This window comes from Duganella levis, assembly GCF_009857605.1.
In the GTDB taxonomy this organism is placed as follows: domain Bacteria; phylum Pseudomonadota; class Gammaproteobacteria; order Burkholderiales; family Burkholderiaceae_D; genus Rugamonas; species Rugamonas levis.
Map to the genome: position 1 here is coordinate 1 of NZ_WWCT01000026.1, position 56,582 is coordinate 56,582.

Annotated in this window: 53 protein-coding genes and 1 pseudogene (1 of these 54 running past the window's edge); 26 read left to right on the forward strand and 28 right to left on the reverse strand. The window is 62.6% G+C overall.

Annotated elements, in window-relative coordinates; genetic code table 11:
• From GTP69_RS25260 to tsaB, 3 genes and pseudogenes are all read right to left on the reverse strand, one after another.
• A pseudogene (locus GTP69_RS25260) lies at positions 1-239 on the reverse strand (hypothetical protein); the annotation flags it as partial.
• Positions 240-289: 50 nt separating this feature from the next.
• Positions 290-763 carry a ribosomal protein S18-alanine N-acetyltransferase gene (rimI, locus tag GTP69_RS25265; protein ID WP_161057471.1) on the reverse strand — a complete coding sequence of 158 codons (474 nt, stop codon included), beginning with the start codon at positions 761-763 and terminating at the stop codon, positions 290-292.
• On the reverse strand, positions 760-1,452 hold the full coding sequence (tsaB, locus tag GTP69_RS25270; protein ID WP_161057472.1) for a tRNA (adenosine(37)-N6)-threonylcarbamoyltransferase complex dimerization subunit type 1 TsaB: 693 nt from the start codon (positions 1,450-1,452) through the stop codon (positions 760-762). The genes rimI and tsaB overlap by 4 nt, the downstream gene beginning before the upstream one ends.
• A gap of 95 nt (positions 1,453-1,547) precedes the next feature.
• Between tsaB and GTP69_RS25275 the strand changes: the two genes are divergently transcribed.
• The gene (locus tag GTP69_RS25275; protein ID WP_161057473.1) at positions 1,548-1,973 is read left to right on the forward strand and encodes a thioredoxin family protein; all 426 of its coding nucleotides are present in this window, start codon (positions 1,548-1,550) and stop codon (positions 1,971-1,973) included.
• Positions 1,974-1,975: 2 nt separating this feature from the next.
• Here the strand turns inward: GTP69_RS25275 and GTP69_RS25280 are convergent, their stop codons facing one another.
• From GTP69_RS25280 to GTP69_RS25290, 3 genes are all read right to left on the reverse strand, one after another.
• Positions 1,976-2,752: a hypothetical protein gene (locus GTP69_RS25280; RefSeq protein WP_161057474.1), complete on the reverse strand. Its 777-nt coding sequence runs from the start codon at positions 2,750-2,752 to the stop codon at positions 1,976-1,978.
• Between the two features lie 86 nt (positions 2,753-2,838).
• A complete protein-coding gene (locus GTP69_RS25285; RefSeq protein WP_161057475.1) occupies positions 2,839-5,112 on the reverse strand; it encodes a xanthine dehydrogenase family protein molybdopterin-binding subunit in 2,274 nt (757 codons plus the stop codon).
• Between the two features lie 20 nt (positions 5,113-5,132).
• Positions 5,133-8,252, reverse strand: a complete 3,120-nt coding sequence (locus GTP69_RS25290; protein WP_161057476.1) for a bifunctional diguanylate cyclase/phosphodiesterase — start codon at positions 8,250-8,252, stop codon at positions 5,133-5,135.
• Positions 8,253-8,420: 168 nt separating this feature from the next.
• Between GTP69_RS25290 and GTP69_RS25295 the strand changes: the two genes are divergently transcribed.
• Positions 8,421-8,930 (forward strand): DUF1993 domain-containing protein, encoded by a 510-nt coding sequence (locus tag GTP69_RS25295; protein WP_161057477.1) that lies wholly within the window; start codon positions 8,421-8,423, stop codon positions 8,928-8,930.
• 9 nt (positions 8,931-8,939) lie between these two features.
• Here GTP69_RS25295 and GTP69_RS25300 read toward each other — a convergent pair whose 3' ends face one another.
• On the reverse strand, positions 8,940-9,128 hold the full coding sequence (locus GTP69_RS25300; RefSeq protein ID WP_110848442.1) for a DUF1289 domain-containing protein: 189 nt from the start codon (positions 9,126-9,128) through the stop codon (positions 8,940-8,942).
• Positions 9,125-9,682 carry a DUF1415 domain-containing protein gene (locus GTP69_RS25305; protein WP_161057478.1) on the reverse strand — a complete coding sequence of 186 codons (558 nt, stop codon included), beginning with the start codon at positions 9,680-9,682 and terminating at the stop codon, positions 9,125-9,127. Before GTP69_RS25305 ends, GTP69_RS25300 begins: the two co-directional genes overlap by 4 nt.
• Positions 9,683-9,923: 241 nt before the next feature.
• Here GTP69_RS25305 and GTP69_RS25310 point away from each other — a divergent pair, with 241 nt between their 5' ends.
• From GTP69_RS25310 to GTP69_RS25330, 5 genes are all read left to right on the forward strand, one after another.
• Complete coding sequence (locus GTP69_RS25310; protein ID WP_161057479.1) at positions 9,924-11,297, forward strand: transglycosylase SLT domain-containing protein; 1,374 nt, start codon at positions 9,924-9,926, stop codon at positions 11,295-11,297.
• Positions 11,298-11,496: 199 nt separating this feature from the next.
• Complete coding sequence (gene fabI, locus GTP69_RS25315; protein ID WP_110848445.1) at positions 11,497-12,288, forward strand: enoyl-ACP reductase FabI; 792 nt, start codon at positions 11,497-11,499, stop codon at positions 12,286-12,288.
• Between the two features lie 7 nt (positions 12,289-12,295).
• A complete protein-coding gene (locus tag GTP69_RS25320; protein WP_161057480.1) occupies positions 12,296-13,369 on the forward strand; it encodes a polysaccharide deacetylase family protein in 1,074 nt (357 codons plus the stop codon).
• A gap of 55 nt (positions 13,370-13,424) precedes the next feature.
• On the forward strand, positions 13,425-13,949 hold the full coding sequence (locus tag GTP69_RS25325) for a sigma-70 family RNA polymerase sigma factor (RefSeq protein WP_229261150.1): 525 nt from the start codon (positions 13,425-13,427) through the stop codon (positions 13,947-13,949).
• A complete protein-coding gene (locus GTP69_RS25330) occupies positions 13,946-15,124 on the forward strand; it encodes a hypothetical protein (RefSeq protein WP_161057482.1) in 1,179 nt (392 codons plus the stop codon). Before GTP69_RS25325 ends, GTP69_RS25330 begins: the two co-directional genes overlap by 4 nt.
• On the opposite strand, the gene GTP69_RS25335 is transcribed toward GTP69_RS25330, so the two are convergent.
• Together GTP69_RS25335 and GTP69_RS25340 are read right to left on the reverse strand one after the other, a co-directional pair.
• Positions 15,125-18,088, reverse strand: a complete 2,964-nt coding sequence (locus GTP69_RS25335; RefSeq protein WP_229261151.1) for a DUF2135 domain-containing protein — start codon at positions 18,086-18,088, stop codon at positions 15,125-15,127.
• 98 nt (positions 18,089-18,186) lie between these two features.
• Positions 18,187-18,957, reverse strand: coding sequence for a hypothetical protein (locus tag GTP69_RS25340; RefSeq protein ID WP_161057483.1), 771 nt, complete (start codon positions 18,955-18,957; stop codon positions 18,187-18,189).
• Between the two features lie 412 nt (positions 18,958-19,369).
• On the opposite strand from GTP69_RS25340, the gene GTP69_RS25345 reads away from it, so the two are divergent.
• From GTP69_RS25345 to GTP69_RS25365, 5 genes are all read left to right on the forward strand, one after another.
• Complete coding sequence (locus tag GTP69_RS25345) at positions 19,370-20,806, forward strand: DEAD/DEAH box helicase (RefSeq protein ID WP_161057484.1); 1,437 nt, start codon at positions 19,370-19,372, stop codon at positions 20,804-20,806.
• An 85-nt stretch (positions 20,807-20,891) separates the two neighbouring features.
• Complete coding sequence (locus GTP69_RS25350) at positions 20,892-21,590, forward strand: tetratricopeptide repeat protein (RefSeq protein WP_161057485.1); 699 nt, start codon at positions 20,892-20,894, stop codon at positions 21,588-21,590.
• Between the two features lie 71 nt (positions 21,591-21,661).
• A complete protein-coding gene (locus GTP69_RS25355) occupies positions 21,662-22,501 on the forward strand; it encodes a GIN domain-containing protein (protein ID WP_161057486.1) in 840 nt (279 codons plus the stop codon).
• Positions 22,502-22,563: 62 nt separating this feature from the next.
• Complete coding sequence (locus GTP69_RS25360) at positions 22,564-23,013, forward strand: hypothetical protein (RefSeq protein WP_161057487.1); 450 nt, start codon at positions 22,564-22,566, stop codon at positions 23,011-23,013.
• 66 nt (positions 23,014-23,079) lie between these two features.
• On the forward strand, positions 23,080-25,197 hold the full coding sequence (locus GTP69_RS25365; RefSeq protein WP_161057488.1) for a phosphocholine-specific phospholipase C: 2,118 nt from the start codon (positions 23,080-23,082) through the stop codon (positions 25,195-25,197).
• Here GTP69_RS25365 and GTP69_RS25370 read toward each other — a convergent pair.
• Entirely contained in the window at positions 25,172-26,218 is a 1,047-nt protein-coding gene (locus GTP69_RS25370; RefSeq protein WP_371868118.1) for a DUF5694 domain-containing protein, read from the reverse strand. The genes GTP69_RS25365 and GTP69_RS25370 overlap by 26 nt on opposite strands.
• Positions 26,219-26,388: 170 nt before the next feature.
• Here GTP69_RS25370 and GTP69_RS25375 point away from each other — a divergent pair, with 170 nt between their 5' ends.
• The 3 genes from GTP69_RS25375 to GTP69_RS25385 are packed head-to-tail and all read left to right on the forward strand — an operon-like array spanning position 26,389 to position 28,566.
• Entirely contained in the window at positions 26,389-26,946 is a 558-nt protein-coding gene (locus GTP69_RS25375; protein WP_161057489.1) for an RNA polymerase sigma factor, read from the forward strand.
• A 16-nt stretch (positions 26,947-26,962) separates the two neighbouring features.
• Complete coding sequence (locus tag GTP69_RS25380; RefSeq protein ID WP_371868119.1) at positions 26,963-27,322, forward strand: hypothetical protein; 360 nt, start codon at positions 26,963-26,965, stop codon at positions 27,320-27,322.
• Positions 27,319-28,566, forward strand: coding sequence for an MFS transporter (locus GTP69_RS25385; RefSeq protein WP_161057490.1), 1,248 nt, complete (start codon positions 27,319-27,321; stop codon positions 28,564-28,566). The genes GTP69_RS25380 and GTP69_RS25385 overlap by 4 nt, the downstream gene beginning before the upstream one ends.
• On the opposite strand, the gene GTP69_RS25390 is transcribed toward GTP69_RS25385, so the two are convergent.
• Positions 28,559-29,323, reverse strand: coding sequence for a substrate-binding periplasmic protein (locus tag GTP69_RS25390; protein ID WP_161057491.1), 765 nt, complete (start codon positions 29,321-29,323; stop codon positions 28,559-28,561). The genes GTP69_RS25385 and GTP69_RS25390 overlap by 8 nt on opposite strands.
• Before the next feature lie 98 nt (positions 29,324-29,421).
• Here GTP69_RS25390 and GTP69_RS31145 point away from each other — a divergent pair, with 98 nt between their 5' ends.
• From GTP69_RS31145 to GTP69_RS25400, 3 genes are all read left to right on the forward strand, one after another.
• Positions 29,422-29,613 (forward strand): hypothetical protein, encoded by a 192-nt coding sequence (locus GTP69_RS31145; protein WP_146235958.1) that lies wholly within the window; start codon positions 29,422-29,424, stop codon positions 29,611-29,613.
• Positions 29,614-29,790: 177 nt separating this feature from the next.
• On the forward strand, positions 29,791-30,513 hold the full coding sequence (locus GTP69_RS25395; protein ID WP_161057492.1) for a sensor histidine kinase: 723 nt from the start codon (positions 29,791-29,793) through the stop codon (positions 30,511-30,513).
• A 17-nt stretch (positions 30,514-30,530) separates the two neighbouring features.
• Positions 30,531-31,445, forward strand: a complete 915-nt coding sequence (locus GTP69_RS25400; RefSeq protein WP_161057493.1) for a LysR family transcriptional regulator — start codon at positions 30,531-30,533, stop codon at positions 31,443-31,445.
• 47 nt (positions 31,446-31,492) lie between these two features.
• Here GTP69_RS25400 and GTP69_RS25405 read toward each other — a convergent pair whose 3' ends face one another.
• Together GTP69_RS25405 and GTP69_RS25410 are read right to left on the reverse strand one after the other, a co-directional pair.
• Positions 31,493-31,741 (reverse strand): DUF3297 family protein, encoded by a 249-nt coding sequence (locus tag GTP69_RS25405; RefSeq protein ID WP_110848463.1) that lies wholly within the window; start codon positions 31,739-31,741, stop codon positions 31,493-31,495.
• Between the two features lie 12 nt (positions 31,742-31,753).
• Positions 31,754-32,959: a cation:proton antiporter gene (locus GTP69_RS25410; RefSeq protein WP_161057494.1), complete on the reverse strand. Its 1,206-nt coding sequence runs from the start codon at positions 32,957-32,959 to the stop codon at positions 31,754-31,756.
• Between the two features lie 111 nt (positions 32,960-33,070).
• Between GTP69_RS25410 and GTP69_RS25415 the strand changes: the two genes are divergently transcribed.
• The 5 genes from GTP69_RS25415 (at position 33,071) to GTP69_RS25435 (ending at position 38,563) form a co-directional block, all read left to right on the forward strand.
• On the forward strand, positions 33,071-33,520 hold the full coding sequence (locus tag GTP69_RS25415) for a MarR family winged helix-turn-helix transcriptional regulator (RefSeq protein ID WP_174864423.1): 450 nt from the start codon (positions 33,071-33,073) through the stop codon (positions 33,518-33,520).
• Positions 33,517-34,836 (forward strand): MFS transporter, encoded by a 1,320-nt coding sequence (locus GTP69_RS25420; RefSeq protein WP_161057495.1) that lies wholly within the window; start codon positions 33,517-33,519, stop codon positions 34,834-34,836. Before GTP69_RS25415 ends, GTP69_RS25420 begins: the two co-directional genes overlap by 4 nt.
• Positions 34,837-34,846: 10 nt before the next feature.
• The gene (locus GTP69_RS25425; protein WP_161057496.1) at positions 34,847-35,809 is read left to right on the forward strand and encodes a LysR family transcriptional regulator; all 963 of its coding nucleotides are present in this window, start codon (positions 34,847-34,849) and stop codon (positions 35,807-35,809) included.
• A gap of 141 nt (positions 35,810-35,950) precedes the next feature.
• On the forward strand, positions 35,951-37,246 hold the full coding sequence (locus tag GTP69_RS25430) for a Glu/Leu/Phe/Val family dehydrogenase (RefSeq protein ID WP_161045858.1): 1,296 nt from the start codon (positions 35,951-35,953) through the stop codon (positions 37,244-37,246).
• A gap of 84 nt (positions 37,247-37,330) precedes the next feature.
• Positions 37,331-38,563 carry a malic enzyme-like NAD(P)-binding protein gene (locus GTP69_RS25435; RefSeq protein WP_161057497.1) on the forward strand — a complete coding sequence of 411 codons (1,233 nt, stop codon included), beginning with the start codon at positions 37,331-37,333 and terminating at the stop codon, positions 38,561-38,563.
• On the opposite strand, the gene GTP69_RS25440 is transcribed toward GTP69_RS25435, so the two are convergent.
• From GTP69_RS25440 to senA, 7 genes are all read right to left on the reverse strand, one after another.
• Entirely contained in the window at positions 38,564-38,971 is a 408-nt protein-coding gene (locus GTP69_RS25440; RefSeq protein WP_161057498.1) for a nuclear transport factor 2 family protein, read from the reverse strand.
• 66 nt (positions 38,972-39,037) lie between these two features.
• The gene (locus tag GTP69_RS25445) at positions 39,038-39,367 is read right to left on the reverse strand and encodes a YnfA family protein (RefSeq protein WP_161057499.1); all 330 of its coding nucleotides are present in this window, start codon (positions 39,365-39,367) and stop codon (positions 39,038-39,040) included.
• Entirely contained in the window at positions 39,368-40,627 is a 1,260-nt protein-coding gene (locus tag GTP69_RS25450) for a glycosyltransferase (protein ID WP_161057500.1), read from the reverse strand.
• A 60-nt stretch (positions 40,628-40,687) separates the two neighbouring features.
• A complete protein-coding gene (locus GTP69_RS25455; protein ID WP_161057501.1) occupies positions 40,688-42,334 on the reverse strand; it encodes a methyl-accepting chemotaxis protein in 1,647 nt (548 codons plus the stop codon).
• Between the two features lie 137 nt (positions 42,335-42,471).
• Positions 42,472-43,713, reverse strand: a complete 1,242-nt coding sequence (locus GTP69_RS25460) for a hypothetical protein (RefSeq protein ID WP_161057502.1) — start codon at positions 43,711-43,713, stop codon at positions 42,472-42,474.
• Between the two features lie 94 nt (positions 43,714-43,807).
• Entirely contained in the window at positions 43,808-45,085 is a 1,278-nt protein-coding gene (locus GTP69_RS25465; RefSeq protein ID WP_161057503.1) for a Xaa-Pro dipeptidase, read from the reverse strand.
• A 60-nt stretch (positions 45,086-45,145) separates the two neighbouring features.
• Positions 45,146-46,339 (reverse strand): selenoneine synthase SenA, encoded by a 1,194-nt coding sequence (gene senA, locus GTP69_RS25470; protein ID WP_202424569.1) that lies wholly within the window; start codon positions 46,337-46,339, stop codon positions 45,146-45,148.
• A gap of 89 nt (positions 46,340-46,428) precedes the next feature.
• Between senA and selD the strand changes: the two genes are divergently transcribed.
• Positions 46,429-47,475: a selenide, water dikinase SelD gene (gene selD / locus GTP69_RS25475; protein ID WP_161057504.1), complete on the forward strand. Its 1,047-nt coding sequence runs from the start codon at positions 46,429-46,431 to the stop codon at positions 47,473-47,475.
• A gap of 1 nt (position 47,476) precedes the next feature.
• On the opposite strand, the gene GTP69_RS25480 is transcribed toward selD, so the two are convergent.
• Positions 47,477-47,851: a DoxX family protein gene (locus GTP69_RS25480; RefSeq protein WP_161057505.1), complete on the reverse strand. Its 375-nt coding sequence runs from the start codon at positions 47,849-47,851 to the stop codon at positions 47,477-47,479.
• 1 nt (position 47,852) lies between these two features.
• Entirely contained in the window at positions 47,853-48,353 is a 501-nt protein-coding gene (locus tag GTP69_RS25485; RefSeq protein ID WP_161057506.1) for a nuclear transport factor 2 family protein, read from the reverse strand.
• Between the two features lie 404 nt (positions 48,354-48,757).
• On the opposite strand from GTP69_RS25485, the gene leuA reads away from it, so the two are divergent.
• Complete coding sequence (gene leuA, locus GTP69_RS25490) at positions 48,758-50,452, forward strand: 2-isopropylmalate synthase (protein ID WP_161057507.1); 1,695 nt, start codon at positions 48,758-48,760, stop codon at positions 50,450-50,452.
• 100 nt (positions 50,453-50,552) lie between these two features.
• Positions 50,553-52,103, forward strand: coding sequence for a methyl-accepting chemotaxis protein (locus GTP69_RS25495; protein ID WP_161057508.1), 1,551 nt, complete (start codon positions 50,553-50,555; stop codon positions 52,101-52,103).
• A 4-nt stretch (positions 52,104-52,107) separates the two neighbouring features.
• Here GTP69_RS25495 and GTP69_RS25500 read toward each other — a convergent pair whose 3' ends face one another.
• The 5 genes in view from GTP69_RS25500 to GTP69_RS25520 are tightly spaced (at most 9 nt apart) and all read right to left on the reverse strand, a layout consistent with a single transcriptional unit that may run on beyond the window.
• On the reverse strand, positions 52,108-53,331 hold the full coding sequence (locus GTP69_RS25500) for an acyl-CoA reductase (protein ID WP_161057509.1): 1,224 nt from the start codon (positions 53,329-53,331) through the stop codon (positions 52,108-52,110).
• Positions 53,331-54,416 (reverse strand): LuxE/PaaK family acyltransferase, encoded by a 1,086-nt coding sequence (locus GTP69_RS25505; protein WP_161057510.1) that lies wholly within the window; start codon positions 54,414-54,416, stop codon positions 53,331-53,333. The genes GTP69_RS25500 and GTP69_RS25505 overlap by 1 nt, the downstream gene beginning before the upstream one ends.
• Complete coding sequence (locus GTP69_RS25510) at positions 54,413-55,012, reverse strand: alpha/beta fold hydrolase (RefSeq protein ID WP_161057511.1); 600 nt, start codon at positions 55,010-55,012, stop codon at positions 54,413-54,415. The genes GTP69_RS25505 and GTP69_RS25510 overlap by 4 nt, the downstream gene beginning before the upstream one ends.
• Positions 55,012-56,034: an N-acetylneuraminate synthase family protein gene (locus GTP69_RS25515; RefSeq protein ID WP_161057512.1), complete on the reverse strand. Its 1,023-nt coding sequence runs from the start codon at positions 56,032-56,034 to the stop codon at positions 55,012-55,014. Before GTP69_RS25515 ends, GTP69_RS25510 begins: the two co-directional genes overlap by 1 nt.
• 9 nt (positions 56,035-56,043) lie before the next feature.
• On the reverse strand, positions 56,044-56,582 hold the 3' end of the coding sequence (locus GTP69_RS25520; RefSeq protein WP_161057513.1) for a thiamine pyrophosphate-binding protein. It continues 1,234 nt past the right edge of the window; only the last 539 of its 1,773 coding nucleotides appear in the window; the start codon falls outside the window, past its right edge; its stop codon occupies positions 56,044-56,046.

Below are 56,582 nucleotides of genomic sequence, written 5' to 3' on the forward strand. Positions count from 1 at the left end.
GGCGCGCCAACCGGGGGCGCTGGCGGCATCGCAGCCGGTGCGGCGATGTACGGCGCGGGCACGGCGGCGGCCTGTGCGACAAACTGCGGCGCGGGCGAGGCAACTGCCGGCATTCCAACAGCCGATGCGACGGCCGATGGCGCATCTTCCTCTGGCCAGCCATCCGCCAACGCCTGCACTGCCGAGACGAACGCATCCCCCTCAGCCTCCGCCGCCCCATTGCGCAATTTCCATTGCACGCCAACTCCCATCTCCTGCAGGAAGGCCGTGCTACGTGCCGACGACTGACTCATACCTGAAACCGCATCACAATCGCGTCCTCGCGTTGCTGGCTGGCCGCCGGGTAATATCCCTTGCGGCGGCCGATCTGTTTAAATCCATAGCGCTCATAAATCTGCAAGGCCCGCGTGTTCGATGGCCGCACCTCCAGCAACACCGACTCCATGCCCAGCCCGCGCGAACAAGCCACCGCCTGGTTCAGCAAAAACCGTCCCAAGCCCTGCCCCTGCTTCTCGGCCGACACGGCCACATTCAGCAAATGAGACTCATCCACCACGGCCATCAACAGGAAATAGCCGAGCAGATGACCATCGCGCTCGCGCAGCACCCACGCCTCGTAATTGCTGTTGAGCGAGTCGACAAAATTGGCCATGGTCCACGGATACGGATACACGCTCTGTTCCAGCGCGAACACCTCGTCGAGGTCGGACGCCTGCATCGGCTCGTAATCGAGCCGCGCCAGATCCCAGACCGGCGCCGTCATGCGCCGCCTTCCTTCGCGGCAGCCATATCGCGGCGCTCGGCCTGCGTGTAGGCGACCTTGTTCCGCAGATACAGCGGTTGCGCCTCGGCCGCCGTGACCGTGTGACCGGCCGCAAAGGCAATCGCCGCCAGCTGCGCGATCTGCGCCGCATGCGGCATCACCTCGGCAAAGCCGCCGGCCGGGAACGCCTCGGCGTACGCCGACAAGCCATTGCCGCACATAATAGGCGAGCCTTGCGGCTGGACGTCGGCCGGCGCCGACAACACCGGCGGCAACACCACCACCAGCGCGCCATTATCAAAGCGATACTGCGCCCAATAGACTTCGCCCATGCGCGCATCCAGCACCGCCAGCACTTCGGCGGCGCCATGCTGCTGATGACAGGCCAATGCCATCGCATCCAGCGTCACCACCGGCACGGCCGGCAGCTTGCCGCCGAACGCCAACCCCTGCGCCACGCCGCACGCGGTGCGCACGCCGGTGAACGAGCCGGGGCCGGAACCGAAGGCGACGGCGTCGCACTGCGGCAAGCTGATGCCGGCTTCGGCCAGCAACTCCTGAATCATCGGCAACACGGCCTGGGAATGGGTACGCACGCCGCTGGAGACGCGGCTCAGGACGTCATCGCCCCGCAGCAGTGCGACGGAAGCGGTTTCGGACGAGGTTTCAATGGCAAGAATAATAGGCATCCCGTATTTTAACCCGCCGCGCTGGCAGGCGCGACCCCGCGCGGGCATGTAGAATACCGTTTTTGGGCCGAGCACGCCCTGATCCGACCACGCCAATGCCTAGCCTGACCCTGAATTCCGATAACCGCGAAGAAATAGCCGCAGCCCTGGCCGGCGACCGCTGGATCGTCGCCTGCCTGTGCGCCGCCTGGTGCGGAACCTGCGAATCCTACCGCGCCACGTTCGACGAACTGGCGGCGCGCCATCCGGACAAACTGCTCATCTGGATCGACATCGAAGACCAAGCCGACGTGGTCGGCGATCTAGACGTGGAAAACTTCCCTACCCTGCTGATCCAGCATCACGAAATGGTGGCCTTCTTCGGCACCATGCTGCCGGACGTCGGCGTCGCCCACCGCCTGGTGCAATCGACCGCCGCCCAGAGCGACGAGGAATTGCAGGAATTGATCATCAACAACAGCGAGCGCGCCGACTGGCAGCGCAACTGCAACCTGCGCGCACTGCTGCGCAACGCGCTGTAAGTTTATTTTTCAGGCGGAATGCCGCCCAGCGCACTGGTCGTCAAATCAAGCTGATTGCCCGCCTGCTGAGAAACAGCGGTATCGCCAATGTGCATCGTGACGCTGCTGGCCTCGCCTTTGGCGAAATGCATCGGGCCACTGGTCGGACCTTCCTGCTGCATGACCGGCGTGGCGGTATAGGTGTCGCCATCGCCGCTGTGGTTGGACACATGCACCACGCGCATTTTCAATGCCGCGATTTGCTGCCCATCCTGACCAGCGATCATGCCCTTGTATTCCACGCCGATCAGGCGTAGCAGATCGACCAGGGAACTTGGGAAGCCGAAGTCCGGCAGTTGATACGCCGTGCGCTCTGCCCTGTCTGCACTGCCATCATCCGCAGTTTGCAGGTCCAGTTCGTTCTGCACATCGATATCGAAATCGACCTTGCGGCCGTCGGCCGTGGTAATAGTGCCCTTGGCCGAAAAATGCTGCTTCTCCTGCACGTAGCTGGAATACGTCCGCACACCATCAGTACCGAGTTGCTCGACGCCGGCGCGATTGGATTCTCCTGTGGTACTGGAAACGTCGAAGCTGAAGACCGCGCCTTCGGCATCAGCCCCCAGCACCTTGTCGGCGAAGGATTTCAGCAGATAGTTACCAAAACTCTCCATCGCCTTCTGGAACGTCGCCGAAGATTCCTGCGCAGCGGCCACGCTGATGTGGCTGTCCCGCATATCAGGCTGCGCTACCGTACCGAAAAACGGCGCTTCCGCAGTAGTACGGCGTGCATTCTGCAAGTTGGTCGCGCTGGTAACCGCGTTGTTAATCGATATCATGATGCTCACCACTGGTTAGCAAGGGAATGAGACTCATGGTACCTCTTTTACAAGCTCAGCGGCAAACTCCTCAAGCGCTTGCCGGTCAGTTTGAAGACGGCGTTGGCGACAGCAGGGGCGATCGGCGGCGTGGCCGGTTCGCCCATGCCTTCGGGATGCGCGGTGCTTGGCAGGATGATGGTCTCCACTTCCGGCGCCTGGTTCAGGCGCACCACCGGATAGTCGTGGAAGTTGCTCTGCTCGACCTTGCCGTCCTTGATGGTGGCGGCACCAAACAGCGCCGCCGACAAGCCAAAGATCACTCCCGATTCGGCCTGCTGGCCAATGATGTTGGGATTGACCGCCAGCCCGCAATCGATCGCGCACACCACGCGGTGCACGCGGATCTCCGTGCCTTCCACCGACACTTCCGCGACCTGCGCGACGATCGTGCCGAACGACTGATGCAGCGCCACGCCATGCGCGCGGCCTTGCGGCGCCGTGCCGGCCTTGGCCACCGCCGCATTCAGCACCGCCAGATGACGCGGATGCTGCGCCAGCAGGTCGCGCCGGAACGTCACACTATCCTTGCCCGCCGCATGCGCCAGCTCGTCGATAAAGCTCTCTTTGAAGAAGGCGTTATGCGAATGGCCCACCGAACGCCAATACCCCAGCGGCACCGCGCTGTCCACGATCACATGGCGAATGCGCTGGTTGGCGAAGTGGTACTGCATATCGAATTCGCCTTCGGCCGTGGTTTTGTCCGGCCCACCGACCGGCAGGCCCAGATTGCGCTTGAAGAACTGATGTCCGATCGAGCCGCTGGCCGATTTATTATCGTAGCCCAGCACATTGCCCGCCGCATCCAGCGTGGCGCTGAAGCGCGCCAGCGCCGCCGGGCGATACACGTCGTGCGTGGTGTCGTCCTCGCGCGACCAGATCATCTGCACCGGGTAACCGTCCGCCTGCTTGGCAATGGCGACCGCCTGCGCCACCATGTCCACATCCAGCCGCCGGCCAAAGCCGCCACCCAGCAAAGTCACTTCCAGCACTACGTTATCGGCCGAGACGCCGCCCACCTTGGCCGCCACCTCCACCGCAAAACCCGGCGACTGCGTCGGCGCCCACACGTGCACTTTGCCGTCCTTGACCTGCGCGGTGCAGTTGACCGGCTCCATGGCGGCATGCGCCAGATACGGCGCGCGGTATTCGGCCTTCAGCGTCTTGGCGACGCCGGCGGCCTTGCCTTCCACCGCATCCATATCGCCCGCCTGGTAGTAGGCGTGGCCGTCCTCTTTATCCAGGCGCATGGCAAAGTCGGCATAGATAGCGTCGCTGGACAGCTTGGCCAGCGGACCGTCGTTCCATTGGATCTCCAGCGCCAGCGCGGCCTGCTTGGCTAGCCAATAGGTTTTGGCGATGACCGCGACGCCGGCACCGGCGCCAGTCTTCTCCGTCAGCGCGGCGGAATAGTCGACTACTTTGATCACGCCCGGCATCTTCAACGCCGCCGCGCTGTTCACACTGGCGACCGTGCCGCCGATCACCGGCGACATGCGCACCGCCGCATACAGCATGCCAGCCGGCCGCGCATCGATGCCGAAGATGGCCGTGCCATTTACCTTGGACGGCGTGTCGTGGCGCGGCTGCGGCTTGCCGATCAATTTGAATTCCTGCGGCGCCTTGAGGCGCACCTCGCCCGGTTTGGTGTTGACGGCTTTCGCGGCCAGCGCGCCATACGCCAGCTTGCGGCCATCCGCATGCAACACGTGGCCGTCCTCGGTGCGGCAGTCCGCCGCGCTGACCGACCATTCGGCGGCGGCGGCAGCGACCAGCATGGCGCGCGCGGTGGCGCCGGCTTCACGCATCGGCTCCCACGCGTCCTTGACGCTGGACGAGCCGCCGGTAATGATCAATCCCAGTTCGCGCGCGACCTTGCCGACCACCCAGCTGACGGTGGACTTCAGGCGTCCCGTATCATCCGGATGGAACGGCAGTCCGTCCTTGAGCATGGCGATATTGCCGAAGATTTTATCGATGGGAGCCTGCACCAGGCGCACTGCGGACAGCGGCACATCCAGTTCCTCGGCCACCAGCATCGGCAGCGCGGTGTACACGCCCTGCCCCATTTCGCTGCGCGGCATGGCGACGGTCACGGTGCCGTCCTTGCCGATGCCCACCCAGCCGTTCAAGGCCACGCTGTCGGCATCCAGCGGCAGTGGATGACTGCCGTTCAGGCGCTGGCGCGGCGGCATCACGCCCCAGCCGACCACTAATGCGCCACCCACCGCCAGACCGCCCAGGATAAAGCGGCGGCGCGATGGTTTTTTCGCTCCCTGCATAAACGTCTCCTGCTTGGTTTTTATTTTTTCCAGCGTACCAGCATATCATCCGCCGCTACTGGACGGCTGTAGAAGTAGCCCTGCGCCAGATTGCAGCCATGGCGCAGCAGGAAGGCCGCCTGTTCTTCGGTCTCCACGCCTTCGGCGATCACCGACAGGTTCATGCTCTTGCCCAGCTGGATAATCGCAATGGCAATCGCTTCGTCATTCACGTCGGTCGAGATGTCCTTGATGAAGGAGCGGTCGATCTTCAGCGTCTGCACCGGCAACTGCTTCAGGTAGGCCAGCGACGAATAGCCGGTGCCGAAATCGTCAATCGCCAGCGCCACGCCGATCGAGTGCAGGTCGTTGATGAAGACCATGGCGTCGCCGGTGTTCATGATCACCGACTCGGTCACTTCCAGTTGCAGGCGTTGCGGCTCAAGGCCGGTGTCGCGCAGGATGTCGGCCACCATGTTGACGATGGAGCCGCGCTCGAACTGCTTGGCCGACAGGTTGACCGCGATCTTCGGCACATGCAGGCCGGCGTCCTGCCAGCGCACCATCTGGCGACAGGCTTCGTGCAGCACCCACTTGCCCAGCTGGTTGATGAAGCCCGTATCCTCTGCCAGCGGAATGAAGCGGATCGGCGGAATCAGGCCCAGTTCCGGATGATTCCAGCGCACCAGCGCCTCCACGCCCACCAGGCGGCCGGTGTCGATTTCCACCTGCGGCTGATAGTTGAGGAAGATTTCGTCCTTCTCAATCGAGCGGCGCAGGAAGGTCTCCAGGCGCAGGCGCTCGACGCCCTCGCCGGTCATCGACGGCGCATAGAAGCTGAAGCCATTGCGGCCGCGCGCCTTGGCCTGGTACATGGCCACGTCGGCGTTACGGATCAACATATTCAGGTCGGCCGCATCGTCCGGGAACAGCGAGATGCCCACGCTGCAGGTGACGAACAACTCGTGCCCGGCCACCATGAACGGCTCCTCGAACATCTGCACCAGCTTCTCGGCGACCTGGCTGGCGCCGTACTGGTTCTCGATATTCTCCAGCAGCACAATGAATTCGTCGCCGCCCAAACGTGCCAGCGTGTCGCCTTCGCGCAGTCGGTCTTGCAGTGCCTTGGCCACTTGCTTCAGCAGCTCGTCGCCAATGTGGTGGCCCAGCGTGTCGTTGACGTTCTTGAAGCGATCCAGGTCGATGAACAGCAGCGCCAGTTGTTCGCCATCGCGCGCGGCGCGCAGCAAGGCGTGCTGCAAACGATCATGGAACAGCAGGCGGTTCGGCAACGCCGTCAGCGGATCGTGGTGCGCCAGGTGGTCCAGCTTTTCCTGCGACTCCTTGGCCTTGGTGATATCGCTGAACACGCCGACGTAATGGGTGGCGCGACCGCGCGTGTCACGCACCGCGCTCACGGTCAGGAATTCCAGATACAGCTCGCCGTTCTTGCGCACGCTCCAAAGCTCGCCGCGCCAGAAGCCCTTGTCCAGCTGTTCCTGCCACATCTCTTCGTAGAACGACTGTTCGTGACGGCCGGAGCGCGTCAGCGTGCGGTCCTTGCCCATCGCTTCGGCCTCGGTGTAGCCGGTGATCTGTGTGAACGCCGGATTGACGGCGACGATGGTGCCTTCCGCATCCAGCACCACCACGCCATCGGCAATGTGCTCGATGACGGTGGCCGACAGGCGCAGTTTTTCTTCCGCTTCCTTGCGCGCGGTGATGTCGGCGTAGACCCAGATGCTGCCCTCATTGGCGCGGTTCTGGTCCAGCGCACAGCCGCTGACCATGCACCAGAAGGTGCTGCCGTCCTTGCGGCGGTACTGGCGCTCTTCGCTGAAGTAGTCGCCCTGCGCCAGCGATGGATACTGGCGCGCGCCGGCCGCTTCAAAGTCGAATGCGGTCATGAAGACGATCGAGGTCGAGGCGCCGGTCATGGCGCCCGGCTCGTAGCCGAACAATTCTTCGCAGCGGCGATTGACCGAGACAATGGTCCGGTGGCGCACGAACATCACGCCGAACATCACGTTGTCCAGAATCGCGCTCTGCTCGGCCAGCAGCGCTTCGATGCGCATTTCATTGTGCTTGCGCTGGCTGATGTCGGAGATGATGCCGTCCACCCATGGCGCATCGCGGTCGGCCTCGGAGGGCTGCGGCTGGCCGTTTTCCTGCACCCAGCGCACGGCGCCGGCGGCGTCTTGAATACGGTATTCGATTTCGTATGGCTGGCCGTCGCGCAGCGCCTGGGCGATGACGCGGCGCTGCTTCTTGCGGTCTTCCGGCGCAATCAGATTGGTCCAGGAATGCGTGGTGCTGCGCATGAATTGCGCCGCCGTGTAGCCGGAGATGTCGGCGATGGCGTCCGAAACGAAATCAATCGGGCCGTCCGGACGGAAGCGGAACACCGCGCCCGGCACCTGGGTGACGATGGTACGGAAGCGCTCTTCGCGCTGGCCGATATCCTCGAACAGGCGCTTGATCGCCACCCGCATCTGCTCCAGCTGCTGCGCCAGGCGGCCCAGTTCATCGCTGCCGGTGACGTCCAGCCGGGTTTCAAAGTCGCCGTGCGACAGGCGGTCGGAGAAGCGCATCAGCTTGCGCAGCGGTTTGATCAGGCGCGCATTCAGGAACAGCACGATCAGCAGCAACGACACGGTCAGCTGCGCCGCCAGCACGAACACATAGGACAGCTGCTTCTCGCGCAACTCTTGCTGGCTGCGGGCATCGTCCATTTCCACCATGATGCGGCCGATGCGCTCGCCGCGCACCAGGATTTCGCGGTCGGCACGATAAACGTTACCACTGGCCACGCGCGGCGAGCGCACGTGCATGAATTGGGTATCGGCCTGGCCGACCACCTGCACTTGCAGCACCGAGCGGTCGCGCATTACCGATTCGACCAGCGAGTGGGCCGATTCGGCATTCATATTCCACAGGGATTCCTGCATGCCCAGCGCCAGGATGTCGGCGTTGCGCTGCAACGATTCATTTAGCGCCACGCGCGCCGACTGCTGCTCGTGCACGCCGATCAGCAGGTAGCTGCCGATAATCGCAGGGATGACCAGGCCGCCAAATACCACCAGCAGCAATGCGCCATAGATGGACAGGCCGTACAGCGCACTGAGGCGGGCGCGGAATTTCTGGTAAATCGTGCTAGTCATGCACCGGCACTGCGTATTGATTAATTTGCATCGTCAGTCTGAGGTTGTTACTTAGTAGGAATTATGCACGGAATATCTTCGCAAATATGCAAAAAAAGTGCCAGAACCGGCAAAAATCCCACAGGCGCGCTATGATCGCGGCTCTTTTCCCACACATAGGAATTCACCATGACCACGTTCTCGATGTACACCGCTTCCATTCCTGTGTTTAAACAGATTCTGAACAGCCTGAGCGCCATCCTCGACAAGGCTGAAGCGCACGCCGCCGACAAGAAAATTGATCCGAACGCGCTGCTGCAATACCGTCTGTTCCCAGACATGCTGCCGTTCACCCGTCAGATCCAGATCGCTTGCGATTTCGCCAAGGGTGCAGCCGCCCGCCTGGGTGGCCAGGAAGTGCCGTCGTATGAAGACAAGGAAGTAACGTTTGCCGACCTGAAAGCGCGCATCGCCAAAACGCTGGCGTATATCGACAGCGTGCCGCAGGCGCAGATCGAAGGCAGCGAAGACCGCGCCATCACCACCGGCAGCGGCGAGAAGACCAAGCATTTCGTGGGCCAGACCTATCTGTTCCACTACGCGCTGCCGCACTTCTACTTCCACGCCACCACCGCGTATGACATCCTGCGTCATAACGGCCTGGAAGTTGGCAAAAAGGACTTTATCGGTTCGTATTAATCGACAGGCTCAGGTATTCCGGCGCGGGTAGCCCTGCGCCAGGATGCGCTGCCAGACGATTTCTTTGGCCTCGGGTGTCATCGACACCCAGTGCGCCACCTCGACCACCGAACGGCCGCAGCCGCGGCAGATTTCGTCAAAGGTGGTCGAGCAGACTGCCACGCACGGCGTGTCCGGGCGGACCGGCAGGTCGCTCATGGCTTTTCCATCAACTTGTCCCAGCCATCGTGACCGAGTTTTTCCAGCGTCTCGATATTCTTATCGAAAATATCAGATGCTTCCGGGAAGGCCTCGACCGCGCGGTCGATGCTGTCTTCGCGCAGCAGGTGCAGGGTCGGATACGGCGAGCGGTTGGTGTAGTTGCTGATGTCGTTGACGTCGGTGCCGTCGAACTGATACTGCGGGTGGAAACTGGCCACTTGCAGGAAACCGTCCAGCCCCAGGTCTTCCAGCGCGGCGTCGGCCACGTCCAGGAATTCGTTGTAGTCGAAGAAATCGGTCAGCACGTTCGGGTGGATCAGCAGCGTGGTGTCGATCTTTTCCGCATCGGTGTCGGCCAGATGCTGTAGCTCTTCCATCAACTTTTCCAGCAGCTCTTCCGGCGTTTCCGCCTCGGTGACGACGTAACGCACTTGTTTTTTGACGTGCACGCTCTTGGCGAACGGGCACAGGTTCAGGCCGATGACGGCCTTTTCCAGCCAATGGACGGTATCGGCGATGACCACATCGCGGTCGATGGCGGGGCTACTCATATTGCTATTCCTCAATCACTACGCAAAAACAGGATTGTACGCACTCTTCCCCGCCGCGCCTATGTTCCTCATTTACTTCCGTCAATTTGCCGGCATCTCGCGCTTATTTAACGGGAATTGTTGCATATAAGAATTTGTCATAAGGGTGACATATTCCTTGACTGATGGGAGGGACCTTCGTACACTCCACGTTTAATTCATAGTCCACGCGAAGTTTCTTCTCGCTAACTCACGGAAAACTATGCAAGCACGCATTCCCAAATCCGCAGTCCTGGCCACGCTGGTAGTGCTACTCGCGCCCGCGCTATCCCAGGCCTACGAACACGCAACAGATCTGCCGACGGTCACTACCGCGCTGTCTCCCCTGCCGAAATTCCCCATTCCCGATGTCGCTTCCCTGAAAACCAAATCCGTCAAACTGGTGGATGAGGATGCTTTCCGCGAAAAAGATGTCTGGGGCCGCATCCGCAGCGGTTACGCGATTCCCGACGTCAGCAATGACCTGGTGGCCAAGCATGTTAACTGGTACGCCACCCGTCCCGACTACATCGCCCGCACCACTGCGCGCGCTTCGCTGTACCTGTTCCACGTCGTCTCCGAGCTGGAAAAGCGCGGCATGCCGACCGAACTGGCGCTGCTGCCATTTATTGAGTCCGCCTTCAACCCGAACGCCCTGTCGAGCGCCAACGCGGCCGGCATGTGGCAGTTTGTGCCGGGCACCGGCCGCGACTTCAACCTCAAGCAGGACGCTTTCAAGGACGAACGCCGCGGCATCCTGGCCTCGACCGACGCCGCCCTGACCTATTTGCAGCGCCTGTACGATATGTTCGGCGACTGGCAACTTGCCCTGGCCGCCTACAACTGGGGCGAAGGCTCGGTGCAGAAAGCCATCAAGCGCAATCAAGCCGCCGGCAAGCCGACCGACTTTGAAAGCCTGGCCGACCTGATGCCGGCCGAGACCCGCAATTACGTGCCAAAATTGCAAGCGGTGAAGAACATCGTCGCCAACCCGCAGCAGTATGGCCTGAACCTGCCGGTGATCGACAATTCGCCGTACTTCACGGCGGTCGACAAGACCAGCGATATCGACCTGACTGTGGCGGCCCACCTGGCCGAACTGTCGGTGGACGAGTTCAAGGCACTGAATCCGCAGTTCAAGCGCCCGGTCATCACCGGCGACGACCAGACCAAGATTCTGTTGCCGAAGGAAAACGCCGAGAAGTTCCATATCAACCTGGCCCAATGGACCAAGGAACTGTCGACCTGGTCGACCCACAAGATCACCAGCGCGCGCGAATCGATCCGTACTCTGGCGTCGCGCTTCCACACGTCGCCGGAAGTCATTCGCCAGGCCAACAATATTCCGCAGAACTCGGTGCTGAAAGCCGGCTCCACCATTCTGGTGCCGAAGATTTCGGCGTCGGTGGGCGACATCGCCCCGGACGTGGCCGAAAGCGCCACCGTCTCGTATGAAGCGGAACGCGCCAGCGGCAAGACGGCCAAGGGCTACAAACTGCCGAAGGCCAGCAAGTCCGACAAGTCGAGCCCTGTTTCGCTGGTGAAAGCCCGCGTCGCGCGCGATAGCGGCAGCAAAAAACACCGCAAAGCCAACTGATGGCCGCCGCCGGACCCCGCATAGGCGGGGCCGGCGGCCGCGATTCAGAGGTTGCAGTCAAGGCTGACACGTCCTACAATCTTGCTCTTGCGTGTCGGGCAATACTTGCACACCTCGCACACTAAAAAAACACAACCCCACTGACGTCGCCAGCCAGCTCTGAGAGCGAGCCCGGCACGCAGTCGCAATCGGAGTCCCTATGGCGTTCTTGCAAGGCAAAAAAATCCTCATCACTGGTTTGCTGTCGAACCGTTCCATCGCTTACGGTATCGCCAAGGCTTGCCATCGCGAAGGCGCCGAACTGGCGTTCACCTACGTCGGCGAACGTTTTAAAGACCGCATCACCGAATTCGCCGCCGAATTCGACAGCAAGCTGGTATTCGACTGCGACGTCGGCAGCGACGAGCAAATCGACGCGCTGTTCGCCGACCTGGGCAAGAGCTGGTCGCAGCTGGACGGCCTGGTGCACGCGATCGGCTTTGCGCCGCGCGAAGCCATCGCCGGCGAATTCCTGGACGGCCTGAGCCGCGAGAACTTCCGCATCGCCCACGACATCTCGGCCTACAGCTTCCCGGCCATGGCCAAGGCTGCGCTGCCGCTGCTGAAAAACGGTTCGTCGGTGCTGACCCTGTCGTACCTGGGTGCAGTCCGCGCCATTCCTTACTACAACACCATGGGCTTGGCCAAAGCCTCGCTGGAAGCGTCGGTACGCTACCTGGCGGAAAACCTGGGCAAGCTGGGCATCCGTTCGAACGGCATCTCGGCCGGTCCGATCAAGACCCTGGCTGCGTCCGGCATCAAGGACTTCGGCAAGCTGCTGGGCTTTGCCTCGTCGCACGCGCCGCTGCGCCGCAACGTCACCATCGAAGAAGTCGGCAACACCGCCGCCTTCCTGCTGTCGGACCTGGCGTCCGGCATCACCGGTGAAATCACCTACGTCGACGGCGGCTTCTCGCACGTCATGGGCCTGAACGCAGAAGACTACCAATAAGCCTTCCATGCTGCACACCCTTAAAAACGCCTCGCTCACCGGGGCGTTTTTTTTGCTCCTCGTTCTGTTCGTCCCTGCCGCGCGCGCCGACGAGTGTCTGGACCGCACCTGGGCGGGCACAATCGGCGACATCCCCGTCACGCTGGAATTCTCCGTTGAGGACCAGGCGCATTACCAAGGCCGCTACCACTATCGCGACAATCTCGCGGACCTGTACCTGGAGCAAGACAAAGAGTCAGGACTCTGGCGCGAATATGATGCCAAGGGCACGCAAACCGGCCAACTGGCACTGACCTGCGAGGACGGCAACAAACTCAGCGGTGTGTGGCGCACTGCGGCCGGCGACAAGCCGCAGCCGCTGGTCGCCGTGCCCGGCAGCAGCGATTCCGAGCAGCGCATCCGCAATCTGAAGCTGCAATTCAGCGCACCGGTGGCGATTGGCGCAAACACCTATCGCAAAGTGACAGCGCCGGGCATCAAGGATTTTTATAGTGTTACGCTGCAAGGCGACAGTGCCGGCATCCAGGCCTTGAACAAGAAACTGCGCGAGTATGCCGTCAGCAATCTGAGCGAGATCGTCGAGTGCGCCGCTTACGGCATCATGCGCAACGGCCCTGGGAATGCGTGGGAAAACACCATTACCACCAGCGTCAGCGTTTGGAACGCCGACCTGGTCGTCCTCAACCGCAGCTTCGACGGGGAGTGCGGCGGCGCCCACGGCAATAGCTGGTTTGGCGAGGAGGCCTATTCCACCCAGACCGGTGGACTGGAGGATATGCGCGGCTGGTTCAAGGACAAGAGCGACTGGCCCATTGGCCGCTACTACGATGAGGGTCCACAGGCGCGCAGCTTGCCCGCACTGGTCTGGCGGGCATATGGACGGATGTCCGACGATTGCAACGAACTCGTCTCCATCGATGAGGTATGGCCGACGGCGCAAGGCCTGGTATTCCGCGTTAGCGCCAACGCCTACGCCAACCGCAATTGCGAAGACCAAGTCCCGATGGCATGGAAAGCACTGACGCCGTTCCTGTCCAGGCTCGGCATACAAAGGATGAAGGGTCTACAGGGCCACAAGTAGCAACTGCAGTGCTACACTTGTTCGTATGTCAACCGAGCCTTCCGATGAATCCCTGATGCTGCGCTACGCCGATGGCGACCTGGCCGCTTTTCGCGAGCTGTACCAGCGCCATCAGCGTGGGCTGTACCGCTTTGTCGCGTGGCGCTCGCCGCGCCGGGATTGGGTGGATGAGGTGGCGCAGGAGGCGTGGATCGGTTTGCATCAGGCGCGTGGGCGATATGTGCCGAGCGCCAGTTTTCGCACTTTCCTGTATCAGATCGCGCGCAACCGGCTGGTAGATTTGCAGCGCCAGTCGCCGCTGCTGTCGGTCGATGATGCGCCGGAACCGCAAAGCCCGGCGGCTGATGCGGAGCTGGAGTCGCAGCAGATGAATTCGGCGTTGCACCAGGCGATTCGCGCGCTGCCGGGCGAGCAGAAGGAGGCGCTGGTGTTGCAGCAGTTCAGTGGCTTGTCGCTGGAGGAGATTGCGACGCTGACCGACGCGCCGATTGAAACCGTCAAGAGCAGGCTGCGCTACGCCATGCGAAAATTACGCGAACAGCTGTCGGCCGGCGTGGCCGCGCAGGAGGAGCAGGCATGAGCAACGGCGATCACAATCTGCAGGATGATGCTGAGCTGGACGATTTCCTCGCCGGCCGCGATGCATTGTCGCGTCAGTTGGCGGCGTTGGCGCAGCCGGAAGCCCCCAAGCAGGTGAATGACGCGATCATGGCATCGATTGAAGCGCAGCTGGCGCAGGAGCGCGCGGCGCAGACGGTGCAACAGGTGCAAGCCGTGGAGGCTGCACCAGCCGCGCATGCAGCTCAAGCAGGCGGGGTCACGCAGGTCGCGACGCGGCGGCCGGCGGCCAATATGGCGCGCTGGCGTGCGCCCGCAGCGCTGGCCGCCAGCCTGGTCGGCGTCTTGCTGCTGACGCTGGAATGGCAGCGTGGCGACTATGCCCAGCAAGCGCAAATGACAGCGGCGGCGCCAGAGCAAAAACCCGTCGCCAGCACACCGCAAGCGGCAGAGCAGCCTGCACCGCAACCGGCGCCGCCAGCCTTGCCAACTGTGGTGGCTGGGCGCGGCGCCACTGGCGGGCGCGATCGAGAGACCACCTCCGTGACGGCGGCCGTATCCGCCGCTGCAGCCCCATCGCCGAGCGGCCACATTGCGCCGTCACCGAGCCCTGCGCGACCGGCACCGGCGCAGCCCGCACCGCACGCTGAGCCGGCCGCCAAGTTGGCGCCGTCATTGCTGGCGGATGCCGACAAAGCGCCGGAGCCGATCATCATCACGCCGCCTGCAGAACAATTCCTGCGCGCCCGCTCCGCCCCGACCGCCAATCTGGCGGCGGCCGTTCCGCCGTCTGTGACGAGTGGGCCGCTTGCCGCGCCGATTTCGCCATCGCCCGCGACAACGCTTTCATATTCATCGCGGTCGGCGCCGTCGATGCCGCCGGCCGCTCCCATCGCCTTGCCGGCGGCACCACCTGCGCCGCCTGCGCCACCGCCAGCACCTGCGCTTGCGACCTCGGCTACGCCCGTCGTTGCGGCTGCGACTGCGCCGACCTTGGTCACCGTCACCGGCTCCGCGCGCAAGGCCATGTCGCCTGCCGATACCGCCCGCGCCGCCGAATGGCTGCACGTCATCGACGAAATGCTGAAAGCCGACCTGCGTCAGGACGCGCGCGAAGAATGGCGCAAATTCAACCTGGCCTATCCCGACTATCCAGTGCCGGAACAACTGGCCAAGCGAATCGACGCCATCAACTGATTACTTCACCTCAAACTCGCCCACCAGCACCGTCTCCCCGCGTCCGCTCAACCGCACCGTCACCATCTGATCACGCGCGCCGGCGCGGCCGAAGCCGCTGGTCAATTTCAGCTGCAAAGTCGTGGCCCCAGCCACCACTTGCTGGCGACTGCCGAAGAAGTTGGCCTCGACCTTGTACTTGCCCGGCATCGCATGCCGCAGCGAAAACTCCTCCGGCCCATAACCGCCAGTGAAGTCCACCGACAAGCGCCCGCCCTGCTCCGTAAAACGATGGCCGTAGTAACAGCGCTCGCCAGTCGGATCGGTCACCCACAAATCCATATCGGAATTATCGGCATCCCAGCTCAGTACCACGCGCATATCGAGCGGCATGTTTTTCAGCAGACGTGGATCGATGCGGCTGGTGTCCAGCTTCACCTTGCCTGGCGACGCGATGATCGAATTCATATCCGCCAGCGCAATCAGCTCGATTTCGGCAAAGCGTCCATCCCATGGACGAATCGCCACCTCGTACAACTGGTCAATCGCCTGCTGCGGACGGCCGGCGGCAGCGTAAGCCAGGCCCAGATCGCGGAACGATTGCGGCTCTTCCTCGGCCAGCTCACGCACTTTTTCGAACACCGGAATCGCCAGCTCAGGCTGCCCAGCCTGCAACAAGCGATAGCCAAGAATGCGCAGCACCTGGCGGTTTTCCAGATCCATCTCCGCCAGGTTGGACAGCACGCGCAAGGCCAGATCGCGCTGGCCGCGCGCAAACAGCTGGTCGGCAACATCGACGTAGAACGCGCTGCTGTTCAGGTACGATGGCCGCTCGTCCAGATAAATCGCATACAGCTGGTCCGGCCGCGCCGCCTTCATCCGAGCGATGTAGCTGGCGTTCGCATCCCAGCGCTTGAGGCTGACCGTGATCTCGCCGGATGACTGCGCTGGTTCCGCAGCCGGCCGCATGTGCCGGTCAGCCGCACTGGCAATCACCACCGGACTCGGCGCGCGCTGAAAGACGCCGGATGCATACGACAGCGGCTCCTGTGCCGGCGCAGGAGGTGCTGGCGGCGCTGGTGGCGGCGAGCGCATCGCCAGCTCATTGGTAACCGCTTTGTCCGCACCGTTCGACCGCCCTGTCACCTCAACCCGTGTCAACTTGTTCTCACGGTACGCCGGGTATGGCGTCGGCTTCGGATGATTGCCCTCCCACCACGCCAGCTTGCGCTGGAACTGCTGCACCACCTGTTCCAGCTGATTAGTCCGACGCAGCGTCAACTCACCGCCGCGCATCCGCTTCAGCGCATCGAAGGCAGCCTGCAACTCGGCTGGCGGCTGCACGTCGTAACGCACATAATCCTCCAGCCGTTCCAGCACCAGCAACGAGGTCTCGCGCGTCGGCATGCTGAACTGCGTGCCCAGCCGGCGAATCGCGGCGCGATGCAATTCATAATCCGCTTCCAATTGATGCAACTTGTAGCCGGCCCAGGTGCGCGCCGCGAGCGGATGCGACGGCCCGTTGGCCGACACCTCGATCAGCAATGGCGTTGCCCTGTCCTGCTTCAGCAACTCCAGCTTCAGCTCCGCCACCGGTGCAATCAGCTTGCCAGACACGCGCAACATGCCCAGCGGCGCATCGTCGTCGTGAATCAACACATCGGTCGCGCCGCGTGCGCTCACCAGCCGCACTTGCAAGCCGTCGGTCAACAACATCTCAGCGGCCGCGCCCGGACGATCGGCCTGTACCGTCACCAGCTTGCCGCCGTTGCGCTCGGCCAGCGCCGACAAGCGCGCGGTATCAGCCGACACCGCCGAGTTCAGCACATACAAGCGCTGTCGCGACGACAACTGCGGGAATTGTTTGCCGCCATAATTCATCAAGCCGTCGCTGACCAGCAGGTATTCGTTGACCTCCGCCTGCGGCTGCCAATCGGCCAGTGCGCTGGCGCCGTCATACACCGTGTCTTGCAGCGACTTGCGCAAGGTCTGCCAGTCGCCATTGACGATGCGGAAACGCTGCACCGCTTCTGCCCGGTCACGCAGCCGGATCAGACGCACCTCGCCATTGCCCAGCGCCTTGAAGTAACGATCCAGCTCGCTTAGTTCGGCATCATGCTGACGCTGCGCGCCGGAGCCGGAACTGTCCCACAGCAAACCCACCACCTTAGGCAGCGGGCGCGGCGTGCGCTGCGTGCTGGCCGGCATCTCGGCCAGGAAATACGTCTCGCCGCCAAACTGCTGCACATAGGTTTGCGGCGCTACCAACGTCGGCACCAGCAACTTAAGCACGCCGCTGGCCGAATACGTCGCGCGCGTCAGCTGGGCCTGATAGCCGTCACCATTGCGCTCGAAGACGATGTCGCCGATGTTGCCGCTGGCTTGCGGCGGCGCCTCGCCGGCTACGGACACGTGCAACGCCACGCCCTGCTCCAGTTCGCCATACGCCAATGGCAGCCGATAGGCCCAGTTCGCGCCTTCGCGGTCCAGCGTCTCGGTGTACGTCAGCTCCACCGTGCGCGTGCCCTGCGCCGGAATCGGAAACACCCGCAACTGGAAATTGTTGCCCTGGGTTTGCTCCAGCAAAGCCGGGTCGATGCGGGTACGTTCGACCGCCTCCAGGATTTGCCGGCCACGTGCCTTCTCGACCGGCACCGCCGCCCGCATCTTGCCCTCCAGATCCAGCGCGAAGGCGCTGATCTGCTGTCCCGGCAACAGCGGGAACTGCAACTTGCCTTCCAGCGGCCGCCGGTTCGGGTTAAAGAACACCATGCGCAGCGTGGTCTGCGCCATGCTGCCGCTGAGCGCGGCGTCCACCTTCAGGCTTTGCAGCCGCACCGGCTGCTCGGCGCCCTGCACCACCATCAGCGGCGGCGCCATCGGCGGGCGCGGCAGCAAAGGCCTGGAGGCCCGCTGCTCCGGTATCTGCGCCTGCGCCATCCCCGCCATCACCAGCAAGCTGGCCACGATTATTCTGTTCCACATAACGATCCCCTTTGCGCCAGCTGATGCCGGCATTGCAGGGTGTATCGTGACGGCAGCTAAAACGGGGTTACGGGATTACAAATAGATACAAATGCGCATCATGGCAAGCCGGCCAGGCTGCTGTAGAACTTGTCGCAATCAGCCATCGTCGGCGCGCTCTGCTGCGAAATGCCCAGCTTGCCGGTCTGCCACGCCTGCAAGCTGCGCTTCTCTTCCTCGGCCAGAGGGCGCATGGCCAGCGCGTCGGCGCGGCTGGTGCGGGTGACCATCAGCACATCCGCCTGCTTCAGCCCGGCCTCGTTGGCGGTGCGCCAGCTTTGCACGGCGCCATCGTAGTTGGCTTTGTGCGCCGGGAACATGCGGCCGCAAGCGCTGCTGACGGCGGTGAGGAAATCGCGCCGGATGCCCAGCTTGACGCTGGCACGTTCAGCATCACTGAGCGGCTGGGCCGGCTTCTCGGCGACCGGCTCCTGCTTCGGCCGCAGCAATGGCGGATCGGCGATCACCTGATCGACTTGCGTCAACAACCCGGCGGCGCTGGCCGGACGCCCGCCTGTACCGCCCAGCGCTTTGCCGTTGCGGAACACATACTGCTCCGGCACCCCGTACACCCGGACCAGCGGGCCGAAATCGGGTATCTCGCGCCATGGCTTCCACTGAACCCGTGCATAGACTAGCTTGGGCTCATGGGGCAAGGCCGCCGCCCGGTCGAAGGTGTCGTCGGCGCCCTTGCAATAACCGCAGTTCAGATCGGGCGAGGTCATCTGCACCACCACATAGTCATGTTTGGCCACGAAGGCGGCGAGCTCCTGCGGTTTCAACTCCGTCACCGGCGCCGCCACGCAGGCCTGCGCCAGCAGACCAGCCATGCCTCCAACAATGCTCCGCCGCATACGTCCTCCCGTCGCTGATAAAAACAGTAAATTATCTTAAAGACAACCAACCGCGCGCACGATAGAACCGCCTCCTCTACACCGCCCTGTACAAACAAGGCAAAACAGGGCATAATAGCTGCCTAGCCTGCAATGCGCGTGTCGATAACAAAGCGACACCGATTGTTCAGCCAGTAGTAAGTTAAGCAGCATCGCAGCCTCAGCGCATCATTCCTGGTGCCCTTATAAAGCCCTCCCGCCTCTGGTGTCGTTACATGACACCGTCCCGGCGCAAAGCTTTTGTGCCGAAATTTCTTTCGATTCTGATTGAGTCATTTCGTTTTGGTAGGCGTTGCTATTTCGCGTTCCGCTATGACAGCGGGGACGCTGGTTTTTACGAAAGAACAGCATGACATTTGAAGCACTTGGTCTCAACACGTCCATCATTAAAGCCCTGACCGACGCCGGCTACACCGCGCCGACTCCAGTTCAGCAGCAGGCTGTACCTGCCGCGATCGCAGGCAAGGACTTGTTAGTTTCCTCGCAAACTGGTTCCGGCAAGACTGCAGCCTTTATGCTGCCGTCGCTGCACCGTTTGTCCGAGATCGATCCGGCCACCGCCGGCAAGACTCCTAATCAAGAAATGCAAGCCGCCCGTGCCCGTGGCGAGCGTCCACGTTTCAAAGCTGCACAGCCAAAAATGCTGGTGTTGACCCCGACCCGCGAACTGGCTCTGCAAGTCACCACCAATACCGACAAATACAGCGTCAACCTGCGCCGCATCAAGGCCGTGTCGATCCTGGGCGGTATGCCTTACCCTAAGCAGATGCAACTGCTGGCCAAGAATCCTGAAATCCTGGTGGCCACCCCAGGCCGTCTGATCGACCACATGGAATCGGGCAAGATCGACTTCTCGCAACTGGAAATCCTGGTGCTGGACGAAGCCGACCGCATGCTGGACATGGGTTTCATCGACGACATCGAGAAAATCGTTGCCGCCACCCCGGCCAACCGTCAAACCATGCTGTTCTCGGCCACGCTGGACGGCGTCGTCGGCAACATGGCGCGCCGCATCACCAAAGATCCGCAAGTGATCCAGATCCTGAGCGCCGCCAACAAGCACGAAAACATCACCCAGCGCGTGCACTTCGTCGACGACCTGTCGCACAAGAATCGCCTGCTGGACCACCTGCTGCGCGACGAAACCCTGGACCAGGCTGTTGTGTTCACCGCCACCAAGCGTGACGCCGACACCATCGCCGACCGTCTGAACATCGCCGGTTTCTCGGCTGCCGCCCTGCACGGCGACATGCATCAGGGCGCGCGTAACCGCACCCTGGACAGCCTGCGTCGCGGTTCGGTCAAGATCCTGATCGCTACCGACGTCGCGGCGCGCGGTATCGACGTCCCATCGATCACCCACGTGTTCAACTACGATCTGCCGAAGTTCCCGGAAGATTACGTCCACCGCATCGGTCGTACCGGCCGCGCTGGCCGTAACGGTCACGCCATCTCGCTGGTCAACCACGCAGAAGGCATGAACGTCAAACGCATCGAACGCTTCACCAAGCAACTGATTCCGGTGAATGTGGTCGAAGGCTACGAGCCGAAGAAAACCGCTTCGGCGCCACGCTCGTCGGCACGTCCAGGCGGCTGGAAACCAGGCGACAACCGTGGCGGCGCCAAGCCAGGCCAGCGTTCGTTCAGCAAGCCAGGCAGCAGCAGCGCCGGCGCACCACGCCGTGAAGGCAGCGGCGCTTCGGGCGAAGGCTACAAAGGCGGCGGCTACAAAGGCAGCAACCCACGCAGCAACGACGGCCAGCGCCGCACCTACGGCGACCGTTAATCGTTCGTCAGCGCTAGCGTCTGAATGAAAAAGGCCACCAGAGCAATCTGGTGGCCTTTTTTGCATTAAATGCTATGCTGTCGAAATGAAAACACCATTCACTTCCCTCCTGCTCGCGCTGGCCCTCGGCGCCGGCCTGCATCAGACTGGCGCCGCCCAGAATATCAATCTGGAGCCCAAGTATGGCCTGGTGGCCAAGACCGAGCAGCAGCAAGCTGCCGATCAGCATTTTCTCGATGAGGTCGACCGGCAGACCGGCGGCGACCGCGCCAAGGCGGCGGAGCAGATCGCGCTGCTGGGCTGGAGCTTTGTGCGCAAAAATGCGCCGCAAGACGCCATGCGGCGCTTCAACCAGGCGTGGCTGCTGGATCACTCAAACGGGCTGGCCTTGTGGGGCATGGCGGTGATGGAAAGCGCCAAGGGCAAGCGCCCCGAGGCGCTCAAGCTGATGACCGAAGCCGAGCCTAAATTGCGGGGCAATGTGGATTTCGAGGTGGACTATGCCAAAGCCGTATCGGTAGTCGGCCTGCAAACCAAGGACAAAGCGCTGCTGGCAGACGCGGCCAAACGCTTCGACGCCATCTACCAGCAGCACCCGGATCACGCCGCCAATCTGCAAAACTGGGCCATTCTGCTGTACTACGCGGGCGACTATGCCGGCGCCTGGAGCAAGATCCAGTTGGCTGAGAAAGCACCCGGCACCATGCCGATGGACGCGAAGTTCATCGCGGCGCTGGAAGCCAAAATGGCCCGGCCGGGCGCGGACTCAATCAGCGGGAAGTGACTTCGCAGCCGCCGATAAACGACGCGGCAAACTGCGGTTTAACACTCAATATATCGAAATAAGGATCGTCGATGCGCCCAACCTTGCTATTTTTCCTGATGCTGCTGAGTGCCGGCTGTGCGACAGTAGCGTGGTCTCCACACGGCGATTTGACTAACGGTAGCGGCAATGTGACACAGTCACGGATAGCCGTCTCAGGTGCAAGCGAGCTGGAGCTGGAAAACATCATGCATCTGAATGTGCTGCTTGACGTAACGGTTGGCAGTACGCCGCAGCTGGTCATCGAGGCAGACGACAATCTGCTGCCATTTATCCACCATGTGGAAAGCGGCGGCCAGATAAAAATTTGGACTACGGGCAATCTGGTCAGCGCACACGCGGTGCGCATCCGGTACGCGACGCCGCAGCTGGCTCGGCTCAAGGTCAAGGGTTCAGTACAGGTAGCAGTCAGCGGCTTGCGCGGCACAGCGCTGGCGCTGGACAATCAAGGTGCATCAAAAATTGTGCTGGACGGCGTGGTGCATACCTTGGCGCTGACCAGCAGCGGTGCGGGCGATGTGCACGCTGAAAAGCTGATATGCAACTCGGCGGACATCAAGCTGTATGGCTCCGGCGATCTTTTTCTAGGAACGGTCCAGGGCGAGCAGGTCAAGATTGATACCAGCGGCTCGTCCGATATCACCATCGGCGGCACGGTGAACAGTTTGCTGGCAGACAGCGCAGGCTCAGGTCAGCTGTTGCTGGCAAAGCTGGCGACGCGTGACGCGCGTGTAGCGGTAAATGGCTCGGCCAGGGCCGAGATCAACGTCAGCGGCAATGTGGAGGTCAGCAGCGGCGGCGCATCCAAGGTCATTGTTCATGGACAGCCTCAGCACCGTAGTCTTAAAGGCCCGGCCATCGAGATACTGTAAAACCAATGAAAAAAATAGCCCAGCTGCCGCAACATAAAATAATCCCGCTGCTACTGTTTCTATTGCTCCCCATCAGAGCCAGCGCCGCCGACCTTATCCCCGCCCATCTGACCGGCGCATGGGGCACAGGCGCCTCGCTCTACGACGGCAAGCAGGAGCAAGCCGATGTGTATTTGCTGCCGGACGGGTTGGGCATGATGGCCGGTTCGAGCGCGCCAGCGCACCGCGCCGATGGTGTCGATGACGGCAAGCCGGGGCCACGCGCCATCGTCGGCTACCCGGTGCACGCCAAAATGGACAGCGACACACTGGTGCTGCATCCCTTCCTTCCGGCAGGCGTGCCGGGCATGAAAGCAGAATTCGACATCAACTGCCGTTACGCGCAGGCGGACAAGACGCTGACCTGCACCTGGCCAGACAACAAATCCATTCTGCTGAAGCGACGCGGCGACACCGTGCCGGCGGAGGTCATGCGCATGACCGACCAGGTCGAGCCTAAAAACAAGCGATAAGCGCGCCATAGGCCTGTCACATTCGCCCGCTATGATCGACGCTTCAGCTATTTCTCCTCTGCCAGCATGTCGATCAACCGCCGTCAATTTCTCCGCTACGCCGCTGGTGCGGGCGGCGCCGCCACCCTGTTTCCCGACCTGATCCGCGACGCGCTGGCGGTGCCCGCCAACAATGTCACCGGCACGCTGGCCGACATTGAACACGTGGTGATCTTCATGCAGGAAAATCGCTCCTTCGACCATTACTTCGGCACGCTGTCGGGCGTGCGCGGCTTTGACGATCCGCGCGCCATCAAGCTGCCGGATGGTCGCCCGGTCTGGTATCAGCCGGATGCTGCCGGCGGCCATGTACTGCCGTTCCACTTCGACGCCAAAAACACCAGCGCGCTGTCGCTCGGCACCGACCACACGTGGAAAGGCGCGCAAGCCATCTGGCAAGGCTGGGATGCGTGGGTCAAACGCAAAACGCCGCAATCGATGGGCTATTTCGACCGTGGCGACCTGCCCTTCTACTACGCACTGGCCGACGCCTTCACCATCTGTGACGCCTACCATTGCTCGATCTTCGGCGCCACCGATCCGAACCGCATGGTCGCGCTAACCGGCACCAGCCAGGGCTGGATCGGCACCATGGGCAAGCTGTACAACGTCAACGCGGCCGGCTACTTCAACGGCGATCCGGCGCTGGACAACATCACGCCCGAGGTCATCAGCGGCGCACCCAACTGGCGCACCTACGCCGAGGTGCTGGAAGCCAGTCAGGTCAGCTGGAAGGTCTACCAGGAATGGGATAACTACGGCGACAACTACCTGGCCTATTTCCGCAATTTCCGCGTCAACGCCGACGGCAGCCGTCTCGCCGAGGACGCGCCGCTGTACCAGAAAGGCCGCATGCTGGCGCCCGGCTCCACGGCCGCCAACGCCACCGGCACCACGGCCGACTGGCTGGTGAACAGCTTCGCCGACGACGTCCGCCACAACCGCCTGCCGCAGGTGTCGTGGATCTGCTCGCCCAACGATTACACCGAGCACTCGCCCAACTCGCCCAACGCCGGCGAACAGATCACCGCCCGCCTGCTGGCGGCGCTGGTGGCCAATCCGGAGGTCTGGTCCAAGACCGTGTTCCTGCTGATGTACGACGAGAACGACGGCTTCTTTGACCACGTACCGTCCGACCTGGCGCCGCTGAATCCATCCATGGGCAAGACCACGCTGGCCGAGATCGGCGTCCATGAAACCTATCAGGGCGAGCCAGTCGGCCTCGGGCCGCGCGTGCCGATGCTGGTGATTTCGCCGTGGAGCCGGGGCGGCCGCGTGTGCTCGCAGCTGTTCGATCACACCTCGCAGTTGCGCTTCCTCGAAGAGTGGCTGGTGAGCAAAGGCAAGCAGCGCGCCGCCGTGCAGTGCGACCAGATCTCGCCATGGCGCCGCGCCGTGTGCGGCAACCTGACTTCGGCCTTCGATTTCAGTACGCCCAACCGCGAATGGCCAGCCAGCGTGCCGCCGACCGCGGCCTATGCGCGCGTCTCCGGCAAGCCTTACCCGCAACCGCCCGTCAACCAGACGTTGCCGAAGCAGGAGCCGCAGCCGGCGAGCGGTCCGCGTCCCGCCTGTGCGCTGCCGTATGACCTGGCGGTGCATGGCCAGTCGACCGGTCCGCAGCAGTTTGCACTGAGTTTCGCCAACGACGGCACAGCCGGCGCCGCCTTCATCGTCTACTCCAGCCTGCGCGCGGGCGGTCCGTGGTACTACACGGTAGAAGCAGGCAAAAAGATCGATAGCGAACCTTGGCATTTCGACGACGCTTACGAGCTTAGTGTGCACGGCGCCAACGGCTTCCTGCGCCAATTCAGCGGACAGCTTGCCGCGACTGGTGCACGGCCGCAGCTTGAGACGCACTATGAGCGGGGCAACATCACCCTGCTACTCTCCAACCGCGAAGGCAGCGAAGCATGCAGCTTCACCGTCTCCGATAACGCCTACGGCGCGGTGGCTGCCACTTACACGGTGGCGGCCGGTGCTGCCACGACAGTGGCCTGCGATCTGTCAGCCAGCTTTGGCTGGTACGACCTTAGCGTCGTCACCAGCACCGATCCGCATTGGCTACGCCGTGCAGCCGGTCACGTCGAAACCGGACGCGCTAGCCGAACCGATCCGCTCATCGGAGCACATCAGCCACGTTGACGATGTCCACACCTTGCAGTTGCCCCAGCCAGGCATCGAACCACGACTTGTGGGCCGAGCCGACGATGGTCAGCACCCGGGCGCCGGGCTGTTCGCGGAACGTCTCGCGGATATTGGCCACCATGCGCAGATTGCGGACTTCCCAGCCGGCCACCCATATTTGCGGATAATGTTCCGGCGACTTGCCGCGCATCGCGGCAAGTACATTGGCGTCAGCCTCGACGGCCAGCGCGGCCGGATCGTTGATCAGCCGGTACAGCGGCAGCAAGTCATCGGCCAGCTTCAGCCCATCTTCCTGTTTTTGCTGCACCTTCGAGGCCGCGCTGCCCGCTGCCCAGGCCCCCTCGATCGAATGGACCAGCGCTTTGATATCCGGTACGTCCAGGCGGTCGCCGGTATGGTTATCGACCGCGTGCACCCGCGCAAGGCCCAGCCTCGCTGCCAGCACGGCGGCTAGCTGGTAGCTCTCGTTGTTGGTGGAGGCCAAGCGTTGCAGCTGTGCGACCAGCGCGTCGTCCAACAGGTCGCCGGCGCGGCGCTCTGGCGCTGGCAATTGCAACCACTGGACGTAAGCGGAGGCCGGCTCGTTCGCCGCCAGGAATACTGCCGCCAGGCGGCGCCGTTGCGCCGGCGTCGGCTGCGCGGGCCAGGTCTTGAGCGTCTGGTAAGCTTCGGCAATGGCCGCCGTCAGGTCAAGGCCGGTGGCGGCCTGGGCCGCTTCGTTGGTTGGGCAGTAGTCCTTGCCGTACTTCGCCGGTTGGCGCGCAGCAAGGTCGCAGTCTTCGCCCGGCTCGTTCTCCACGGTGATGATGGACGGCTTGAACACCGCGAGCTTGTCCAGCATGCCGTTCAGTGCGGCGGGGTTATAACTCTTCGGCATATAGCGCAAATGCACCGTGCCCAGCACCAGAACCTGGGAACGCGGCCCCACCATATCGCGATCCAGCGTCGCAAGATGCCCCTGCGCCTGCGCCGCGACCGGCAATGCGGCGATCACCGCCAACCAATGAAGTCCTCTCACACTGCCCCCCGGATAGATGATGAATGAGATAACAGTGTAAAAAAGAAATCGAACGCGCACGCGTCCGTTTAGACAGAATGCCAATTAAGCGGTACAGGATGCATAATTGCCCCGCCAAAAGTAATTTCAGAGCATTACAATATTCGGAGCTCTGGAACGCCTTCCAGTCTATGACCGCACCACCAACAATAACTGAGCAAGATCAAGCCATCACCGCGACCGTGTTGCGCGAGCGTTCGCGCTTGTGGCATTTCATCCGCCGCCGCGTGGCGGACCAGACGGATGCCGACGATATCCTGCAAGATGTGTTCTACGAGTTCACCCAGGCTTACCACCTGCCGGAGCCGATCGAACAGGTCAGCGCCTGGCTGTTCCGGGTGGCGCGCAACCGTATCATCGACCGCTTCCGCAAGAAGAAGGAAGTCGCCCTTGAGGACCTGGGCAGTGGCGACGAGGACGAGGATTGCCGCCTCGACCTGATGCTGCCTTCCCCCGACGGCGGCCCGGAAGCGGCCTACACCCGCGCCATGCTGCTGGAAGAACTGCAGCGTGCGCTGGAAGCATTGCCCGCCAACCAGCGCGAAGTGTTCATCGCCCACGAGCTGGACGGCATCAGTTTCAAGGAGATGGCGGCAGAGACCGGCGTCTCGATCAACACTTTATTGGCCCGCAAGCGCTACGCCGTGCTGTATCTGCGCCAGCGCCTGCAAGCCCTGTACGACGAATGAAAGGAGTACCAACAAAATGCGTCACGAAAATATGAGCTACAAGAAATTTAAACTGATCAAATGCCTGTGGATACTGGCCGGCGCCGCCGCGTTGGGCGCCATCGTCATGTGGCTATGGAATTGCCTGATCCCGACCATCTTCCCCGGCGCCAATGCCGTGAACTATTGGCAGGCTTTGGGATTGCTGCTACTCTGCCGCATCCTGTTTGGCGGCTTCCGCGGCCATCATCGCGACTGGCACGAAAAGCGCGAGCACTGGCAGCGCTGGCAAGCCATGACGCCGGAAGAGCGCGGTCAGTTCTTCAAGCAGCGCGAACAGTTCTTCAAGCACCGCGCGCCGTTCTGCCGCCCATCCGAAAAGAAAGATAACGAATGAAGAAAACGCCTGCGCCGCCGTTCAGCGGCTACCAGAAAATCGTCGTGGCCATGCTGGCCTTCCTCCAGTTCGCGGTGATCCTCGACTTCATGATCATGTCGCCGCTGGGTGCGCTGATCATGCCGGACCTGCACATCGGGCCGGCGCAATTCGGTCTGGTGGTATCGGCCTACGCCTTCAGCGCCGGCCTCTCCGGCCTGCTGACGGCCGGTTTCGCCGACCGCTACGACCGCAAGAAGCTGCTGCTGTTCTTCTACACCGGCTTTATTATCGGCACCGTCTGGTGCGGCCTGGCGCCGACCTTTGAAAGCCTGCTGGCGGCGCGCATCTTCACCGGCCTGTTCGGCGGCGTGATCGGCTCCATCGTACTGGCCATTTCGACCGACCTGTTCCCGCCGCAAATGCGCGGCCGCGTCATGGGCCTGATCCAGACCGCGTTTGCCGCCAGCCAGGTGCTGGGCATCCCGGTCGGCATCTACCTGTCCAACCAGTGGAACTGGCATGTGCCGTTCATCGCCATGGCCGCGTTTGGCCTGGCCGGCGGTTTGGTGGTGGCGTGGAAAATGCAGCCGGTCAATGCCCACCTCGGCAAGCCGCAGGAACACAGCGCCTTCATGCACCTGTACCACACGCTGACCGAGCAGCGCTACCTGCTGGCGTTTGCCATTACCGCCCTGCTGACCACCGGCGGCTTCATGCTGATGCCGTTCAGCAGCGCCTACATCGTCAACAACATGGGGATCGACCTGCACCACCTGCCGACCGTGTACCTGATCACCGGCGTGTGCACCATCTTCATCGGCCCGATGATCGGCCGCGCTGCCGACGCCTTCGGCAAGTTCCGCGTGTTCCTGTTCGGCACCGCGCTGTCGATCGCCATGGTGCTGATCTACACCCATCTGGGCCGGGTGCCGCTGTGGATGCTGGTGGTGGTCAACACGATGATGTTCGTCGGTATCTTCTCGCGCATGATTCCATTCCAGGCGCTGTCGTCGACAGTGCCGGTGCAGACCCAGCGCGGTTCGTACAACGCCATCAGCGCGTCGATCCAGCAACTGGCCGGCGGCCTGGCGTCGGTGGTCTCCGGCCACATCGTCACCCAGGCGGCGGATGGCCGCTTGCAGCACTTCGACACGGTAGGCTACGTGGTAGTGGGCACTTCGCTGGTCGCTGGCGCACTGCTGTGGCGGCTGAACCGCAACCTGGCGGCGCCGGCAGCGCCAGTGGCCCCCGCCACTATTTGAGGGGCTGAATGCCGTACTTGTCGGCGATGTGCCGCATGGCATCGCTGTTGTGCAACTGGGTAAACGCTTGCCGCAAGCGCTGCACCGTGGCGGCTGGCGTTCCCAGGCTGGCCGCCACGTAGTAGCCGCTGATCTCGGGCATCTGCATGCCGCGTTCCAGCAGCGCGCACGACACATTGGCGCGCAGGCACAGGTTATTGATCGACAACTCCGTGGCCACCATCAAGTCGACCCGTCCGGCCACCAGCTTTTGCAGGCTGAAGACATCCTTGGCCGACAGGTCCGCCGTCAGCCCCAGCTGGTGCAACTGCTCCTCGACCACATCACCGCGATTGGCGGCAATCCGGTACGGCTTCAGGTCGGCCAGCGTGTGCGTCTGAATATCCTGCCGGGCCGCCAGCTTGTACAGGTAGACATTGCGCGGTGCGATGGTGGCGATCCAGTGGAACTGGTTTTCCCGTTGCGGTGTACGGACGATGCTGTAAATCAGCACATTGGGCCGCGCCGTAGCCATCTGCAGCGCGCGCGCCCACGGATAAATCTGAATCTCGTAGTCGATGCCCGCCCGCCCCAGCGCGGCGCGCACCACCTCGGTTGAATAACCGCTGACCTCGCCCCGCTCAACATAGCTGTAAGGCGCAAACTCTTCCGTTACCACCGTCAGCGGCGCGGCCGCCAGGGCGCACGACACCGTGCCGCAGGCGATCACCGCCGCCAGCCAAGGTAGCCACTTATCCAAAATGTTAATAAAAACCATTTTTATTTCCACATGGAATCATTTTCTATTATAATATTTTCGGTAGGAAATTATCGAACCACCCACCAACCTTATCAGATTCAAAAGGGAGAAAGTGCATGAATTCCAGAAATATGGATGCCGCCTGTCTGCGTGCCCTGCGCCGCCGCGGTCACTCCGACGCCAGTATCGCCGCGATGACGCCGGAGGAAGCGTTTTGTGAATACTGTGCATACCACGGGATCATGAACCTTGTGCCAGCCACGCTGCAAATGCTGGACAAGCTGCGCGGCGATCCGGCCACGCATTAAGCCGCCATCCTGCGGTACCAGCTTCAAGGGCTGAGTCCTGTCTTGCACAGGCCTCAGCCCTTTGTTTTTATGCGACGCCCGCGATAAGCGAGTCTTATCGAGCAGATAATTATTTCTAATTGGAACGTGCGATCTATTCTGCGTAGAATCCGCGCGATTCAACTGAATAAGAGTCGCATGCGCAATCGCAAAGTCTTCATGACGCCGGATGAGCTCTCGGAGCTACTGTTCCGCGAGCGGCAAAGCGAACGCAATCGCATTGCCCGCATCTTGCATGACGACTTCCTCCAGCAGTGCCACATGATCGTGCTGGCCTTGCAAAACCCTGCCGCCGACCTGCAGGCGATCGCGGAAAAAACCGGCGAAGCCATGAGCCTCGGCAGGGATTTGATTTATGAACTGCGCCAGCCCAATGCCTCCGCGTCGTTGAGCCAGCGTATCGATGGCTTGGCGCTTGCGGTCTGCGAACCGGCCGGCATCCGGTTTCAGTCGCGCTTGTCGGCAGCGCTGTCTACCCAGACCAACAGCTTTGCCGACGAACTCTTCATGTGCCTCGCCGAAGCGATCCGCAACGCCGTGCGGCATGCCGGCGCCAGCCGGATTTCCATTACCGAAGAATGGCGGGCGGCGCAGGCAATCATTCGCGTCACCGACGATGGCTGCGGCATTCCGGACGACGTGCTGCGCCAGCCGCAGTCCGGCGCGCACTTCGGCCTGCACGGCATGCGCGAACGCGCCACCAGTCTCGGCGCGCGCTTCAGCATCCGCAGCAACAGCGGTTCCGGCACCACCGTGGCGTTTCGCTTCAGCGCCCCATCGTGGCGATCACAAGAGGGCCTCGCGCCGGATTCATCGCGTAGAATGAGCAGCCACACTCAGCCCAAAGGTTTAAACCAATGAAGACCTCAGAACTGAGAATGTATCAAAACTTTTTAATCCTGACCCAGGAGCTGCACTTCGGCCGGGCAGCGGAACTGGCGTCGATTACGCAGCCGGCGCTGAGCCAGCAAATTGCGCGGCTGGAGGAAAACCTCGGCGCCAAACTGTTCATCCGCGACCAGCGCCAGCTGGCGCTGACGCCGGCGGGCATCGTCTTCCGCGACGGCATCGCCAAAATCATCAGCAATCTCGACCAGCTGGCGCAGCGCACCGCCGCTGCCGGCGGCGAGGAGAACATGGCGATTGCCATCGGCATCACCGAATACGCCAGCCTGCCGGTGCTGGCGGGGGCGATGAGCCAGCTTCAGCATGCCTATCCCAGCGCGCGGCTGCAGCGTCAGGAGATTCTCAACCAGCAGCAAAGCACCGCCCTGATGCGCGCGCAGATCGATGTCGGGGTCGGCGTGGTGCTACGCGGCGCGGACACCGGTCTGCCCCACTGCGCCGAGGTCAGCAGCCGCCTGGTGGCGGCATCGCCATGGGCCTTGCTGCTGCCCGAAACGCACCGCTGGGCCGGCATGCAGCAGCTCCCGCTCAGCAGCCTGGCGGAAGAAAACATTATCGTGTTCGCGCGCGAAGTCAATCCGCCCGTATACGACGGCCTGGTCGAGGCATGCCGGGTGGCCGGCGTGACGCCGAATTTCGTGTTCGCGGCCACGCAGTCGCTGTTCGGCATCCAGCTGGCCAAAGATGGCATGGGCCTGATGCTGGGCACTTCGTTTGTGCTGGGCGCGCCACCGGCCGGCATGCGCGCGGTCCGGCTGGAGGGGCTGCCGCCGCTGGCCATGATGCTGAACTGGCGCAGCGACGAATGCCGGCCAGTCGTCAAAGTCTTCCTGGAACTGCTGCTGGCGTCGGCCAGCCGCTACGACGATCCGCAAGCCACAATGTAAAAAGCCGCCGTGGCGAACCAGGCGGCTTTTCTGACGGAGGCCGGTGCTTAGCGGTAGAACGCTTCGACCGTGCCTTTCAGCTTGATTAGCATCGGATTGCCGAAACGGTCCAGCGACTTACCGGCTGGAACCTTGATCCAGCCTTCGCTGATGCAGTATTCATCGACATCCATGCGTTCTTTGCCGTTGAACTTGATGCCAACATCGTGTTCAAACACGGCGGCGACGTGGAATTTGCTGCGAGGATCAATCGACAGACGATCCGGCAGTGGAGGGAGTTGAGTAGTATCGTTCATCCCCATATTATATCAGCTGGTTTTGAAGATCAGCTGCGCCACGCGCTGCAATTTTGGATAGACCATCGGCACCGTCAGCATGGTGCTGCCGATCGCCATCAACAGCAGCGCGGTGAAGGTCTCGCTGGTGATGATCTGTTTATCCAGCAGAATATTGACGAAAATGATCATGATCAGCGCCTTGGTTTGCAGCAGCCAGCCGATGATCGACGCCTCGCCCGGCGCCCACTTGAGGATCTTGCCGGCCAGATGGATGCCGGCCAGCTTGCCCGACACCGACGCCACCAGCAGCACCAGCGCCACCAGGAACACCGCCGAACCGCCCACTGCCCAGTTGGTGCGCAGGCCGGTACTCAGGAAGAACACCGGCATCACCGCCATCAGCACATTGGCGCGCATGAAGTCCATCTTTTCCTGATTAAACCAGTCGGCATCCATCACCGCGCCGGCCAGGAAGGCGCCGACCATATAGTGCAAGCCGGCCCAGTCCGCTGCCAGCGCACACACCGCCAGCCAGATGAAGGAAATGTACCAGCGGTCGCGCTCCGGAATACGCACCATCAGCATGCGGAACAGTTTAGTCGCCAGCGCGAACAGCAGCAGGAAGCCGGCCTGGCGGCCGACCCGGTCCCAGTCCAGCATGATCACCGCCAGCACGCCCCAGATGGCGATGTCGTCCAGGCTGGCGTAGCGCAGAATCCGCTGGCCGATCGGCTGGCGCAGGATGTCCAGTTTTTCCATCAGCAGGATCAGGATCGGCAGCGCGGTCACCGCGCAGGCCATGCCGACGCCCAGCACGAACTGCCAGTCATGCGCCTTCGGTCCAATCCAGCCAGCGTAGCCAACCATTCCCAGCGCGGCGACACAGCCGAACAGCAGCGGCGTGCCCAGCGCCAGGCCGGCGGTGATGGTGCTCTCGCGGCGGTGCTCCCAGGCTTTTTTCAAATCCAGCTCAATGCCGGCGATCATCACGAAAATCATCACCGCCCACCAGGCGATGCCGTTCAGCGACTGCACCACTTGCGGATTGAACACGAAAGAATAGTACTCGGGAAAAGCGCGCCCCATTACGCCCGGCCCCAGCAGGATGCCGGCAATAATCTGCACTACCACGAGTGGCGCATAGTAGTCCGTACCGCCCAGGCGCCAGATCAGGTAAGGCACGCTGAAAATAATTGTCATCGCGATCAGGAAGATCTCGGTGGTCCCCATATGCATTGCTATCCCCATTTATGTAGTTTTCTTTCAGTTTAGCGAATCCTGAATAAAAACTATACAATGATTGCTTACTCAAGTATTATTCAAGCATAACTCAACAAGGGAGCAACTATGGATACGCCGATCAGCCCCAGTCTGGAATTCACTTTGCGCCTGGCCCGCGCCCAAGCCACCCTCGTGCGCCGCCTCGACCAGGTGTTGGGCGGCTACCACGGCATCAGCTTCAGCGACTTCATGCTGCTGCATTATCTGAGCCGCGCACCCGGTGGCCGTCTGCGCCGCGTCGACTTGGCCGAGCGCCAGGGGCTGACCGCGTCCGGAGTCACCCGCACCTTGCTGCCGCTGGAGAAAATCGGCCTGGTCGAACGCCAGCAAGACCCGCGCGATGCCCGCGTGGCCTACGCCGCCATCACCGACACCGGCCGCGAACTGCTGAACAACGCCGTCACCGTGGTGGACCAGATCAGCAAAGACCTGCTGCGCAGTTGCCCGCCGTCGCAGTTCGGTGACTTGAGCAACGCGCTGGCGCTGATCGCCGGCATGAACGCCTCCAACTCATGAACGCGCTCAAGCAAAACACCAACTTCAAGTGGCTGATGCGCGGCGGCGTGATCTCCGCGCTGGGCGACCAGCTGACCATGATCGCCCTGCCCTGGCTGGTGCTCAAGCTGACCGGCGACACGCTGGCGCTGGGACTGGTGATCGCGCTGATGAGCATCCCGCGCGCGGTCTTCATCCTGGTCGGCGGCGCGCTGGTGGACCGCTACTCGCCCAAGCGCGTGCTGATGCTGACCAAGTACGTCAACGCCGTGCTGCTTGCGCTGCTGACGCTACTGGTGATGAACATCGCCTCGGCGCCGACCGTGGCGCTCAGTTCATCGCTGTCGCTGACGGTCGCCATCTCGCCGCATCTGGCGCTGCAGCTGATTTACGTGCTGGCTTTGGGACTGGGTCTGGCGCAGGCGTTCGCCATGCCGTCCGGGATGTCGATCCTGCCGCTGGCCATCCCCGCCGACAATCTGCAAGCCGCCAACGGCATGATGATGGGCATCCGCCAGGTCACCATGCTGATCGGCCCCTTGCTGGCGGCCGGCCTGCTGGCGTTTGCCGGCGATGGCAACGGCGGCGTAAGCAACGCGCATGGACTTGCGCTGGCCTTCGGCTTCGATTGCCTGAGCTATCTGGTCTCCGCATGGACGCTGGCCAAGGTCACGCTGCTGTCCGCCGCCGCACCGTCAACCACCGACGCCAAATCGCAGTCGGTACTGCGCTCGGTCGGCGCCGGCCTGCGCATGGTGTGGGACGATGTGCCGATGCGCCTGTGCTTCATCTACTGGGGCACGGTGTCGCTGTTCATCGGCGGCGCGATGCAGGTGGCGCTGCCGGTGCTGGCCAGCCAGCTGCACGGCGCCTCCACCCTCGGCCTGATCATGGGCGCACACGGCGCCGGCACGCTGCTGGGCATGGGCGCCTCGGCCAAACTCGGAACGCGGCTGCGCTTCGCCAGCTTCGGCGCGATGATACTGACGGCGGACGCCATCGCCGGCATTTTGCTGGCGCCACTCGGCATGGTGCAGGCGGTGTGGCAGGCGGCCTTGCTGATGCTGACCCTCGGCCTGCTGACCGGCTATATGCAGATCAAGGTCTTCACCTGGATCCAGCAACGCGTACCGCCGCAGATGATGGGCCGCGCCATGAGCATCTTCATGTTCATCTTTATGGGACTGGCGCCGTTGTCGGCCGCCGCCACCGGATGGATATTGACGCTGGTCTCGCTGTCGCAATTGTTCCTCGGCGGTGGCATCATACTGGTGACGTTTGCGGCCGGCGCGTATTTGTTCACGCCGATCCGCAGCATCGCATCGACGACACCGTAAAGGACTTTGCATGGAAACCAAATGGCTGGAAGACTTCATCTCGCTGGTCGAGACCAATAACTTCAGCCGCTCGGCGGCGCTGCGCCACGTGACGCAGCCCGCCTTCTCCCGCCGCATCCAGTCGCTGGAAAACTGGCTGGGCACAGACCTGATCGACCGCACTTCGTATCCGACCCGCTTGACGCCGGCCGGCGTGGTGTTCTACGAACAGGCGCTGGAGATGCTATCGAAGATCAACGGCGCGCGCGAGCTGCTGCGCTCCAAGCGCGCCGCGGCCCAGACCAGCATCGACCTGGCGGTGCCACACACGCTGTCGCTGACCTTCGTGCCGAAATGGCTGACCGGATTGGAGCAGGACTTCGCGCCGATCCGCAGCCGCCTGATGGCGCTCAACGTCCACGACGCCGTGCTGCAACTGGTGGAAGGCGGCTGCGACCTGCTGCTGTGCTATCACCATCCGCGCCAGCCGGTGCAGCTGGACCCGGGCCGCTACGACATGCTGGTGATGGGCCGCGAATCGCTGCGCGCCTACGCCCGCTGCGATAAAAACAAGGTGCCGGAATTTACGCTGCCCGGCACCAAGCGCGCGCCGCTGCCCTTCCTTTCGTACACCAATAACGCCTACCTGGGCCGCATGGTGGAGCTGATCCTCAACGACGCCAAGACGCCGCTGCACCTGGAGCCGCATTATGAAACCGACATGGCCGAAGGCCTGAAGATGATGGCGCTGGAAGGCCGCGGCGTCGCCTTCCTGCCGGAATCCGCCGTCACGCGCGAGCTCAAACAAAAGCAGCTGGCGCGCGCCGATGGCGACACTTCGGACTGGGAGATCGAGATGGAAATCCGCCTGTATCGCGAACGCGCATCCGCCCACCGGCGCGGCAAACCGATCGTCGACCGGCTGTGGGAATTCCTCGAAATGCAGCAGAACGGCGGCCGTAAAAAGCGCAGCCTGCCGTCGTCCGAACGATGAAATTCCTATAACTATGCATCATTTGCATAGCTAAATGCGCATACAGCATTGGCCGCCTCAAAAGCCCAGGCGTAGGATTCGTGCCACTTGAGCACCGCCACAAGCGGCGCTCAGCAAACGAATTCATTGGGAGCCTTGAGCATGACCTCTGTACCAGCACAACACGCACTGCCTTCGTACCTCAACGCCGAAGATCTCGGTCCATGGGGTGTCTATCTGCAGCAAATCGACCGCGTTACCCCGCACCTCGGTAGCCTGTCGCGTTGGGTCGAAACCCTCAAGCGCCCCAAGCGCATCCTGACTGTCGACGTGCCGATCGAGCGCGATGACGGCAGCATTGCGCACTACGAAGGCTATCGCGTGCAGCACAATATGTCGCGTGGTCCAGGCAAGGGCGGCGTGCGCTTCCACCAGGACGTGACCCTGTCCGAAGTGATGGCCCTGTCGGCGTGGATGACCGTGAAAAACGCGGCCGTCAACGTGCCATACGGCGGCGCCAAAGGCGGCATCCGTGTCGATCCTAAAACCCTGTCGCGTGGTGAACTGCAGCGCCTGACCCGCCGCTACACCAGCGAAATCAGCCTGATTATCGGCCCTAACAAAGACATCCCGGCACCGGACGTCAACACCAACGAACAAGTGATGGCGTGGATGATGGACTCCTACGCCATGATCGAAGGTAACCTGTCGACCGGCGTCGTGACCGGCAAGCCAATCTCGCTGGGCGGCTCACTGGGTCGCCGCGAAGCGACCGGCCGCGGCGTGTTCGTGGTGGGCCGTGAAGCCGCAGTCAAACGTGGCGTGGCGATTGCCGGCGCCCGTGTCGCCGTGCAGGGCTTCGGCAATGTCGGCGGCGTGGCAGCGACCATGTTCGCGGAAGCCGGCTCCAAAGTCATCGCCGTGCAGGATCACACCGCGACCGTGGTGCATCAAGGCGGCCTGGATATCGCCCGTCTGCACCACCACGTGGCGGAAACCGGCGGCGTCGCCGGCTTCCCTGGCGCCGAAGCGCAGCTGACGCGTGACGCTTTCTGGGACGTGGAGTCGGACATCCTGATTCCAGCCGCCCTGGAACAGCAGATTACTGCCGCTAACGCGCCGCGTATTCGCACCAAAATCATTCTGGAAGGCGCCAATGGCCCGACCACGCCGGAAGCGGACGACATCCTGACCGACAAGGATGTGCTGATCGTTCCAGACGTGCTGGCCAACGCGGGCGGCGTAACCGTGTCATACTTCGAATGGGTGCAGGATTTCTCCAGCTTCTTCTGGAGCGAAGATGAAATTAATGCACGCCTTACCCGCATCATGCAGGATGCATTCAATGCTGTATGGGCCGTTGCGCAGGACAAGAAAGTCACGCTGCGAACCGCCACCTTCATCCTCGCTTGCACCCGAGTGCTGCAAGCCCGTGAAGTTCGTGGCCTCTACCCATAAACACTGAATCCCCAGCAGTTTGCGCCTGTACCTGCCCTTAGGCTCGTACGGGCGTTTTTCGCTTTACAAGGACTACAAAACAATATGACCACGATAGAACAAAAGGCACTCGCCTATCACCGTGCCGGCAGCGCTGGCAAAATCGCCATCGAAATCACCAAAAGTGTCAGCACCCAGGAAGACCTGGCGCTGGCTTACTCACCCGGCGTGGCCGCGCCATGCGTCGAGATCAAGCGCGATCCGGCCAAGGCTTACGAATACACCGCCAAGGGCAACCTGGTCGGCGTCATCACCAACGGCAGCGCGGTGCTCGGCCTGGGTAACATCGGCGCACTGGCCGGCAAGCCGGTGATGGAAGGTAAAGTTGTGCTGTTCAAGAAGTTCGCCGGCATCGACGCCTTCGACATCGAAATCGACGAAAGCGATCCGGATAAGCTGGTGGACATCATCGCCGCCCTGCATCCGACCTTCGGCGGCATCAACCTGGAAGACATCAAGGCGCCTGAGTGCTTCTACATTGAGCGCAAGCTGCGCGAGCGCCTGTCGATTCCAGTCTTCCACGACGACCAGCATGGCACCGCCATCGTGGTCGGCGCCGGCATGCTGAACGCGATCGAAATGACCGGCCGCGATATCGCTACCGTGAAAATCGTCTGCTCCGGCGCTGGCGCCGCAGCCGTGGCCTGCCTGGACCTGCTGGTGGACCTGGGCGCGCAACGCAAGAACATCTTCGTCTGCGACAGCAAAGGCGTGCTGACCACCGCGCGCAACCTGGACGGCGAAAAAGCCGCCTGGGCGCAGGACACCACCGCCACCACACTGTCGGACGTGATGCACGACGCCGACGTGTTCCTCGGCGTATCCGGTCCCGGCGTGCTGTCGCAAGCCGACATCCAGAACATGAAGGCGCATCCTATCGTCTTCACGCTGGCCAATCCTGAGCCGGAACTGCGTCCGGAACTGGTGCGCGAAGTCGCGCCGGATGCGATCATCGCCACCGGCCGTTCGGACTATCCGAACCAGATCAACAACGCACTGTGCTTCCCTTACCTGTTCCGCGCCGCGCTGGATTCGGGCGCCACCACCATCAACCAGGAAATGAAGCGTGCCTGCGTTGTGGCGCTGGCCGACATGGCGCGCAGCGATGCGCGCTTCAGCAAGGACTACATCGTGCCTGGCCTGCTGGATCCACGCCTGCTGATCGGTGTCACACCGAAGATCGCCGCCGCCGCATGGCGCAGCGGCGTCGCCCGCAAGCAGCTGGTTGAGCTGGAATATGCGGACGACCTGAAAGACCTGGCGGAATCGCTGCTGTAATCAGCTCTTGGGCGGACGGATGCCGGTGTACTGGGCTGACACCAGCAGCCACTTGCCGTCCTTGAGCTGCGCCACATAACCGGCGCGCATCGCAAAGGTGCGCGCCGTTTCGCCCGCGCCCATGGTGTAGGAGATGCGCGTGTAGATCACGGCGCTGTCGCCGAATACGCGCACTAGCGGCTCGTCAACCTTCAGCTGCGGGCTGGGACGCTTCTGCTCCGGCGCATAGAACGACAACATCTTCTCGCGCGGATCCACCTCGCCGACCGGCGAAATCTCGACGTAATTCTCGGCGGTGATAGCCTTCAGCGTGGCCAAATCAAAGCTGCCTTGCGCTTCGGCGTGACGCTTGACCAGCGCCGTCAGCTCCTCATCCACCGGTGCGGCGCCTGCGGCACCGGCGGCCATGACGAGCAAACACTTCAAAACGAATCGCGATATCATCAGATCATCCCTTTCTTGTCGTTGAAATAATTACTGCGACGGCTGCAGCGCAATCACCGCCATGCCCACCAACGCCAGCACCGCACCGGCGATATCGAAACGCGTCAGCGCCACGCCATCCACAAAGCGAAGCCACAGCAGCGCGACGCAAATATACGCACCGCCGTACGCCGCATAGGTGCGGCCAGCGGCCGTCGGATGAAGCGTCAACAGCCAGGCAAACAGCGCCAGCGACACCACGGCCGGCGCCAATAGCCACACCGTTTTACCCTGCTTCAGCACCAGCCAGGGCAAATAGCAGCCGACGATTTCCGCCAGCGCGGTGATAAAGAACAGCGATGCGATTTTGAAGAATGCCATCTACCGGGCTCCAGATACTTGGTTGATCAGACGGACCGCCGCTGCGACACCGTTCTCTTGCGCCATCGCGCGCGCCACCACCGGCGCCTTCGCCTGCATTGCCGGACTGACTGCGCGGAGGCGCGACGCCAGCTGTTTTGCGGTCACGCTGCGGCGATGCAAAGGTTTGCCGGCGATGCCGATGCGGCGCAGCTCCTTGCCCCAATGTTCCTGCTCGCTGATGTGCGCGACGACGACGGACGGCCTGCCCGCCAGCGTGACCGATTGCGTGGTGCCGGCGCCGCCGTGATGCACCACCGCAGCACAGCGTGGGAAGATCAGATGATGCGGCGAGGCCGGGACGTACAGTATCTGCTGGTCGGACTGGAAACCGCAAGCAGCGGCATCTTCAGTCTGAATGATGGCGCGACAACCGGCCATCTGCGCGGCGTCCGTGAACAGGCGCAGGGTATCGGTCTGATTAGGAATGTCGCGCGGCGTCCAGCTACCGAAAGTCATGTAGACCGGTGCATCGCCGGCAGCAAGGAAGGCTTCGACCGCATCGGTCAGGCGGCCTTCGATCTGCATATTCGGCATATCAAGAAAGCCGCACAGCTGGATCGATGACGGCCAATCCGGCTGCCGCTCACACAACTGCGGACTGACCGCCACCAGCGTCAAAAGATCGGACAGCCACACTTCATTGACGAAATCCCTCGTCAACGGCATATTCAAACGCGCCCGCAGGCGATTGGGATAACGCCCCGCCGTTTTTTGCAACGCCCAGCAGCTCAGCCACCACAGGAAGCTTTGTCCGAACGGCAGCCCGATAGGATGGCTATGCCCACTCGGAATCGCTACATGCGACAGCAGCACGCTGACATACGGCTTGCCGGCCTGCTCGGCGGCGATCTGCAAGGGATACATGAAGTAGTGGCCAACCAGCAGATCCGACTCGGCCGCCAGTTCCAGCGCAGCGGCCAGCATCGCCTCTTCCGCTGGCAGGAACGCAGCCTCCATCAGCATCGTCATCTGCTTCAACGGATTGCGCATGCCGATGGCCGCCTCGCCGATGCGCGCCGCTTCAGACAGCGGAATCACCGGCGACGCAATCACCCGCAGCGTCACGCCGGATGGTGACACCATGCCGGCATACGCGCCGCTGTCGACGCAGGTAATCAGCAGCGTCACCTCGTGACCGGCCTGCTGCAAGCCTTCCGCCAGCGCCACGAACGGCCGGATATCGCCGTGACTTCCCCACGTTTGCAAACCAATCTTCATCCGCACTCCATAATTATTTATCAATTATGGAATGCGCAACTCCGTCATGCAAGCGATTAATCAGGCGATGCGGCGTACGTCCTCTTCCAGCGATGGTACAGCCACCGGCGGCGACGCCTTGCGCGTACGGCCACGCAAGCCGCTCACGCTGGCGGTGTGCGACTCCAGCTTGAACACATCCACCACGTGCGCCAGGCTGGTAGCCTGGTCTTGCAGTTCCTGCGCGGCGGCCGATGCCTGCTCGACCAGCGCAGTATTCTGCTGCGTCATGCTGTCCATCTCGCTGATGGCGTTGTTGACCTGCTCAATGCCGGCCGTCTGCTCCATGCTGGCGCCACTGATTTCGCCCATGATCTCGGTCACGCGCTTCACGCTGGTCACCACTTCGTGCATGGTCTCGGCGGCCTTGTGCACCTGCTCGGAGCCGGCGCCCACCTTCACCACCGAATCATCGATCAGCGCCTTGATCTCCTTGGCCGCTGCTGCCGAGCGTTGCGCAAGGTTGCGCACCTCGGTCGCCACCACCGCGAAGCCGCGGCCCTGCTCACCAGCGCGCGCGGCTTCCACCGCCGCATTCAGTGCCAGGATATTGGTCTGGAAAGCGATGCCGTCGATGACCGAAATGATGTCCACGATCTTCTTCGATGACGCATTGATCGACGCCATGGTCACGGTCACCTGCTCCATCACCTGGCCACCCTGCTCCGACACGCCGGACGCCGATACCGCCAGCGTATTGGCCTGCATGGCGTTGTGCGCATTCTGGCGCACGGTGCCGGTCAGTTCTTCCATCGCGGTGGCGACCTTCTCCAGCGATTCCGACTGATGCTCGGTACGTACCGACAGATCGCGGTTACCGCTGGCGATCTCGGAAGACGCCGTGGCGATCAGGTTGGTGCCCTGGCGCACCTGACCAACGATGGACGACAGGTTGTCGCGCATGGCTGCAATCGCGTGCAGCAAGCTGGTTTTGTCATTGGCCTTGACCTGCACCGTCACCGACAGATCACCCTCTGCGATCCTGTTGGCGATGTCGGTCGCGTAGGTCGGTTCGCCGCCCAATTGCTTGAGCAGCAGCTGCGTATTCACCCACGCAATCAGCACGCTCACCAGCAGCGACAACACGGCTTGCAGCACGATCCACAGGAAGGCGTCGCTGGCATGTGCATCCACGCCGGCGCTGGCGGCGCGCGTCTCATCCTGCGACGCTTTCAGCACCGTCGCGATATCGGCCACGATCTGCTTGCGCAGCGGGCTGCATTCATTGGTCAGGAAGGCCGCGAAGCCTTCCATGTCGCCGGCTTCGCGCAGCTGGCGCGGACGCTTCAGCGCATCGGCCATTTTCAGCAGGCCATCGCGCACCTTGGCGAAATTGGCGTCGCCTTTGTACGACGCAGTCATCTGCTCCAGCGCGGCCAGATAAATGGCCTTCTGTTCGTCGACAACCAGCAGCTCTTTTGCTGCCGCTGCGGCATCGGCAAACACATACGCATTGCGCGCCGCGATGCCGGTTTGGTCCAGCGCTTCACGCGCCACGTACAGCGGTTCCAGCTTCTCGCTCATCACGCGCTGCTCGTCGTGGAACGCATTGGTAATCGACGACGTGCGCACAATCGCAAACGTCGCCATGATCAGCATCAGCGCAGTCAGCGTGCCAAAGCTCAGTGCCAGCTGCGTACCTATTTTTAGTTTTTTAAACGCTTCCATCAACTTCCTATTTGTAAAGGACGAACGCAAAAAAACGGCGCGGTGGCGCCGTTAGTTGAGCAATTATCCATTAAAGTGTGCGTTTGTCTATGACAAATAGGTAATTCTGCTACATTTTCATCACTTTAGAGAGGTGACTAAGGGATACGCTTAGTGTAGAAAGCCTTCAAACCGGTTTCATCGCCAGCCAGCAGTAGCGCGTGGTCGGCAAACAGCATCTGCCGGAACACCGGCGACGGTCCGAGTGCGGCGCCACCAGGCAAAGTAAAGCGCAGCAGCACCGGCGTTTGCGACGACAGCGGCGACGCGTTGACAGCGTAATCGGCCAGCACCAGCACATCGCCCACCGCATCGCCGGCCTTGAACGAACCGACCACGCTGCCGGCGATAGCGACGCCGCCGCTGAAGGCATGCGCATCGATGTCCGCCACGCGCACATTGCCGGCCCAGCTGGTGGACAGCGTCTCTTGCGTCAGGTCGGTGCGGCCAGTGGGCAGCACCGGCGCGCCGCTGGTGTCGAGCGCCACGCCCATCACGCCGCCGGCAGCGGTGGTCGTGGCTTTGCCGTTCCACAGCACGCCCATCTTGCCGGCGGCGTTGAGCGCAAGCGGATATGGCTGCGCGCCGCCGGTGCTGAGGGAACGCACGGTCGGCGCGCCGGCGCCGTTGGCCCACATGCCCAGCATCGCGCCGCCTCCTTCCATCCAGCTTGCCAGCACCGTGCCGCTGGCCGCCGTCACGCGCGGATGCAGGGCCGAAGTGGACAGCGTGAACGGCGGCGTAAGCTGCCTGCCGTTGAAATCGAACTTGCACAACTTGAGCAGATACTGCGTCTTGTCGGTGACCGGCAGCAGCGAGAAGGTGGTGGCCAGCCAGAAGCCGTTGCCGTCGGCCGCACCGCCGTTTTCGGCCGGCGCGTAATCGCCTGCGGGATAAAGGTCGCTGGCAGTGCCGGTCAGGCGCGCCTGCGCATCGAAGTGCAGCAGCCGCGTGCCGGCGCTGGCCTGCACCATGACGAAACCGTCCGGCGACAGCATCATCTGCCACTCGCCGGTGTAGCCGGTGGCCAGCGTAAAACCGTAATCGGTGGAAGACAGCAGCTTGCCCTGGCTATCCACCACGCTCAGTCGCGTGGCCGCATACACAGGCTTGCCGTTGACAGTGACGAAGGAATCGGAGCGCGAGCGCACCACGATATGGTCGCCCACCACCAGCGCATCGGCCATGGCCGGCAGCACGCCAACGGTGACGGGATCGGAAACAGAGATGGAGGCCGAGGCCACCGAACTGCCTGCGGTGACAGTGCCGCTGGAGGAACCACCACCACCACCACCACAGGCGCTCAGCAACGCCACAACAAGAAGGAGAAAAACACGCATGCGGCCAGTATAAAAAGAAAAACAACTTCTCCCTACGCTGCCCGCATGGCCTGGCAAGCCAGTGTGATGCCCTGGCAGGCCAGGCGATATCACCTTACTGACGAATAACCGCGCCGCCCTTCATCACGAACGACACCTTGGTCAGCTCCGTCGCATCGTCGGCAGCATTACCTTTAACGGCGATGATGTCGGCGTACTTGCCGACGCTGATCGAACCCACGCGGTCTTTCCAGCCCAGCAGGTCGGCGGCGTTGATGGTGGCGGCTTGAATCGCCTGCATCGACGTCATGCCGTATTTGACCATGTAGTAGAACTGCTTGGCATTATCGCCGTGCGGGTAGACGCCGGCGTCGGTGCCGAAGGCCATCTTGGCGCCGCCCTGGAAGGCCTTGCGGAAGTTATCGCGCTGAAGCTGACCGACCTTCTTCTCTTTCTCGATCGATTCCGGCAGCATGCCGGCCTTGGCGCCTTCCTGCAGGATGAAGTCATCGTCGTAGATGTCCATTACCAGATAGGTGCCGTGTTCCTTGGCCAGCTTGATGCCTGCATCGTCAATCAGGCTTGCGTGTTCGATCGAGTCCACGCCGGCGACGATCGCGTCGTGGATCGCGCTGGTGCCGTGTGCATGCGCGGCTACCTTGCGGCCCAGCTTATGCGCTTCGCTGACGATGGCCTGCATCTCTTCCAGCGTGTACTGCTGCGCGCCCGGCTCGTCGCCCTTCGACAGCACGCCGCCCGAGGCGCAGATCTTGATCACGTCCGCGCCGTACTTGGCCATCTCGCGCACCTTGGCGCGCGCCTCCCACGGACCATCCGCCACGCCACGGCCGGTGAAGTTGACGTCCGGCGGCAGCAGGTTCTCGTCGCAGTGGCCGCCCTTGATGCCGATGGCGTAACCGGCGGTGCGCATGCGCGGGCCGATGAAATCGCCCTCGTTGATGGCATCGCGCAGCGCCACGTCGCCAAAGCCGCCGGCGCCGACGTTGCGCACGGTGGTGAAGCCGGCTTCCAGCGTCTTGCGCGCGGTGCGCACGCCATACAGCGCAGCGCGGGTGTCGGACACGCCCAGCGCGTTGTAGCCGCTCAGGTAAGGGTCGGCGGTGAGGTGGGTATGCGCGTCGATCAGGCCTGGCAACACGGTCTGCGCCGACAGGTCAATCACCTTGGCGCCGGCCGGCACTTGCGCCGAGGCGCTCGGGCCCACCGACGTAATGCGCTCGCCGGTGATGACGATAGTCTGGTCCTTCAGCACCGTGCCGGTGACCACGTCGACCAGTTTGCCGGCGCGGATCACGGTCACCTCGTCCGCGGCGCTGACCTGCGCGGCGGCGCCGAGGATGGTGGCGGAAATCAGGATGTGCTTCAGTTTCATGGGGCGGCGCCTTTGGCTGGGAAAACAAAAAGCATAGCAGAGCGCCCGCCAAATGAGAAACTATCCCGGCCAGGCACAGGTGCGGAAACCTGCAAAGAGATCGTCGCGCTCCGGCAGCTGGAAATGGCGGAATTTGGCCGAGCCAAAGCGCGACGGCGTGGCGAACGAAGCGCCGCGTAACACCTGATGCGTATGAAACCACGGCTCGGAATACTCAAGATAGCGGTCCGCCTGAAAATCCGGATACGGCTCGAACGGCGACGCGGTCCACTCCCACAGCTGGCCCCAGCGGAAGGCGGGATGCCCCGACAAAGCCGCATATTCCCACTCTGCTTCGGTCGGCAGGCGGCGTCCGGCCCAGGCGCAATAGGCCTGCGCCTCATACAGATTCACATGCCGCACCGGCTCCGCGCCAGCCAGCGTGGACGGCCGGCCGAAGCGCGTGGTGCGCCATTGCGCGCCGTCGCGCTGCCAGTAGCGCGGTGAGGAACGCTCCTGCCGCATCAGCCAATCGGCGCCGGCATTGCTCCAGAACTGGCGCTGGTCGTAGCCGCCATCGGTGACGAAATCTGCATACTGGGTATTGGTCACCAGTGTACTATCCATGCGAAACGGCGCCACATGGAAGCTGTGCGCCTGGCGCTCATTGTCGAACACGAAGCCGGCGCCGGGCTTGCTGCCCATCTGGATGGTCCCGCCGGGGAAGCCGATTTCGGACGGCGCAAACATCTGCTGTTCTTCAGCCGCTGCGTACACCGGCGCCGCCAGGCCCAATGTCTGCAAGGTGTAGAGCAAGGCTTCGCCGCGCATGTCTTCGTAGGCCAGCGCCAGTCGGTATGGATACAAGGCCTCGTCGGTATTCGGTTCGCGCGTCAGCTTGTCCTGCACGCGGTCCAGCACTTCGTAGCAGTAGGTCTTGACGCCACCGGCGCTGGGCAAGTCCAGCGTCCAGCGGCTGCGGTGCGGCACGCGGGTGGCGTCGAACCAGTCGTCGCCTTTGGTCAGCAGGCAGTGGCCGTTGGCGTCGGCCGGATGGCTGGATGTCGCCTCGCGCAGGATGAACCATTCGGCGAACCAGGCGGTGTGGCCCAATTCCCACAACGGCGGATTGATGGTGCGCAGCTGCGGCACGCTCGCCGCAGCATCCATGCCGGCGGTGGCAAAGCAGTCGAACAATGACAGCGTGGTCTCCCTCGTGTGCTGGAGGGCATGGGCCAGTTGCTGCGATGTGGCATTCCTGAATGAAGAGGTCATGCCTTAATTGTAACCGGCCACGGTTCAAGCGGCGTTGCCGGAGTTGGAGGATAATCTGCGCCATCAGACTTCACCAGGAAATGCCCATCATGAGTAACGACGCTATCAAACTGACCTCCTTCTCTCACGGCGGCGGCTGCGGCTGCAAAATCGCGCCCGGCGTGCTGTCCGAGATCCTGAAGAACTCCAACGGCTTCCCGGTGCCGAAGGAACTGCTGGTCGGGATCGAGACGTCGGATGATGCCGCCGTCTACAAGCTCAATGACGAACAGGCGCTGATCGCCACCACCGACTTCTTCATGCCGATCGTCGACGACCCGTATGACTTCGGCCGCATCGCCGCCACCAACGCCATCTCGGACGTGTACGCGATGGGCGGCACGCCGATCATGGCGCTGGCACTGGTGGGTATGCCGATCAACAAACTGCCGATAGAGGCCATCGGCCAGATCATCAAAGGCGGCGAATCGATCTGCGCGGAAGCCGGCATTCCCATCGCCGGCGGCCACACCATCGATTCGGTGGAGCCGATATACGGCCTGGTGGTCATGGGCTTGATCCATCCGTCGAAAGTGAAGCGCAATGCCGACGCCAAGGCCGGCGACGTGCTGGTGCTGGGCAAACCGCTGGGCGTGGGCGTGCTGTCAGCGGCGCTCAAAAAGGGCAAGCTGGATGACGAAGGCTACAAGGCCATGATCGCCAACACCACCAAGCTGAATAAGCCTGGCAAGGCCTTGTCCGAACTGGCCGGCGTGCACGCGATGACCGACGTCACCGGCTTCGGCCTGCTGGGCCACCTGCTGGAACTGGCGCGCGGCGCCAGGCTGGAAGCGCATCTGGAGATGGCCAGCATCCCGCTACTGCCGGGCGTCGAGCAACTGGCGCAGGATGGCTACTTCACCGGCGCCTCGGGCCGCAACTGGGAGGCGTATGGCCAGGATGTCAAGCTTGCCGAAACCATCACGCCGGCGCAGCACTCGCTGCTGACCGATCCGCAAACCTCGGGCGGCCTGCTGGTGTCGTGCGACGCCGGCAGCGTGGAGGAAGTACTGGCCCTGTTCCGCGACCAGGGCTTCGGCGACGCCGCCGTCATCGGCCGTATGGCCGCAGGCGAAGCACGCGTTATCGTCAGCTGATTTATTTGCGACGCAGCCGCCAGGTGCTCCAGGCGATCAGCCAGAGCAAGGCGGCCTGGATCGGCAATCGCAGCCACAATGCCCACAGCGGTACCGGGAACAATTCGGGCCGCTGCAGCATGTAGATATGTGCCGGCGTTACCGCCAATGTGAGCAGGAGCAGGCCGATACCGGCCGCCCTGCGCGTGCGCCCGATCAGGATGCCGGCAGCACCCAGCAGCTCAAACACGCCGCTGACCAGCACCGCCGCCACCGGCCACGGAATATACGGCGGCACGATGCGCGCTTCCGTATCGGTGGCGACGAAGTGCATGATGCCGCCGACGAAAAACCAGATGAAGACGAAGGCCAGGCCGGCAATTTGCGCTTTGCGCATCTTATTGATCTGTGAAGTGCGTCGACCAGACCACGGAGAAGATTTTCCACTGACCGCCGCGCTTGACCATCTGCCAGGTCTCGATGCCGTAGTTTTCCACCTTGCCGTCGCCGACGAATTCGTAGTCGAACATCACCCACGCCAGGTCGGCGTCCTGGGTGATCTTGACGTTGTAGAAGCGTTCTTCGATCGGGAACTTGGCGTTCTTGACGAACTGCGCAAAGCCGCTATAGCCGGCGAGGTTCACGCCATCGAAATTGACATCTGTCTCCGCGCGCATCTTCGCCACCTGCTTGTCGGAGGCGGGCGACGTCCACAGGATATTCGAATGCAGCAGCAGCGACGACAGCGCCTTCACATCCTTGGCCTTCAGCGCGGCCTGGAACTGCTCGGTCACCGCCGTAATCGCCGCTACATCCTCCGGCGTACTAATCGGCTTGGCCGGCGCGGCCAACACGGCGCCAGCAAACAACATGCACACCACAGCAGAAATCCAACGCATCAATATCCCCCTCTATGAAAAGAGCCCTGATGTTAGGGCCGTATTGATAAAAAATCAAATCAAACAAATAAACATTCGCTTGACGGGCGCGGCGCGGATCGCTTACATTTAAGGAATGATCTCGCATCTGCACCTATCCGCTTTCCTGCTATCGCCTGCCAGCGCCCTATCGCTAGCAGCGCGTCTACTAGCACGCGCTTAATCCGCGTCTCAGTTGTACCCCGTGCCGGCCATAAGCCGCACCGTCTTCACAAAATCCAGGAAAGTTGTACCGATGCTCCCAGCCTTGTCGCTACTGCTAAAACTACCGATCGGTTGCCGCGCCTAGTATCCCGTGGCCGCGCCGCAGCCTTTCGCCACATCGTTTAGCCAGTCCCCTATATTCCCGATCCAGGAGCATTACCATGATGTTGCAGAACCCAGCGAGCAAATACCGTCCCTTCCCAGCCGTCCAATTGTCCGACCGCAGCTGGCCGAACGCCGTCATCAGCAAACCGCCAATCTGGATGAGCACCGACCTGCGCGACGGTAACCAGGCGCTGATCGAGCCAATGAGCATCGAGAAAAAACTGCGTTTCTTCGACCTGCTGATCAAGATCGGCATCAAGGAAATCGAAGTGGGCTTCCCTTCGGCGTCGCAGACCGACTTCGATTTCGTGCGCAAGCTGATTGACGAGAACCGCATCCCGGACGACGTCACCATCATCGTGCTGACCCAGTCGCGCGAAGAGCTGATCCGCCGCACCGTGGAATCCTGCGTCGGCGCCAAGCGCGCCATCGTCCACCTGTATAACTCGGTGGCGCCAGTGTTCCGCAAAGTGGTGTTTGGCATGTCGCGCGAAGAGATCACCAACATCGCCACCACCGGCGCCAAGCTGGTGAAGGAACTGACCAGGCAGCATCCAGACACCGACTGGGGCTACGAGTACACGCCGGAGTCGTTCTCCACCACGGAGCTGGACTTCTCCAAGCATATCTGCGACGCCGTCAGCGCCATCTTCGAGCCAACCCCGAACAAAAAACTGATCATCAACCTGCCGTCCACCGTGGAATGCAGCACGCCGAATATCTACGCCGACCAGATCGAATGGATGTCGCGCAAGCTGGCGCGCCGCGATTCGCTGATTATCTCGGTCCACCCGCACAACGACCGCGGCACCGCTGTCGCTTCGGCGGAACTGGCGGTGATGGCCGGCGCCGACCGCGTCGAGGGCTGCCTGTTCGGTAACGGTGAACGCACCGGCAACGTCGACCTGGTGACGCTGGCGCTCAACCTGTACACGCAAGGCGTCAATCCCGGCCTGGACTTCTCCGACATCGACGAAGTGCGCAAGGTGGTTGAAGAATGCAACCAGTTGCCGGTGCACCCGCGTCACCCATATGTGGGCGACCTGGTATTCACCGCCTTCTCCGGTTCGCACCAGGACGCGATCAAGAAAGGCTTCGCCAAACAACAGGAAGGCGCGATCTGGGAGATTCCTTACCTGCCGATCGACCCGCAAGACCTGGGCCGCAGCTACGACGCCGTCATCCGCGTCAACAGCCAGTCCGGCAAAGGAGGCATGGCCTACTTGCTGGAACAGGACTTCGGCCTGGTGCTGCCGCGCCGCCTGCAGATTGAGTTCAGCCGCGCGGTGCAAGCCGTGGCCGACCAGACCGGCCTGGAAATCACCGCCGAAGGCATCTACAACATCTTCAGCAAAGAGTACTTCGAGCAGAACGCGCCGTACGCCTACCAGTCGCACAAGATGGTGGAAGACACCAGCAGCGACGAACCGGTGCAGATCGATATCGCCATGCTGCACCGTGGCGCGCCACTGGCGCTGCAAGGCGGCGGCAATGGTCCGATCGACGCCTTCGTCGACGCGCTCGGCCTGGACATCAAACTGATGGACTACCACGAGCACTCGATCGGCTCCGGCGCCAACGCCAAGGCGGCGTGCTACGTCGAACTGCGCCTGGCCAACGGCCCGACGCTGTTTGGTGCGGCCACCGACAGCAACATCCTGACCGCCTCCTTCAAGGCCGTGCTGAGCGCCGTCAATCGCCAGCTGGTGCGCTCGGAAGAAGACCAGGCCAAAGGCGCCATCTCGGCCTAAGGCTTAGGACATAGCTAGCACGGAGGCGTCCCCTCCGTGCAACCCTTATTGCTCCCCTCCCCGCTATACTGCTTTCATGTCCAATACATGGAGCAGCCGCATGAATATCTCGAATCTGAAAATCGGCGCGCGCCTCGGCGTGGCCTTCGGCGCTGTCCTGGTATTGATGGCGATACTGATCGGGATCGGCCTGCAAAGGCTGAGCAGCATCAGCTCCCTCAACGACACCATCATCGACAATGACTGGGTCAAGGCCGAAGCAGCGGCCACCGTCAGCACCACCACCCGCGCCAATTCGGCGCTGACGCTGGAGCTGTTCACCACCGACGACGCCACGCGACTGGCCGCCATCAAGAGTGAGATGGACGTCAACAAGAAAACCATCACCACCGCGCTGGAGACGCTGAACCGCCTGGTCTCGCGTGACGAAGGCAAGACGCTGCTGGCGCGCATCGGCGATGAACGCAAAGCCTACGTGGCCTCGTTCACGCAAGTGGGCAAGCTGCTGGCGGACGGCCAGCGCGAAGCCGCCCTTAACCTCCTGCGCAGCGACATGCAACCCAAGCTGGGTAAGCTGCAGGACAGCGTGCGCGCGCTGAACGACTTGCAGAAAGCCGTGGTGGAAGAAAACGGCGCCGCCGTCAAACACGACATCGCGATGGCGCGCCAGATCATGGCCTGGCTTGGACTGGTGGCGCTGGCGCTCGGATTGGCGTTTGCGTGGCGCGTCACGCGCTCCATCACCGATCCAATCGGCGAGGCGCTGCGGGTGGCACGCGCGGTCGCCGCCGGCGACCTGACGCACCACATCAGCAGCAGCCAGCGCGATGAAATGGGGCAGCTGCTGGAAGCGATGGCGCAGATGAGCGCCAACCTGTCAAACATCGTCGGCCGCGTGCGCAGCGGCACCGGCGCGATCAACACCGCCTCGGCGGAAATCGCCAGCGGCAATATGGACCTGTCATCACGCACCGAGGAGCAAGCCAGCTCGCTGGAAGAAACGGCGGCCTCGATGGAAGAACTGACCAGCACCGTCAAGCAGAACGCCGCCAACGCGCAGCAGGCCAACCAGTTGGCCAAGAGCGCTACCGAAGTCGCGCAGCGCGGCGGCGCCGTGGTGGCGCAAGTGGTGGACACCATGAACGCCATCAACGACTCATCGCGCAAAATTGTCGATATTATCAGTGTGATCGACAGCATCGCCTTCCAGACCAATATCCTGGCCTTGAACGCGGCGGTGGAAGCGGCGCGCGCCGGCGAACAGGGTCGCGGCTTTGCCGTGGTGGCGTCGGAAGTGCGCACGCTGGCGCAGCGTTCGGCCAGCGCCGCCAAGGAAATCAAACAATTGATCGACGACTCGGTCGACAAGGTGGCGGCCGGCGCACAACTGGTCGACCTGGCCGGCAACACCATGAGCGAAGTGCAGGACAGCGTGCGCAAGGTAACCGCGATCGTGGAAGAAATGACGCTCGCCAACCACGAGCAAAGCAGCGGCATCGAGCAAATCAACATCGCCATCAGCCAGATGGACCAGGTCACGCAGCAGAATGCCGCCCTGGTGGAACAGGCCGCCGCAGCCGCCTCGGCCATGCAGGACCAGGCCGGCGAGCTGAACCAGGTGGTCAGCCAGTTCCGGCTCAGCGCCGGATGAGCCGCTACAGCTGAATGCTGATGCGGCGCGTAAATGCCTGCAGCAGATTGGTGCCGTCCCAGATCACGCCAAAATCCAGCGCCTGGCCGATTTTGGTGATGCGGTCCAGCGCGCGCATCGGCAGCTCACCCAGCCACGGCGCCATCTCCTGCGCGCTGTAACCGAACACCGACAGTGTCTGCTCCTGGTCGCTCAAGGTGCGCAGGAAGGCCGGCGCTTCGTCAAAGCACTGCTCGTAGAACAGGCCATTGCCGCAGTGGTAGTGCTTGGCGGCCGCCAACGGGGTATTGTCCAGCAATATCCGGGTCGGGAACAGCAGCGCCGAGGTTTCCTGGTACGACGGCTCGGTGGCTACCAGGCAGGCCGTGACAAAGCGGTCCATCGCCATGCCGGGCGAATTCTCATAATCCTTGTGCGGCAGCAGTTGCGCGAACGCCTGCCAGAAGCGCTGCCGCGCCGCCGTACAGGCCTCGGCGCCGCCGATCCAGGCCACCAGGCGTGGCGAGGAACAGGCTTGCTGCGCGAACCAGATGGCGTCGTTGTAGAAACGGCCGCACAACTCGTCCAGTGCGCCCGCATCGAGCGCGTTGACGGCGTCGGCATTCAGCATGGCGGCGGAAAAGCGGTCCGGGAAGCACAGTTCGGCCGCGGTCGGGCGCAGCGCCAGCGAGCGTATCTTGCGCACCGTGGCGTCGCCGCCCCACACCACCCGCATGTGGCAATGGGTGGAAATCTGCATGGTGATGGCGTCGTCATGCTCGTAGGTCAGCACATAGAAGCGCCCCTTCAGTTCCGATTGCGCCAGCGTGGCAGCCAGCTTGGCCAGCACAAAGCTGAGCTGCGGCCCGGCATTGCGGGAGATCCGGATGAGGTTCACATTACCGCACAACAAGGACAACAGGCTGCTGTACAGGAACACCGAGTCGACGTTGGAAGGCGCGATGTGGAACACCAGGCCGCGCCCGAAACAGGCCGAACCGTCGTCCGTCGCCAGCGCCTCTTTCAGCCTGGCGATATTGGCAGCGCGGAAGAAATTACCCAGCACCACCAGCTCAGGATAGTTGCGCGACTCCCGGTCCAGCAAGATGGACTTGCCGAACGCGATGACGAAATCCACCAGCGCCGGATCGAACGGCGCCAGCAGCTTGCGGCTGGCGCCGTCACGCAGCACGGTGTCGAGATCGCTGCCGTTGGCCTCGGCGGGCACGAAAAACTGCACATTCATCATCAGAACTGCCTCACATCGCTGCAGCCACGCACTTCGGCCGATTGCATGCGGCCTTGCACGTGGAAGTATTTGCCCATGCGGCCGCACGGGCAGTCGTCTTCACCCAGTAGCACGCCGACGTCCTCGGTCAGCAGGCTATGACCGGGATAACTGCGCGGTAGCAGGCTGAGCACCTGCAGCACGCCCTGCTCGCCGACTGCGGCCGGCTTGAAGCTGATCGGGTCGCGCACGATGACGTCCGCATAGTTGGAGGCGTGCAGGTGGCCGTGCTCGCATTCCATGTAGATCGAGCCGGTCTGCTCGACCATGCCATAGTAGTTGTGCACGCGGCGCAGTCCGGCGCGCTCCAGCAGCGTGGCCTTGAATACTTCGTTCGACACGCTCTCCTCGGTCAGCTTTTTCCAGCCGCCGCCGTGGATCAGGATGCTGTCCGGGCCAAAATCCAGCCGGCTGCCGCGACGCTCCAGCGCCTGGCACAGGAACTTCCACACCACAAAGGTGAAGCCGAAGGCATAGATGCCGCGCGCGCGATGCTGGTCGCAATAGGCTTCCAGCATCTCCAGCTTGAGCGCCATCCCGGCGTCGAGCGCATAGGCGTGTTCCTTGCCATACACCGAGAAGCCGAGCACGCCGGCGGCGCGCGCGTTGAACTGGCGGCGGTCGGCCAGCAGGTTGTCGGCATCCACCACCACCATCGGCCGGCGCTGCTTGCCCAGGAAGCCGGCGACGATGGCGCCCAGCACGCGCGTCTGCATGGCCGCATTCTCGCGGTCCAGATAGATGCGCGACACCGCCTGGCCGCTGGTGCCGCTGGACGTCAGCGTCTTGAACACCTCGGCGCGCGGCACGCTCAGCAGGTCCAGGTGCTTGAACAGCCGCACCGGGATGAACGGCACCTCTTCCACCCGTTGCGCCACCGCCGGCAGCGCCAGGCTGGCGACGATTTTGGCGTACGGCGCCGAATGCTGGACATGGTGGGCGGTCAGTTCGTTCAGCAGCGCCACCAGCAGGCGCTGCTTCTCCGCCGCCGGCAAGCCATACGGCTGGTCGGCGTTCAGTGCGGCGAAATGGTCGTAATAGCTCATGCGGACAACTCCCTGCCGATCGCCGCCATGGCGGCCGTGACGTCAAAATGGTCGCCGCTGAAGGCCCGGCTGGCGGCGCCGGGGTCATAGGAAAAATACGGGTCGGCATCGGGCAGGTAGATCGTACCACGCGACGTTGCCGGGGCCGCCGGATTGAGCGGGCTGTGGCGTACCAGCGCGGCATCCGCCTCCGCCAGCTGCGCGCGGATCTGCGCGTCGGTCATGGCAGCCTTCAGGCGCTGCCCGATATCGGCCACAAAATGCTCCGGATCCAGGCGTGTGGCGCCGTAGACCGGGCACAGTTCATAGCTGGCCTGCCGCAACGGCGCCGGCAGGCGGCTGGCCAGCAGCGCCCCCAGCGAATGGGCGATCACTGCATCCACCTTCCCGCCCGCCTCGGCGACGATGACGTCTTCCAGCCGCTGCAGATACGGCCCGATGTCGCCGATGGCGCGGTAATCGATGTCCAGGATCAGCAGCCGGCATTCTTTCAGGCTGGTCAGATAAGGCAGCCAATAGCCGGAGCTGGTGAACAGGCCGTGGATCAGCAGCACAGTCTTCTGCCGCGACCGGTTCAAAATGGTCAGACCAATCATCAGGCAAGCATGGCGGCGTAAATCACCTCGTCGGCGGCGATATCCTGCAAGGCCTTGTGGCCCAGCACCTGGTCCACCTGCGCCGGACTGAAGCCGTCGCCGGGACGCTTGAAGTCCAGATCTTCCGCGGTGATAACGGCACCGGCGGCAATTGCGCGGCGCGACACCACGCTGCGGCGCATATTGCGGCGCTGCGCCAGTTCGGCCTCGGAAACCACGCGCTCGAACGAACCGAGCGACTCCCACGCTTCGCGGCAGGAGATAATCATGGCGCCAAAAGCGTCCGGCTCCATCGCCATCTGGTTGTCCATGCCGATCTTGCCGGCATCCAGCGTGAAGTGCTTTTCAATCACCGGCGCCCCCAGTGCCACCGCCGCAGTCGGCGTGGCCGCGCCCAGCGTGTGGTCGGAATAGCCGATCACCAGGTCCGGATGGCGCTCGCGCAGCGTCAGCATATTGTTCAGGTTGATCGTGGACGGCGCGGCCGGGTAAATCGACACGCAATGCAGCACGCACACATTGTCGTTGCCGGCGGCGCGGATGCAGCGCACCGCGCGGTCGATCTCGTCCTGGTCGGCCATGCCGGTGGACAGGATGATGGCGGTGCCGGTGCGGGCGATGTACTCCAGGTACGGCAGGTTGTCGATCTCCATCGAGGCGATCTTGATGAAAGGCACGCCGCACTCTTGCAGCAGGAAATCCACCTCGTCGCGCGAATACGGCGTCGATGCAAACGCAATCCCCTGCGCGCGCGCAAACTCGGCCAGCTCCTTCTGCTGCTCCGACGAGAACGAGAACTTGTCGACAAAGCGCTTGGCCACCGGATTCTGCCGGTAGTAGGTGGTGGAATACAGCGTGCTGGCCGACCACGACTGGAACTTGACGCAATCGCAGCCGGCCGCCTTGGCCGCCACGATCATGTCCTTGGCGATGTCCACCTTGCCGAAATGGCTGGTGTTGAGCTCAGCAATAAAATACGGCTTGCCGTGGTTCTCGAGGATGATGCCGTCATTCAACTTCATGATCTGCCCTTATTGATCGATGGTCTGCACTATCATTTCGGCGAGGAACGCATCGCGCTCCAGGAACGGCCACTGGTCTTCCAGCGGGCGGCGCACGAACTTGCCGCTGCTGTTTTTCGCGTGCGACACCTCGATATATTCCTGGTCGTCCTTGCCCATGATTTCGCACAGCACCGCGCCGTCGCTGCGCAGCACCTGGCGCAAGCCCTCCGCCAGGCCGGCGATGCCGTCAATGCGCACGTAGCCGAAATCGAACAGCGCCGCCACCTTCTCGAAGCTGGGTACGGTCACGCCGTTGCCGGGATCGGTGCCGATGGTGCGGTTGCGGAACAGCTCTTTCTGGCGGCGGCGGATGATGGAGTACACATTGTTGTTCACCACGATCAGCTTGAGCGGGATCTTGTGCGCGCGGATGGTTTCCAGCTCCTGCATATTCATCATGAAGGAACCGTCGCCGACCACCACCACGGTCTGGCGCTGCGCATCGGCCACGCCCAGCACGGCCGGGATGGAAAAGCCCATCGCGCCCTGTGACACCGGATGGATGG

Excerpts from the sequence above, each read along its gene's own strand:
- rimI (WP_161057471.1), bottom strand. The coding sequence starts at position 763 with ATGACGGCGCCGGTCTGGGATCTGGCGCGGCTCGATTACGAGCCGATG.
- tsaB (WP_161057472.1), bottom strand. The coding sequence starts at position 1,452 with ATGCCTATTATTCTTGCCATTGAAACCTCGTCCGAAACCGCTTCCGTC.
- GTP69_RS25275 (WP_161057473.1), top strand. The coding sequence starts at position 1,548 with ATGCCTAGCCTGACCCTGAATTCCGATAACCGCGAAGAAATAGCCGCA.
- GTP69_RS25285 (WP_161057475.1), bottom strand. The coding sequence starts at position 5,112 with ATGCAGGGAGCGAAAAAACCATCGCGCCGCCGCTTTATCCTGGGCGGT.
- GTP69_RS25290 (WP_161057476.1), bottom strand. The coding sequence starts at position 8,252 with ATGACTAGCACGATTTACCAGAAATTCCGCGCCCGCCTCAGTGCGCTG.
- GTP69_RS25295 (WP_161057477.1), top strand. The coding sequence starts at position 8,421 with ATGACCACGTTCTCGATGTACACCGCTTCCATTCCTGTGTTTAAACAG.
- GTP69_RS25300 (WP_110848442.1), bottom strand. The coding sequence starts at position 9,128 with ATGAGCGACCTGCCGGTCCGCCCGGACACGCCGTGCGTGGCAGTCTGC.
- GTP69_RS25305 (WP_161057478.1), bottom strand. The coding sequence starts at position 9,682 with ATGAGTAGCCCCGCCATCGACCGCGATGTGGTCATCGCCGATACCGTC.
- GTP69_RS25310 (WP_161057479.1), top strand. The coding sequence starts at position 9,924 with ATGCAAGCACGCATTCCCAAATCCGCAGTCCTGGCCACGCTGGTAGTG.
- fabI (WP_110848445.1), top strand. The coding sequence starts at position 11,497 with ATGGCGTTCTTGCAAGGCAAAAAAATCCTCATCACTGGTTTGCTGTCG.
- GTP69_RS25320 (WP_161057480.1), top strand. The coding sequence starts at position 12,296 with ATGCTGCACACCCTTAAAAACGCCTCGCTCACCGGGGCGTTTTTTTTG.
- GTP69_RS25325 (WP_229261150.1), top strand. The coding sequence starts at position 13,425 with ATGCTGCGCTACGCCGATGGCGACCTGGCCGCTTTTCGCGAGCTGTAC.
- GTP69_RS25330 (WP_161057482.1), top strand. The coding sequence starts at position 13,946 with ATGAGCAACGGCGATCACAATCTGCAGGATGATGCTGAGCTGGACGAT.
- GTP69_RS25335 (WP_229261151.1), bottom strand. The coding sequence starts at position 18,088 with ATGTGGAACAGAATAATCGTGGCCAGCTTGCTGGTGATGGCGGGGATG.
- GTP69_RS25340 (WP_161057483.1), bottom strand. The coding sequence starts at position 18,957 with ATGGCTGGTCTGCTGGCGCAGGCCTGCGTGGCGGCGCCGGTGACGGAG.
- GTP69_RS25345 (WP_161057484.1), top strand. The coding sequence starts at position 19,370 with ATGACATTTGAAGCACTTGGTCTCAACACGTCCATCATTAAAGCCCTG.
- GTP69_RS25350 (WP_161057485.1), top strand. The coding sequence starts at position 20,892 with ATGAAAACACCATTCACTTCCCTCCTGCTCGCGCTGGCCCTCGGCGCC.
- GTP69_RS25355 (WP_161057486.1), top strand. The coding sequence starts at position 21,662 with ATGCGCCCAACCTTGCTATTTTTCCTGATGCTGCTGAGTGCCGGCTGT.
- GTP69_RS25365 (WP_161057488.1), top strand. The coding sequence starts at position 23,080 with ATGTCGATCAACCGCCGTCAATTTCTCCGCTACGCCGCTGGTGCGGGC.
- GTP69_RS25375 (WP_161057489.1), top strand. The coding sequence starts at position 26,389 with ATGACCGCACCACCAACAATAACTGAGCAAGATCAAGCCATCACCGCG.
- GTP69_RS25380 (WP_371868119.1), top strand. The coding sequence starts at position 26,963 with ATGCGTCACGAAAATATGAGCTACAAGAAATTTAAACTGATCAAATGC.
- GTP69_RS25385 (WP_161057490.1), top strand. The coding sequence starts at position 27,319 with ATGAAGAAAACGCCTGCGCCGCCGTTCAGCGGCTACCAGAAAATCGTC.
- GTP69_RS25390 (WP_161057491.1), bottom strand. The coding sequence starts at position 29,323 with ATGGTTTTTATTAACATTTTGGATAAGTGGCTACCTTGGCTGGCGGCG.
- GTP69_RS31145 (WP_146235958.1), top strand. The coding sequence starts at position 29,422 with ATGAATTCCAGAAATATGGATGCCGCCTGTCTGCGTGCCCTGCGCCGC.
- GTP69_RS25395 (WP_161057492.1), top strand. The coding sequence starts at position 29,791 with ATGCGCAATCGCAAAGTCTTCATGACGCCGGATGAGCTCTCGGAGCTA.
- GTP69_RS25400 (WP_161057493.1), top strand. The coding sequence starts at position 30,531 with ATGTATCAAAACTTTTTAATCCTGACCCAGGAGCTGCACTTCGGCCGG.
- GTP69_RS25405 (WP_110848463.1), bottom strand. The coding sequence starts at position 31,741 with ATGAACGATACTACTCAACTCCCTCCACTGCCGGATCGTCTGTCGATT.
- GTP69_RS25410 (WP_161057494.1), bottom strand. The coding sequence starts at position 32,959 with ATGCATATGGGGACCACCGAGATCTTCCTGATCGCGATGACAATTATT.
- GTP69_RS25415 (WP_174864423.1), top strand. The coding sequence starts at position 33,071 with ATGGATACGCCGATCAGCCCCAGTCTGGAATTCACTTTGCGCCTGGCC.
- GTP69_RS25420 (WP_161057495.1), top strand. The coding sequence starts at position 33,517 with ATGAACGCGCTCAAGCAAAACACCAACTTCAAGTGGCTGATGCGCGGC.
- GTP69_RS25425 (WP_161057496.1), top strand. The coding sequence starts at position 34,847 with ATGGAAACCAAATGGCTGGAAGACTTCATCTCGCTGGTCGAGACCAAT.
- GTP69_RS25430 (WP_161045858.1), top strand. The coding sequence starts at position 35,951 with ATGACCTCTGTACCAGCACAACACGCACTGCCTTCGTACCTCAACGCC.
- GTP69_RS25435 (WP_161057497.1), top strand. The coding sequence starts at position 37,331 with ATGACCACGATAGAACAAAAGGCACTCGCCTATCACCGTGCCGGCAGC.
- GTP69_RS25440 (WP_161057498.1), bottom strand. The coding sequence starts at position 38,971 with ATGGCCGCCGGTGCCGCAGGCGCCGCACCGGTGGATGAGGAGCTGACG.
- GTP69_RS25445 (WP_161057499.1), bottom strand. The coding sequence starts at position 39,367 with ATGGCATTCTTCAAAATCGCATCGCTGTTCTTTATCACCGCGCTGGCG.
- GTP69_RS25450 (WP_161057500.1), bottom strand. The coding sequence starts at position 40,627 with ATGAAGATTGGTTTGCAAACGTGGGGAAGTCACGGCGATATCCGGCCG.
- GTP69_RS25455 (WP_161057501.1), bottom strand. The coding sequence starts at position 42,334 with ATGGAAGCGTTTAAAAAACTAAAAATAGGTACGCAGCTGGCACTGAGC.
- GTP69_RS25460 (WP_161057502.1), bottom strand. The coding sequence starts at position 43,713 with ATGCGTGTTTTTCTCCTTCTTGTTGTGGCGTTGCTGAGCGCCTGTGGT.
- GTP69_RS25465 (WP_161057503.1), bottom strand. The coding sequence starts at position 45,085 with ATGAAACTGAAGCACATCCTGATTTCCGCCACCATCCTCGGCGCCGCC.
- senA (WP_202424569.1), bottom strand. The coding sequence starts at position 46,339 with ATGACCTCTTCATTCAGGAATGCCACATCGCAGCAACTGGCCCATGCC.
- selD (WP_161057504.1), top strand. The coding sequence starts at position 46,429 with ATGAGTAACGACGCTATCAAACTGACCTCCTTCTCTCACGGCGGCGGC.
- GTP69_RS25480 (WP_161057505.1), bottom strand. The coding sequence starts at position 47,851 with ATGCGCAAAGCGCAAATTGCCGGCCTGGCCTTCGTCTTCATCTGGTTT.
- GTP69_RS25485 (WP_161057506.1), bottom strand. The coding sequence starts at position 48,353 with ATGCGTTGGATTTCTGCTGTGGTGTGCATGTTGTTTGCTGGCGCCGTG.
- leuA (WP_161057507.1), top strand. The coding sequence starts at position 48,758 with ATGATGTTGCAGAACCCAGCGAGCAAATACCGTCCCTTCCCAGCCGTC.
- GTP69_RS25495 (WP_161057508.1), top strand. The coding sequence starts at position 50,553 with ATGAATATCTCGAATCTGAAAATCGGCGCGCGCCTCGGCGTGGCCTTC.
- GTP69_RS25500 (WP_161057509.1), bottom strand. The coding sequence starts at position 53,331 with ATGATGAATGTGCAGTTTTTCGTGCCCGCCGAGGCCAACGGCAGCGAT.
- GTP69_RS25505 (WP_161057510.1), bottom strand. The coding sequence starts at position 54,416 with ATGAGCTATTACGACCATTTCGCCGCACTGAACGCCGACCAGCCGTAT.
- GTP69_RS25510 (WP_161057511.1), bottom strand. The coding sequence starts at position 55,012 with ATGATTGGTCTGACCATTTTGAACCGGTCGCGGCAGAAGACTGTGCTG.
- GTP69_RS25515 (WP_161057512.1), bottom strand. The coding sequence starts at position 56,034 with ATGAAGTTGAATGACGGCATCATCCTCGAGAACCACGGCAAGCCGTAT.